Source organism: Bradyrhizobium sp. 187 (assembly GCF_023101005.1).
Taxonomy (GTDB): domain Bacteria; phylum Pseudomonadota; class Alphaproteobacteria; order Rhizobiales; family Xanthobacteraceae; genus Bradyrhizobium; species Bradyrhizobium canariense_D.
In genome coordinates, this window is record NZ_CP064694.1 from 461370 (window position 1) to 519040 (window position 57671).

Below are 57671 nucleotides of genomic sequence, written 5' to 3' on the forward strand. Positions count from 1 at the left end.
CGAACTAAGCGGACCCCACCAGCATGACGAACACGCTTGCTCATGCGATGTCACCGGCGACGGCCTCTCTCTTGCGGTCAGGGTCGGAGCCGGGATTGACAAGGATGTGGCCTCTGCGGGCTTCTGGACGCCCGGGTCAATCTTCAAGAGCGGCAGCGCCTCGCAGGTCGTGCCGTGCGGTTGGCTGGACCGCGGTCGTCCCGCGGCATCGCAGTGCGTGAATGCCAGGAGAATTCGTCGTCTTCGGCGGATAATCAGCCCTATCGGAACGTCATGAAAATGACGGCGAGCACGGAAACCAGAACGTCGGCGATCACCGGCGCCATGACGGGTTCCATCCCGGACCGACCTGGTCCGCTACTGTAATGGTGGGCCGGGTTCTCCGCCCAAAGTGAACCATTTTCATGGTTAATCCATTGAGAGACTATTTTTCACGTGGTATGATGGAATTTCGAAATCCAAGCCCTCAGTGACTAAAATTCGAGGTCGGAAATGTTTTTCAGAGGAATGTAAGTGAGCGCAGAATTTTCAGGATCGGTGAATGTTTTTCACGATAGGCGATTGCCTGAGTCCGCTGTCCCCGCGGGTTATGCCGCGCTCATCGACACTTACAAGCTGGCCGTGCCGGTCCCCCGCACCCTTTCGGCCATCGGAGCCCGGCACCGCATCATTGAACAGGATGGTTGGCGGATCTACACGCCTCGCCATGCTCCCCAGGCCTCGCTTGAGGGACACCTGACTTTTGCCCTTAAGAACGAAGGACTCGATCTTTCCGTCCTGAAGCGGCTTTTCCTAGTCGTTAACGAGGGTGACATCGCGGAGCTTGTCCGGCAGAAGCCGACCGGCATTTACACACGACGCATCTGGTTTCTGTACGAGTGGTTGCTTGGCTGCGAGCTGAATCTGTCGCTTACAGACAAGGTCTCATATGTAGACGCCATCGATACCGACCTCCAGTTCGGAGGGATTGGCACGAATTCCGCCCGGCATCGCGTTCGCAACAACCTTCCCGGCACCCCGGAATTTTGTCCGCTCGTTTTCAAGACGGCCGCGCTGAACCAATTTCTCGCGCAGAACTGGAAGGAGCGCGCGCGCGCTGTCGTCAGCGAAGTCCCGAAGGATTTGCTCGCGCGCACCGCCTCCTTTCTGCTGCTGAAAGATTCAAAGTCTAGTTACATCATCGAGGGAGAAAGGCCGCCTCAGGATCGCATTCAAAGATGGGGACGCGCCATCGGCGAGGCTGGGCGCGCGCCGCTCGATGAGCGGGAGTTTTTGCGCCTGCAAGGCATCGTCATCGGAGACGAGCGTTTCGTGAAGCTCGGGTTCCGGCAGGAAGGAGGCTTCGTCGGAGAGCATGACCGCGATACACAGCGCCCTATCCCGGACCATATCAGCGCGAGGCATGAAGACATCGCCTCTCTTATGGCAGGATTGATCGCATTCGATCTCGCCGCCGAGAACGAGCTCGATCCCATTATCGCGGCGGCGGTGCTCGCGTTCGGCTTTGTTTATATCCATCCATTCGAGGACGGCAACGGACGCATCCATCGATATCTGATGCATCATGTCCTCGCGCGGCGCGGATTTAATCCGGCCGGGGTCCATTTTCCAGTGTCGTCGGCGATTCTTGACCGGATCACCGAGTACAAAGGCGTGCTGGAAAGCTATTCCAGCAGGCTACTTCCGTGCGTTCAATGGGAAGCAACCCCAAAGAATAATGTGAAAGTTTTGAACGATACCGGCGATTTCTACCGCTTCTTCGACGCCACCCCGCATGCGGAATTTCTCTACGAATGTGTACGCCAGACGATTGAGCTGGACCTTCCGAATGAGACGAGCTTCCTTCGCAACTTCGATATGTTCCGATCCGGAGTCGAAAACATCATCGACATGCCCGAGCGAACGCTCAGCAACCTGTTTGGGTTTCTGCGACAGAATCAAGGAAGACTTTCAAAACGGGCACGAGAGAACGAATTTGCCGAGCTCACTCAAGATGAAGCTGCGAAAATTGAGCAATTGTACGCGGACTCATTCGGTCAAAGCGGAGCCTTAAGCGACTGACGGCGCGTCTTGCGCAGAGACAGGAAGCCTATTCTGTTCCAGCGGTGGTACGGGTCGTGTCCACGGTTGTGAGCTGGGTAGAGCAAAGCCACCCGGACGTGCGCCCCCAATAGCGCCGTAGCAGGCGGGCGCCATTGCGCTGGTCACCGGCAATTCTCCGATAGGTTCTGGGTGCGACACGCCAACGCAACCAGAGGAACCACCGATGATCGACGACATGATGCGAGCAGGCGCGACATCGCCGGGGACCGGCGCGCCCGATTTGGACCGCGAGCAGCAGTTATGGCTTCGCTTGGGCTTTGGTGGTGTCGGTTGCACTCGGACGGCGGCTTCGCCACTCAAACGACAAGAAACAACAGCAATTGGCGTCTCCCGCGGACGGCCTATGCGGAAACCTGATTGACCGACCCGCGTACCCGCTTCAAACGGTGACGCGGCGAGAAAGCTCGGGCGAGACTCACGAAATCCTCCGCCGGCATAGGCCGTCCGAACAAATAGCCCTGGTAACTGAGCTGTCCTTGTCGCGCCAGGAACGCATATTGCTCCTCCGTTTCGACGCCTTCGGCGATGACTGAAAGGCCAAGGCTTCTGCTAAGCGCTATGATCATCTGGGCTATCACGGCGTCATTAGAGTCAACCAGAACGTCCTTGACGAAGCTGCGATCGATCTTGAGCTGGTCAAGCGGCAAACGCTTCAGATATGAAAGCGCTGAATAGCCGGTTCCAAAATCATCGAGGCTGAAACCGATGCCAATCGCTTCCAATTTGCACATCTTGGCGATCACATCGTCGACGTTGCTGACTAATGTGCTTTCAGTGAGTTCGATTTTGAGGCGATGGGGATTGGCGCCGGTTTGCTCAATGATCGCGCGGACCTCTTCGACAAAATTCTTCTGACGCATCTGCAGGGCGCTGACATTGATCGCGATGGTCACGCGTTCGGTCGCCGGATCGGCCGACCAGCGAGCCAGCTGACGGCACGCAGTCTTCAACATCAAGGCGCCGAGCGGAAGGATCAGGCCGGTGCTTTCTGCCACCGGGATGAACTCGCTAGGAGAAATCATCCCTTTATGCGCATGCGGCCAGCGCGCCAGCGCTTCTGCCCGCAGCAGCCTTCCTTCGTGATCGACCTGCGGCTGGTAATGCAGCAAAAGCCGTTCCTTCTTAAGGTCATCTCGTAGATCGGTCTCGAGGGCAGCGCGGGCTGTAATCATAGTCTGCATGGCCGGGTCGAAAAACCGGAGGCCATTTCGCCCCGCCGTTTTCGCATCGTACATTGCCAGATCGGCTCTCTTGAGCAACTCGTCAACGTTGCACTCATCAGTCGAAAACAAGGTCACGCCAACACTTGCAGTACAGGGATATTCATACGTATCGAGTTGGAAGACCTCGGTGAAGGCTGCGAGTATCTTTTCGCCTATCGCTTCGGCCTGCAAGGCAGCGGCCTTTGCTTTCTGTGTACCCAGATTGGCGAGAAGAACGACAAATTCGTCCCCGCCAAAGCGGGCAACTGTGTCATCCGCCCTCACACAATGGGAGAGGCGCTGATAGCAACAGACCTTTCCTGCGCCCGCGCCGTCAGTTCTTATCCTGATTTTGCACAGATTTCCGGCTGTTGCGGCTCGGAAATGCATTTTTTGAGCACCACACACGGCGACTCGGCCGTGTTTCGGCACGAATAATTGGTATTGCTTTCGGCTCAGCAAACGGGACCTGAAGAGTGGCGCCATATTGTGCGCGACGCGCGTCGTCTGGCCCGAGTGTGAGGGGTTTCATAATTGCGAAATGAATTCTGAAGTAGTTCTTGGTCATGCCTCGGTCTCTGATTTTCTTCGTGGTCTTTGCGATCATCCTGGCAGCGCGTGGGCAGCAGCGAGAACAATTCGTGTTACGCCCGACTGCGGCCATGCCTCCGGTCAACGTACCCTGAGCGCAAGCGCACGGAACGTCTCGGCGAGATGATGATCATTTGGGGCACTTATCTGGTCAATCAAATCCGGCGGGCCATCCGCCGGCGGAGATCGTGAGAGTCCAGCATCGTTGCGCCGGCCTCGTTAGCCATCAGTGACCCTGGAGGACCGGCGCCGCCCCAGTCGTTCGGGCTCACGCCGGCGTAGTTCGAGAGGAAGAGATCCTGCCGGCACTGGCGATGGCAGCTCAGGAGCTCTCGTGTCCTCTGGTTGGGCTTGGTGAGTAGTACGGCGCGGCTCCATCAGCTCGAGCACCGCTCGTCCCTTTTCCGTGATGCGCCACCCTCCATGCAAGCGCTCGACGAGTTGCTGCGTAAAAAGGTCGAGCTCTGGCACACGGGCGCCCATTCGTTTGGTGCGCGCCGCCCAATCCGGACCGCTCGTGGCCAAAATGGCCATGTCTCGCTTGAGATCCGGCATGGATGCGAACCCCTTGGGGTAGCTCACAAGGATCTTCAACACCGTGACCTGGAAATTCACATGAGCACTATCGGTCTTGTCCGTATCTAGCGCCACATGGTTGGCGCGGAGCGAAGAGCTTGCATTGCGACCTGCCGAAGGCGCTCCGCCGTGATCTCACCTTTGTTGGCGGCCTCCAAGATCTTGGAAGCGACATGGGCCCGAGTGCCGGTTTCGCTGCGAGGCAGACTGTCGCAAACCTCCTCAAGAACAGCACGCAGAAGCGCAGTGGTCGTTGCGTCCAACACTTGGCGACTCCGCAAGGCGCAAAGAATGGTAGCAGAGAAAGCGCGGTGACCCCCTCAAAGAGACTACTAGCTGATTCCAAAGTCGAGTATGAACTTCACCACAGTCGTCGTTGCTTGTTGATTGCCCAAGACGTTGTTGGCATGCCCTCGAAGCAGGAGAGTTGTGCTGGTCTGGCTCCGCACGCCAGCGCTGGAGGAACGCCTCCGTGATGGAATTCAGCGCTGGAGGGGCTCTTTTTGACGATTTTGGCCGCGATGTCCGTGCGATGTCTCGCCACTTGCCAGAGTGTCTATTTTCCGCCACAGGCGAATCCATCTCCGGGGCAGCCGCAGCGGGCGTTCCGGACAGACAGACCATCGATGTTGATGTCCGATCGTTTTTCCTTCTTTGAGATTTCCTTTAAGCGCCGTCGGCGAAGCTGGTCATGGTCCGTCAGCACGAGCGAGGGCACGCCGGTTATAGCAGGCTCACGAAGCAGTCGAGCCGCCGCCAGATACGAAGCGAACAGGGCGTTACTTCTGCTGCTAAGCGCGCCAATGGGCCCGCCTGTAACAGTTTCGTCACGCCGAGCTGGCGAGCGGTGTCGGTCACGGCGTTGGGTCCCGCGCCATTAGGCCCTGGTCTGTGAGTGGCCATGTCCCAGTCCTCGTATTTTGCCGAATGCATCTAGGGAATGTCGATGAAGCAGACCAAGCGTAAGCGTCGCTCTGAGGCCCATTTGATTGGTGCTTGACGTCTATTTTGAACGCGTGGTGCGCCGGCGCGGCTTCCATATTTCCGACAATGCGTTGACGGGGGCCTCGAGCGCCTTCCGGTCGACGACGTTGGGATCAAACTGCTCAGGGCCCCAGAGGCGCATTTGTTCGTGCTCCGGATGGGTGGGATCGCGGATGGCGTCGAGGTATTCGGTATAGCCTGACGCACCGCCGACATCTTCCGGAGGACAACGGCCGGCGGCCTCGAGCAAGAGGGGAAGTCCCTCCGTTGTCGTGTTGTCGAACCACTTTTCGAGCTTGATCACGTGATCCCAGCTGTCGCCGAAGTCGTAGAGATAATGGATCGTCTTCGCGCCGGTCTCGTGAACGATATTGGAGAGCCGCGTCTTGCGAGCATCGATGGGCTGAGGGCCAAAATCTCCATCGGGATCAGGGATACCCCAACGTCCTTCGCCAGCCAAAAACTCGAAGAGATGGCTATTCGTCCAGCCAAACGCCGCCTGAAGCGTCAGATGCAGCCGATCAAGGCGCAGCGTGAGCGGCACGACAAGGCATCGCATCACCTCCGGTTTCACGTCCTCGAGGGTCACCTTGATCCGGACCGCGGTCGTGCTGAGGCTCATGCCGCAAGCCTCGGATCTTGTGCATGCATCGTATAGGTGGATGCCCAGGGAAGCAGTTCGTCCAGCCGTGCCGCCGGCCAGCCATTGACGAGCTTTGCGAGAACGTCGGCAAGCCAATACTCGGCGCTGACGCCGTTGAGCTTACAGGTCTCAATGAGCGACGCCAGCAATGCCCAATTCTCAGCACCCTCGTCACACCCGGCGAACAGGGCGTTCTTGGCATTGAGCTTGATCGGCCGCATCGCACGCTCGACTGCGTTGGTGTCCATTTCGATGCGCCCGTCATCAAGGTAGAGCGTCAAGCCGTCCCAATGACGCAGTGCATAGCGTAAAGCTTTCGCCGTCTCACTCTTCTGCGCGAGGTGACCAAGCTTCGCCTCAAACCACTGCTTCAAGGCTGCAGCCAACGGCCGGGCATGCGCCTGCCGGCCCGCGCGGCGCTCGGCGTCAGATCGGCCACGGAGGACTTTCTCGACCGCGTAGAGCTGGGCGATGCGCTCGAGGGCCTCGCGGGCAACCGGCGCCGGCGCCGGCGAAGCCTCGCGCTCGATCTTCACAAACTGGCGCCGGAGATGCGACCAGCAGAATGCGAGCGTCCCGGACAAGGCGTCCGCACGCGTCTCTCGCATCATGGTCTTGTAAGCCTGATAGCCGTCGCAGTGGATGATGCCGCGATAGCCTTCGAGCAGTCGCAAGCCATGAACGGCGCCGCGGCCTGGTGCATAGGCATAGACCACGCCGGGCGGATCAGGCCCGGCCCAAGGCCTGTCATCGCGCGACAGCGCCCAGAAGTAGCCGGTTTTGGTCCTGCCGCGCCCGGGATCCAGCACCGGCGCCGGGGTCTCATCGACACAGAGCTTCGGAGAGGCGAGCAGAAGCTGGCGCAGACGATGCCACAAGGGCTTCAATTCCTGGGCCGCATAGCCGACCCAGAAGGCGAGCGTGGAACGGTCGATGGCAATACCGTGCGTCGCCAGCATCTGCGTCTGGCGGTAAAGCGGCAAATGCCAATGATACTTGGCATCGATCACATGCGCGACGAGCCGCTCGGTCGGCAGTCCTCCCCTGATCAATCGCTCGGGAGCAGCATGCTGGAGGACGACGCCGTGACAGGCGCGGCAGGCCAGTTTGGGGCGGCGGGTGACGATAACGCGATACTGCGCCGGTACGACGTCCAGCCTCTGGCTCTCATCGTGACCGATCTCAAAAAGGTCGCCTGCGCAGCATGGGCAGCAGGTTGCAGCGGGCATCAGGTCCTCGATGATGCGCGGCAAATGCTCCGGCAGCTTGCCACGATTGGCCCTGCGCTCGGCAGCTCTCTTCTCGCGTGTTTTGGGATTGGCGCGGTCCTCGGCTGCTTCGAGAGCCGCGACAGCCTGATCAATATCCTCCAGAATAAGCTGGAGCTGATCAGCGTCAAGCTTTTCCGACGATCGACCGAACTGCGCGTCTTTTGCAAGCTTGAGCAACCGCTCGAGCCTGGCGCAGCGATCCAGCAGAGCCGCGGCAAAGGCACGCAACTCGGCTGGATCGCTCGGCAGTTCATCAGGCAAATCACTCATTGGCCCGAGTCTGCCATGCTTCGCGCCCCGATGCAGCGAAGATTTTATGTCCTACGCAAGCGCTTTCGGCTGCGGGATTCGAGGCGCATGCATGCGTGTCCAATCCATGCCGGCCAGAAGCGCGGACAACTGCGCGGCGTTCATTCGCATGACGCCGTCAACGACCGGCGGCCACTTGAAGGCGCTGCCCTCAAGCCGCTTCCAATACAGCACGAGGCCACTACCATCCCAGACCACGATCTTCACCCGATCAGCGCGCTTCGCACGGAAGACCACCGCCACGCCCTTCATCGGATCGTGGCCCAGCGTCTCCTTCGCCAACAGCGCCAGACCATCCGCGCCCTTCCTGAAGTCTACAGGTCGGGTCGCAACGTAAATCATGAGGCCAGCGGGAGCCGTCAGCATGAACGTGTCCGGCGCAACGCAACAAACACATCACTCAGCACGGCAAGTCCAGGCGTCCCTCGCACCTCAACTCGTGCCCCCTGGAGCTCAACCGTCACGACGGCTGCTTCCGGCGATCCGGAGGGCGCGGCAGCCGCCGATGGCGGCGATTCCGACACCAACGGCACAAACGACAGTGCACCCGCCGCAGCTGGCAGCACCAGTTGACCTAAACGCGCCCGGCGCCGCCAGTCATGCACCTGCTGTGGCCGGCAGCCATGCCGGCGTGCGATATCTGTTACAACCGCGCCCGGCTCAAGGCTTTCCGCGACAATCCGGGCCTTCAAATCATCCGGCCACTGCTTACGGCCTGCGCCGGCGTACACTTCGATACGCTGTGTCAATGGTCGTCTTATGTCGTCCGAATGGTCGTCCATTGTGAGCACCCTTGCAGAAGATGACTCTTCTAACGGTGCTCCCAAGATCGCGCACAGACAATCTAAAGGGCCGCGGCGCTACGCTTACGACCAAGCAAAACGAGAGATCACAACGTGGGAGTCTCGTCGGCAAAGTACTTGGTGGGAAAACGAAAAAACTGACCGCGACGATGAAGCGCCGTGCCCTCAAGATACAAAAATCTGAGCGACCGGATCCGCCATCTCGATAGAAACGCGCTCCACGCCTGGTCGCACTAAGCTCGTCAGGTGGCGCCCCTCCAATGGTCGCTCGCTTCCTCTCCGACAGCGCCTCTCTGCACCTGCTTGCTGTCACGTTGTGAGAGGCCCACCGACTGGGAGCTTCCTATCTCCTGGCGGCGTCCGGATCGAGCATGACGTTATCAATAAGCCGGGTCGAGCCAACATAGCCTGCTGCACAAATGGCGACCGGACGCGATAACGGGTTTGTGGCCGGCTTTAGCGTTTCAGCGTCCACGATTTCGAGGTATTGCAACTCATCCAGCGCCTCCAGGGGAGGCCTGACAAGCAATAGCAGCCGGGCGGGATCGCGCTCTCCTTCGCGAAACGCGGTTTCCGCCGCGAGCAGGCCCCGGCTGATCGCCAATGCACGCTTGCGCTCCGGGGCGCTGAGATAGCGGTTTCGGCTGCTCATTGCGAGGCCATCCGGCTCGCGGACCGTCGGCACGGTGACGATATCGATCGGCAGGTTGAGATCAAAGGTCATGCGGCGGACGACTGCACATTGCTGCAAGTCTTTCTGCCCGAACAACGCGACGTCCGGCTGAACCATGTTGAACAGCTTGCAGACAACGGTTGCAACGCCGCGGAAATGGCCGGGCCTGAACGGCCCGCACAGGGGCTGTGCGGGTGCACCGGGTTCAACAAAGGTATCAAACTGAGGCGGGTAGACCTCCCGCACCTCCGGAGCAAAGAGGACGTCGGCTCCTGCCTCCTGGCAAAGTTGTTCATCGCGAGTGAAGTCGCGAGGGTAGGTGGTAAGATCTTCCGTTAGGCCAAACTGGGTAGGATTAACGAAGATGCTGACGACCGTGGCGTCGCAACGAGCCTGGCTGTTTTCGACCAGGGCCATGTGGCCCTGGTGCAGGTATCCCATCGTGGGCACAAATCCGATGTGTCTGTCGGGCCCCCGAGCCTCAGCTAAAGCCCGACGCAGTTCAGCAACGGATCGGATGGTTCGCATGATCACGACCCTGAGGTTTGTTCGTCTGGAGTCCAGTTTGCGACGAGCTCCTTGAGCGCGTCCGGAAGGCGATAGGATTCCTGCCCTCCTGGAAATGTACCGTCACGGACGTCAGTCGCCCAGCGGGAGAGCGCCTCCTGCATCAGCTGAAATCCATTCGAATAGGCGCGCACGAATTTGGGCGGCTTACCGTCGGTAAGACCCACGACATCATGAAACACGAGCACCTGCCCCGAACAACCAAGACCGGCTCCGATTCCGATGGTCGGAATCTTGAGGATCTCCGTCGCTCGCGCTGCTAGCTCCGCCGGGATTCCTTCCAGCACCAGAGCAAAACAACCGGCCTCCTCCAGACGATGCGCGTCCTCGAGTAGGCGGAAGGCGTCGGTGGCAGTCCGACCCTGCACCTTGAAACCACCCATGACGTTGACGCTCTGTGGCGTGAGACCGAGATGTCCCATCACGGGAATTTCACAGTCGACCAGGGCGCGTACCATATCGAGGCGGTTTGCACCGCCTTCGAGCTTCACCGCATCGGCGCCACGCTGGAGGAAGCCGCCAGCGTTGCGGATGGTCTCTTCGCGGCTGACATGGAAGCTGAGGAAGGGCATATCGGCAATGAGCAGGGAACGAGGTTTTGTGCGCGCCACGGCTTCGAGGTGATGATTCATCATGGGGACGCTGACTGGTAAGGTATTGTCGAATCCGAGGCAAACATTCCCAACACTGTCGCCGACAAGGATAATATCCACGATCGGATCAGCGATGCGCGCTGCAACCGCCTCGTAAGCGGTGGTCATTGCGATCCGCCGCCCCTGCTCCTTCCATTGCTGAACAAGGGGTATGGTAACTCGCTGGGTTGGCAACTGCGGCGTGTGGCTCATCTCGATCCTGATCTGTTTCTTAACGCCGGCAGTTCCACTCCTGGCACTTCTACTCCCGACGCTTCCTAGGCCAGAGGAGAGATAAGGGTCAATGCACCGGTACACAAAGAAAGCTTTCGCTCCAAAGTGGAAGAAGGGCGCACCGAACCTCCCAATGATCGCGCAATCATCGTGGGAATGATTCTCTGCGGCCGAGAGGAAGGTCGCGGTACGAGTCATGGATCGCAAAGCGGCGGATACGGACCAAAAACGCCGATGATCGGCCCGGCTGAACCGCTGTAGTGCCCCAGCAACTCTGATGCGAGACCGCAAGCTCATGGTCGGCAAGGTCTGTAACGCCGCCGCGGCACTCACTTTCAACGTGGTGGTCGTCGCTGCATTTTGGAGCCTTTCGAACAGCTATTTCATTTGCGGGCTTGCGCTAGTCGCTTCAATATTTGCCCGTCGCTCGGTTGAACGCTCGTTCATCAAGCGCGCCCATCGCGACATGGTGCGCATTCATGGCGCGGACTGGGGCTGTGCCGACCCTACGGGCACGCGCTTAGCCGACAAGCCATCGAGCGGCCACGCTCGTCACGACCTCCCGGCGACGAGCCGTCGCATTCTAGCCGATTGACCCGTCTTGATGACCACCCCTGCTTCACCTTTCCAGGCCGCGCGCATCGAACGCCTGCGCGACTTACTCGGTCAGACGGTCGAGTCTTGCAATCGCGAAGCTTGCGATGTGGGCGTTCGTTGGGCTGCCGCGACAATTTCGGTTGCGCAGCGCCATGAGTCACGGCCCCCTAAAAGCAAGCGTACTCGCATGATGTGATGGAGCATGCGGTCAGCTTGAGCCGCCGGTCTAACTACCTCATAAACTGATTTGGCTCAGCGGCGACCTAAAACCCAATAGACGATCATGTGATCTGAAAAGGGGAGGCCCCTAGACTTACCCACCGGCCGAAACTTTGGCATTTTCTAGCATGCGTCTTGGGGTCTGCCTACCTGACATACGGCTGATGTCCGGAGATTGGCGTATCTATCGATGCAGGTCGCGGTGATTTCGCGCGACTATGCAGTCGGTCATCTCACTCAATTCATCACGAGTGTAGCGCCTAATGCCGCACGGCAAAAGCCGTCCTTATAGACCACATACCGTCTGGCAGAGCTGAAGCTGTTCATCCCGCAACCGAATGGCCGATACGCAGATACTCGTCCATACGGCTTGTCATTCCTGCCGTCCAGAAATAACTCCTCCTTGAAGATTTCCCGATCATGCTCTGCAACAGGCCAAATACAACTTTCCCTTAGGCCTGGCCGAAACCGCCGGGGGGCCCAGCTGCGATGCTCAAGATGCGGGCAAGTTAGTCGTTTTGCCAGGTCGGCACTGATCGTCTGCTCAAAGAGTTCAACGACTATCCAAGAGTCGTCTAGTTCGGGAGGAATGTCTCCCCAGCGACGTCAACGCTGCTCGGTCCAATCTGTTCGAGGCCGGAGTCATGGTCCTGCCAAAATCGAACACCACACCTCCGACTATCGATTCATCATAGAGAGCGGGCTTCGCTGTGAAGCGCTCGAAAAGCACCCAGTCGGTGGCGGGCTCGATATTGTTGCCATGTTGCTCGCACATTACGCGCCCATCCACAGCTTCGCAAGATCGTGTGTGATGCGGCTCTCTTGGGAGCGGCGACCCAGCACAGATTCCCCTGCAAACCGAAAACGGCTACCGCACGCGACCAGGAAGGAGAATATCTCGCCATCGACTGGCGTCTCCATCTGCGTCGCGCCGACAGCTTGGCGAAAGCAAAGGTGCATCTACGGGCGGCGCATTCCCGTCGACTCTCGCGTTGGGCGATCATCGGTTGCGAGCGAATGCAAAATGAGGAAATTGACCACGAACATGGTTCCGGCGTTGCATAGAACAGGAGCTTGGGGCGGCGACCATCTGGCTGATAGAGTTGGGCGGCGATGGCGGGGCGAGCAAGCCGTATTCGCCTGCAGCGGCGGTTCTGCACAGCTGACGTCAGTTACTCTGCGATCGCATACGAGGATCGTCGTGGATCTGCGCCACCCATCAAAAGGACACCCTTCTTTCGGATGGCATTCACTCCGCCCATGAGACGGGACCAGCCGTCCAGTCGCTTGACGACCCAGCCGGCTTTCGTCAGGGCGGTGTCCCAGGTCAACGGACATCTGCTCTCGAGCATCACTTCCCGGCCGACGTCGTGGCGTAGCCGAGGCCACTCTACTGCTGACTGTATATTGAGCTCCTGCTCGAAATGCCGTCTCATGACCTGGAATAACGACTGCGGCTGGCCGTGGTCGCCTGGCGTAGCTATAGCAAGTTCGATGCCTTCCTCGCCCGTCACCAGCGCCGGGCAGAGTGTATGGAACGGACGAAACCCACCACGCACGCCGCGGACCGGATCATCATCGAGGCGCTCGAGCATAGCTCGATTGTGCAGCACCAACCCGTGATTCGGACAGACAACGCCCGAGCCGAAAGATTCGAACAACGACTGAACCCAGGACACCGCATTCCCGGTTGCATCGACCACGACTAATGTCGACGTATCCCCGCCGCCTGCCATGCTCATGGCTGGTCCGGCATCGAGCGTCAATGTCCTCAGCCGATCGAGGGAAAGGAGGTCCGGCGGAAGGCTGATCCTGCGTTGATCGGCACAGTAACGGTCGCGCATCGCAAACGCTACGGCCTTCGGGGATAAATAGGCCACCGGATCGATCAAAGGATCGGACTGATCGGATGGCGGCGCAGCCGGTTGAGCTTCGGTCAGAGCCAGCATGGCGAGCAGCGCGAGCCCTTGCGAGTTAGGTGGCGCCACATGAACGCGTCTCTCTCGCCAGGTCGTCGACAATGCCCGCTCGAACGAGGTGCTGTGAGCTGCGAGATCCTCGAGATCTATCAGAACGCCCTGATCGCGTGCTTCCGCAAGCCATTGGCGGGCAAGATTTCCTGAATAAAACGATTGCCAGCCGTTTTTCGCGAGAATGCGCATGGTCTCAGCGGCTTCGGGCTGCTTCAAACGCTCTCCAAGCCGGCGCCCGCCGGCCGGGCCGAATTTTGCGGCCAGTGCAGGGAAATCTTTGCAAAGCGTGGAGTATTCGGGTCCGTTGAAGAACTCCACGGCGGAGACGTCCAGCGGAACTCCCTGCTCGGCGAGCGCGATTGCCGGCTCTAGCACTTCTGCAAGAGAGCAGCGGCCGAACCGATCAAGTGCCTCCCCCCAGGCTGCGACCACCCCCGGGACGGTAACCGGGACGGGACCCCGCTGCGGCATCGCCGTCAGGCCGCGGTTACGTAGCGCGCCGACGGACAGTGCGCGTGGGGTCGCGCCGGAGCCGTTGATCGCGGTAACCTCTCCGTCCGGCCGTCCGTGAAGAGCGATTGCGTCTCCCCCAAGACCGTTCATAAATGGGATCGCGATTGCCAAGGTCGCAGCGGCGGAAATCGCTGCGTCCATCGCGCTCCCGCCGCGGCGGAGCATGGCTGCTCCCGCTTCCGACGCCTTGGGATGACCGGCCACGACCATTCCGCGGTCGCCCATGACGACGGGGCGGTGCGATCTGAGTGCTTCGCTTTGGAGGGTCACATCCACGGTCAATCACTCCACGAATCCGGATGCGTTCATCAACATCCGTATGCGCTCACAAGCGCTATAGAATTCTGGCTCGCGTAGAGAAGAAAAATGTCGCGGCCGCGGCAGTCCGACTTTTATGATTTCCTGGATGCGCCCTGGGCGCGGCGTCATCACAACGACCCGGTCAGCCAGCATGACAGACTCCGTGATGCTGTGCGTGATCAGAAGGACGGTTTTTCTGGTTTCCATCCATACCCGCTGGAGTTCGAGATTCATCTGCTCGCGCGTCAGCGCGTCGAGAGCCCCGAACGGCTCGTCCATGAGGAGCAACGACGGATTGGTTACTAGTGCGCGGCAGAGCGCCACCCGCTGTTGCATACCACCGGACAGCTCGTATGGCCTGCTGTGTTCGAAGCCACGAAGGCCGACCAGCGCTAGCAACTCCGCTATCCGTTTTGGCTCTTTGCCGGAGCGTTGAATGTCCAGAGGTAGCTGCACGTTCTGCTGTACCGTGCGCCAAGGGAGAAGCACCGGCGTCTGAAATACGATGCCGATACCTGGGCTTGGCTCGGTTACCACCTTGCCGCCGATCTTGACCTGCCCGTTGCTCGGCGCCATCAGGCCACCGACGAGACGCAGCAACGTGGATTTTCCGCAACCCGAGGCCCCAACGATGGCGACGAACTCGCCGGCGTTCACCTCTAGTTCGATGTCTCGCAAGGCCTCAACACTACCCTTGCCCACGCCAAAGGCTTTCGAGACACCGCTTATTGTAATTGGCTGAACCATCAGGCGCGCTCAGAGCTCGAGCATTTCGTTCGTGTAGAGATTGCTCAGTTCGACCTCTTTGGAAAGCCCTCCATATTTCAACAGCAAGTCCTGCGTCGCCCGCCAATCTCGTTCGGCCATGAAGCCTGGCAGTTTATCCTTCGTGTTGCGCGTTTCGAGCGTCGCAAACGTCAGCTCGAGTTGCCGGCGCAGAACGCTTCTGTTGCGCGACTGTTGTGGCACTCGTTTGATGAGGAGATCGATGGCCTTGTCAGGGTCCTCTTTCGACAGCCTGAACGCATCTAACGAGGTGCGCACGAAAGCCTTGGCCGCATCGCGGTTCTGCCGAACCCAGTCGGCATTCGCCACGATTCCATTGTTCATCATCTCGACACCGAATTCACTGAAGAGGAAATAGTGGAGCTTTGCGCCCTGCTGCTCCAGTTGCGCGATTTGCACATTCACGTTCGCCGGGATCGCATCGGCCCGCTTCTGCAGAAAGATCGCATTCTTTGCGCCCGTTGCCGGGTTGAGCACGTTGATCTTGCCTGCGTCCACGCCCGACTGCTGCAACAGCGCGGGAAGCATCTGTCCAGTACTCTCGGAAGGCGCATACGCGACGAACTTGCCCTCCAATTCCTTGGGCGCACGAATGGGTGCGTCTGCATGACTGATGATGCACATCGCGTTGGAAATTACCCGCCCGATCGCAATGAGCGGAATGCCCTGTTCGACCGCCCTGATCGTACTGGTAAAATCGAGGAAGCCGATAGGATCGGTGCCCTGCCCTACGATCTTGGCGACGGTCGCCGATCCTTGACCCTCGCCGATGCTCACATCCAGTCCAGCCTTCTCGTACATCTTTTCGCCCAACGCCAGGTAGAAGGGCGCATGCGAGCCGTAGATCGCCCAATCCAGCCTGAAACTGATTGGGGCAGATGCCTTCGCCCGTTTGATGAATGGGCCGGGCAGGATCAGTGCGCCCGTTCCGAGTACGACACTCCGCCTCGAGATCTTCTTCATAGCTAATGCTCCTAAACTCTATGCCATCACGAAGATCACGCTGCCGGGTTCTGCAGACGTATTGTGCAGTGCCAGGGTATGACCAACTGCTCGATGAATTCGGTTGCGTAATATAGTACCACCCCGATGATGAGCAGCACGATCAGAACAGCGAACAGCAGCGTCGTGTCGAGATTCGCATTCGCCTGCAGCAATAGGTATCCAAGACCTGCATTGGCTCCCACCCATTCCGCGATCACAGCGCCGACCACCGAGAACGCGATCGCGACCTTCGTGCCGGCGAAAATATTGGGCAGGGCCATGGGAAGGCGAAAGTGAAAGAACATCTGCAGGGTATTGGCGCGAACAGACCTCGCGAGCTCGATCATCTCGCGCTCTATGCTCCGCAGACCAACGATGGTGGAAATCAGGATCGGGAAGAAAGCGACCAGAAACGTAATCACGAATTTCGGGCCAAGCCCTAGGCCGAACCAGACCACGATGAGTGGCGCAAGAGCAACCTTGGGAAACGTCTGGCTCAGGATCAGCCATGGCATCACCGCACGTTCGAGCATGGGGGATGCGACGAGGGCGATCGCCAGCGGCACCCCGATGGCGATCGAAAGCAAAAAGCCGCCCATCGTAATGCAGATGGTAATCCAGCTGTGATGAAGCAGGAACCAAGAGTCCTCTCTCATGCGCTGGATCACGTCACCCGGCAATGGCAGCAGATACGATGGAACGCGGAAGACTTTCACCGCGGTGTACCAAATTAAGAGCAAGGCGACGAACGTGCTGGCGGGATAGAGGCACGATATGATCCGGTTCATCATCAGAGCAGACCCGAAAAAGGCGTTCGCGCGCATGCCGAGTGGACGAGTGTGACCAAGTGCGTGAAATCGAAAACGGGGAGGCGAATTGCCGCTTGGATTGCAGCCGCATAGGGCGGCAGCAACGAGCATTCGAGTAGGAGAGCTCCCGTATCGGGGGCTTCCTGGACGAGTCGTTTAGCGACGGCGACGACCTCGTTGGTGATCCGCGCGATGTCCAGCGTCGTCCTGTCATTCCATGCCGTTGCTGCGAACTCCGTACAGCCATCCATCCCGGCAAGGTGGATTGTCGCCCTGTCAATACCTGCCGCTCGAAGATGCCGGGCGGATAGGCTTGTTGCGTCAGCGGTGATCACGCCGACGCGACGCCCGTTTCCCAACGTCGCGGCGATGAAGGGGACCAACATGAGCGATGACGCGAATACCGGGACGCCGACTGCCTCGAGCAAATGGTGCTGAAACAATGCCGCGAACCCGCAAGACGTCGTTATGGCCCAGCAGCCCTGATCCTCTAGGTGGCGAGCACCGTCGACCCAGGGCTGTATCGCCTGTCGAAATTCCGTGCCTTGCGGGTCGAGGGCGGCGAGATCGCGTACCGTGTGGCTTCCAGAACATCCCTTTACGACGTGGTGCATGACCGGGAACGAAAATGACGACGCGTTCCCGATTGCGCCGGGTGGCCGCGGGAAGCGACCTTCGATCATCAGGATCCCAATCCGATGACCGTAGACGTTGTGGCCTCCTCTGAGCAAAGTACTTTCCATTGCGGATCCCTCAGCTCTTGGACAGCAGTTCGCGCGGGAAGTCGGCGAAGACATCGGCACCGCGCTCTGTCACTGCGAACGTCTCCGAGATCACGACTCCGTAGTCCTCGGTCCAGATCGCCGGAATGCAGTGGAATGTCATGTTCGGCTCCAGCTCTGTCCGATCTCCAGCGCGGATACTGGCAGTGAGTTCGCCCCAGGTCGGCGGGTATCCGATGCCAACTGGGTAGCCAATTCGGCTTTCCTTCTCGACTCCGTGTCGTGCGATGACCGCCTTCCACACCGCAGCCAGCTCTTCACACAAAACGCCAGGCCGCACCTTCTCCAGCACGGCATTCAAGCCCTCGGCGATCACCTTGGCCATGAAAGCCATCCGCTCTGTTGGCTTACCAAGATAGATGCACCGGGAAAGCGGTGAGTGATAACGATGCCTGACGCCGCCGAGTTCGATGTAGAACAGATCGTTGTCGACGAGCGGCGCATCGGTCCACGACAAGTGCGGCGCCGAGCAATATTCACCCACCATGGCATTTGGCGGTTTGCACGGGAACGTTCCGCCGAACTCTGGCAATCCTGCCGTCGTTACACGATAGACTTCGGCCATGACATCGCACTGCCGGACTCCGGGTCGCGCGGCATCGAATGCGGCTTGCTGTGCAGCAGCAGCAATGCGGCCGGCCTGTCGCATGTACTCGATCTCGCGTTCGGATTTGACCATCCGGCAGCGGTTGACAAGCAGGAAGGCGTCCACGAACTCGCCATTCGGAAGGGTCGTTCTGAGGATCGCGTCCCACTTGGCTGTGTAATAGTAATCATCGGTCTCGACGCCAATCCGGCCTCGATCCCATCTGCGGCGCTTCAACTCCTCGCTGACGAACTGCATGGGGTGAAGCTCCGATGAGCCGACATACTTGTCAGGATAAGGCACCACGTTCTTCGGAGCGAGAAACGCGGTAAACTTTGCCCCGACGGCATCCATGCCGCGGCCTATCCAGATCGGCTCTTCCTGGTGATGGCTGACCACCACCATTTGAGGCGTGTAGAAGGACCACCCGTCGTAGCCGGTGAGCCAGAATTGGTTTGCCGGGGAAGCAACCAGCAGAAGATCGATGCCGCGCTGCGTCATCGCTTTCTTCACTCGAGCGACACGCGACAAGTATTCCGATCTTTCGAACAGCAGCATCTTCGGTCCTTCCGCCTCTTTGAAGTTCGCCTCGAGTGTTGCGCGCCCCAGACATTCCGTCTAATGAATAGTTCTGTGGAGTAGATAACCGGACGGTTATGAGGCGGCTCAACCTAAGACTGCTCGATGTGTTCAGGGTGGTGTTCGAGACCGGCAATGTGACGGTTGCCGCAGACAAGCTCGGAGTGACGCAGCCCGCAGTCAGCAAAGCACTGATCGAGTTGGAGCAGGATGTCGGCTTGGTACTGTTCGGACGGGGACGGCGCCGGATCATTCCGACGGAAGATGCGGCGCGCCTCTACGAGGAAACTGCACGGCTTTTCACGCACGTGGAGGTATTCGAGGATCGCATTGATGACTTCCGATCTGGATCCGCAGGGCAGTTGTCGGTCGCTGCGATTCCGACGTTGGCGGGTTCTGTCGTTGTTCAAGCGGCCCTGGCTCTGCAGAACAAGGCCCCGCTTGTGAAGGTGAGGATTGTCACCGTCTCTCGTGCCGAGGTCATCAGCTCAACTACGCATCACCAAGTGGATCTCGGGCTGCTGCATGCGCCCGTGGCAGATCGTGATCTCGACGTCGAGATCATCGGCGAAAGCGAGATCGTTGCAGCGGTCCATCGCGGTCACGTCTTCCAGACCTACGACCATGTCACCCCGCGCGATCTGGATGGTTATCTGCTCATAGGCACATACGTCGGCTCGCCAGCCAGCTATCTCGTTCGCGAATGCTTCGAGGCAGCTGGCATTAAGATGCAAGTGGCCCTGGAGGTGAATAGCTCGGCTGTGGCGTTCGCGGCCGCCGCTTCTGGGCGCTGCATAGCGCTGATCGATCCCTGGCCCAGCTGGGTTGTTAGCGACGATCGATGCGTGCTCGTTAAATTCCGGCCCGTCGTACCACAACGCATCGCGTTGCTGACCTCTACGTTTCGACCGCCATCACGTCTTGCCCAGCTGTTTGCCGAGGAGCTGAGGCACGAAATTATCAAGGCCGCAGCTTCTTCACATTTCGTGAGAGGGATGATCAAGAGCACCTGAATAGTTGCCACGCCCAAGCATCCGATGCCATTCGCCCTATCTCAGCACTGGAATGGACCGCTCACCCCAATGAGTAACAGCAGCGCGGTGAAATGGCTAACATGGAGGCGTATCCAGTCAAGTCCCCCGCAGGGAAAAGGGCCCTGCCAGCGCACCGATTGATGTTGCGGCAAAACTCGCCAGTCTTGTGCTGTCGGCCCAGCTCCAGCCCGCTCGGGCCACCAGTTGAGTTGCAGGACAGCGGCCAACGCAAGAACTCCGCAGAAATTCTGCGCCGAACCTGCCGTTTTTACAGCTTAACTTCAGCCCCCTATGGCTAACCTTTGACTGAAGATTACAGCTTGTGAAGGATGAAGCGGGGCTTGATCATTTTCGGAGCAAACGGCATGAGTCGGCCCCTAGCTGCGTCGAACGGCAAAGCAATACTCGCTGCCTCTGGAAAATGTCGCAACATCGCTACGGCCCTAGCAGTGAGCCGATGTGTTCCCTCAATGTCCGCCTGCCGAAAGACCTCAACGCGACCTGGGCGAGAAACCAATGAAAAACATCACGAACAAATTGCTTACCGTTGCGGAGCGAGACGCAATCGTCGAATTGCGTCACGCCATGCACCGCGAGCCGGAGCTGTCCAATGCTGAATGGAAGACCCAGCAACGAATCCGTGACACTCTGGAGAGATTTGGATTGTCTGGCGCGAAGACGTTCCATAAGACCGGCCTCTACGTCGATATCGAGGGGGCTGGCTCAGGACCGCAGCGCTCCGTTGCCGTGCGGGGCGACATTGATGCATTGCCAATCCAGGAGACGCGGGACGATCTCTCCTACGGATCGCTAGTTCCCGGCATAATGCACGCCTGCGGCCATGATATGCATGCATCGATTGCCATGGGCGCCGCGCTCGCATTCCATCGGATGCGCGAAACGTTCTCTGGCAAGCTGCGCGTGTTTTTCCAACCTGCTGAGGAGGCTGAGCCGCTCGGTGGCCGTTCGGTGGCCGAAGAGGGCTTACTCAGCGGCTTCGATGCCGCGATTGGCTTTCACGTTAAACCGGATTTGCCCGCCGGGATGTATGGCGCGCGCGCAGGCGCAGTAACCAAGTCAGCCGATCAATTCGCGCTCAAACTCATCGGAACAATGGCCCATGGCGCCAAGCCGCATGCCGGTGTGGATGCAATCGCGATGGCGGGGGCGTTCATTAACGAGGTCCAAAAAATAGTATCGCGAGAGATGCCTGTCGATGATGGTGCGATTATCACGATTGGCACTATCGCTGGTGGCGAGGCCACAAACATCATCTGTCCGTCTGTCACCATGACTGGGACGATTCGAACGAGCGGCGCAGAGAGAAGAATGCTCTTGGTTCAGCGTGTTCGAGACATAGCTGAAGGTATCGCCGCCATGCATCGTGGGAAGGCAGAATTTTCCCACAGGCTTGGCGAGCCGCCCGTCGTGAATGATGCTGCCATGGTCGATCGCTTTCGACGTCTGGTTATCGAGACGGTGGGCGAAGACAAGTTCTCCGACAAGAAATCGCCGACGGCCGGCGGGGGCGCCGATGATTTTGGCTTCTATTCCGGCTGCGTGCCTTCGATCTATTTTTGGTTTGGTAGTGAGGAACAAGGAAATCAGTCCGGGGTGCACACGCCAACCTTCGGAGCATCGGACGACCTGCTTGTTCCGACAACCGAATTGGCGGTTCGGTACTGCTTGGAGATGCTTAGTTGATTGCAGCCTCGATGTTCGCTCTCCGCCAAGCGCTCACAACAGAGTGCATTCCGCTCAGGTCATTCGCGTCCTCGGACCGTCGTCTTACCTTGCATTGAGTGCTTACCGGTCGCCCGCCTCCAGCGCGAGAACCAACCTACGAAGTATGGTCCGTAACACAACAGAAGAACGCAATCGTTCATCCAAGGAGCTGAAATCATGACAATACCGAAAGCCGCGCAGGCGTTCCCCCGGTCTGAATATCTGCGACGCTTGTCCGCCGTTAAGTCGGAGATGGAGCGGCGGGAGATTGAAGTTCTGGTGGTCACGGTCCCAGCGAACATTACATACCTTTCTGGATACACCTCAAAGTCTGGATATGTGCCCCAAGCCTTGATCGTCTCGTTGAAGGACGAAGAGCCAACTTTCATTACGCGCCGTATGGATGCGCCAGCGGCACTCCATCAGATGTTTATCGATCGAAACAATGTGATCGGCTACCCGGAAGCGCTGATCGCCAATCCGGAGCGCGATGGGTACGACGCGATCATCGATTTCATCTCGGACAAAGGGCTCGGCCGGAAGGGGATAGGCCTTGAAGCGAAGCTCCTGCCGTCGTTGACCGTCGAGAAATTCAGGTCCCGCGTGGCCGGAGCGAGAATCCTCGATTGTACAAACGCCATCACCTGGATCCGCGGGGAGAAATCGGACCTGGAAATTGCCATGATGCGCGAAGCCGCCGCGATTTCTGATGCCGGAATGCTTAAAGCGAAGGACGTAATTCGCCCGGGTGTGCGCGAAGCGGATGCTTCCGCCGAGATCATCGGAGCGCTCGTGCGCGGTGCTAACGGCAAGCCGGGCACCGATGCCGGGAGCTTCTTTCTGTGCGCTACACCACGCACTTCAACGTGCCACATTCGGTGGACAGAGGACGTGTTCCAGCAGGGATCGCAGATCAACCTCGAGTTCACCGGCGTGCGTCACGGGTATACCTCTCCATTGATGCGCACCTTGTCGATTGGCAAGCCGTCAGATCACATACGCCGGCTGCATGAAGGAGAAGTTGCTGGCCTGGAAGCGGCGCTTGCGGCGGCTAAGACCGGAACGACCTGTAGCGACGTCGCAGCGGCTTTCAACACCACGCTCAAAAAGCACGGCTTTGAGAAGGAGTCGCGGTGTGGCTACGCCGTCGGAATCGATTGGACGGAACCAACCGCTAGCTTGAAGGAAGGTGACACGACCATTCTGAAGCCGAACATGACCTTTCACCTCATGCTCGGTAACTGGATTGGTGAAGATGTGGGCTACGTGATCAGCGAAACGTTTCGCGTTACCGACGCTGGTGGCGAGCCATTCACTAGGTTGCCACGCGAACTGTTCGAAATTTGATCAAAACGCGACTCGACGTCAAAAGATAGCTGTCGGGCTGCAGGCAAGGTGATCGGGAGCCCGCAGGCGTTAGTCTCGACGGCTGGGGTTTTGCCCTAGGTGTGTTTGGCCGAGTTCGCGGGCCAACACGCGCGTATCCGCGCCTGGCCATATCCACAAGTGGCTGAACCTGCGCAGGGCACGGGCTTTCGACATAGTTAAAAGAAATTCATTGCCGCATCTTCATCAGGAACTAAAATATGGATTTGAGCGGTGTTCCGACGATTGTGACAGGGGGCGGCTCGGGCCTGGGCGCGGCAACAGCGCGCGCCATTATCGACATCAGTCGCGATAATGTCGAACGGGTCGCGGCGGAGATTCAGGGTGTGAGCGCTGTGGCAGACGTCTCGGTCGAGGAGCAAGTGAAACTGGCTTTGAATAAGAGCGAGGCAGCACATGGCGTGGCTCGCGTCCTGGTCAATTGCGCCGGAATTGGGGGAGGCGGCAAGCGTACGGTTGGAAAGGACGGTCCGTATCCTCTCGATCAGTTCGAGCGAGTAATAGACGTCAACCTGATTGGAACGTTCAATATGATCCGGCTTGTCGCGCAGAGGCTCGCAGCCGAGCCGACGCAAGGCGAGGAACGCGGAGTCTTCATCAATACTACCAGTATTGCCGCCTACGATGGACAAATCGGACAAGCCGGCTACGCTGCCTCCAAGGCCGGCATCGTCGGAATGACGCTTCCCGTCGCGCGGGATCTTTCCAGGATCAAGATTCGGGTGAATTCCATTGCCCCGGGCTTGTTTCTTACTCCGATGCTGATGGGGTTAAGCGAAGAAGTGCGGGCTAGTCTCGCCGAGCAGGTGCCACACCCGGCTCGGCTTGGCACCCCGGATGAGTTCGCTGCGCTCGCGATTCACATCGCGGAAAATGCGATGATCAACGGCGAGACCATCCGGCTCGACGGTGCGATCCGGATGGCGCCAAGTTGAAGCCCACGACAACTGGTTCGTGAAGAACTCTGGCTACAAGCTGGAACAGCCTAAAGCGCGGCGGTGAGAGGAGTGAGGAGTTGGCGCAGCAGCAGGGTGGGACGCGGAAGGTGTGTGCGGCGGCGGCGGGGACGGCCTTTGCAGCGCCCCCTTGGCGGAGCGAGAGATAATTGTGGCCTGTGCGATCTGGGCCTTGAGATTACCGGTGGGCGGTTCAACGGTAGCCCTCCGGCGCAGTTCGCGCGATCTTAAGCGTCACCCCTCGTTTTTGGTCGGAGATGAAGGGTCTGAAATTTGTGATCCGGCGGCGCATTGTGGCCGCGGTATCCCTTGTCGGCGAGGATACGTGCGATGATGTTGCCGACCAGCGCCTCGGTGTCGCCGGATAACCAGGGTGTGACCGTCACTTGGGCATGCCGGGCAGCGGCTTCACATTGGCCACGAACTGGCCGCCCTTCGCGCGGCTGATCGTGGTTTGAATCGAGACGTTGGCCCCGAGCTCGTTTGGCCGATGGGCAGTGCCCTTGCTGATGGATTCGACCTCCGGCGCGTGCAGGGAATAGACCTTCGGCCCGCCTTGACGCTGTTGCTGCTCGCGCACGCGCCGCGCCAGCAGTGCAGCGTTTCGAACGCTGCTTCGAGCCCGCTGTTGCCTCAATCTTTGCGGCGCCGCTGTCGCGGATCACGCGGCCGAGATAAGTCCGCAGCGTCTTGAGCGCTCGGTTGGCGCGCTTGAACTGCTTGGCGTGGGCATTGCGCTGATGCTCGATCAGTGCGAACTTGCCCACCCGCGCAGAGGATTGACGCAGGCTCACCCCATGGCGCCGCGCCGGCCGCACCAGCGTTTCGCGTACCCGGTTTAGATCGTTCGGATCGCTGGGGAACGTCACTTCTTAGGCTGAACTGTGGTGTCGACCATCACCCGAGACAAGTCAGACGGCTTGATCGCCTTGGTCCTGAGCTACCGACAAGCTCTCCTCGATCAGCGCAGCCAGTCGTTCCTCGCCTATGCAGTTGCGCCAAGGCGTCAGCGAGGAGCGATCGAACACCAGCCGGTGTGGAAGAACTCCTCGCCGCAGAGTATTGGTAGCAGGCTTCCCGACCGAAACTCGCACAGCACCTCTCGGACAGGTCGTTAGGTGTGTTTGAGGATCGCGAGCCCGCCAGAACCGTGTCGGCAGCGACGGTCGCCCGTGACGATCGGTGTACATTTCGCTGAGCCGCTCCTCCAGGAAGCTCCGATCCACCGTGCGGCCCAGCGCCGTCAACGGATGCATCAAGTCGGTGATCTGATCGAGCCGGGACCGGAAACGATCCTGCTCTCCCGTCTGGATCCGCTCCCCTAGCCGCATCTCGTCCGCTCGTCAAAGCATTCAAAGGCGAGTGAATCATGAACGTTGCAAGGAATCCCAATCTAGAAGCGCGGTTTCCGGCAAATGCGGCGCGGCAAAAGCCGTTTTCTGATTCCAAGTCAACAGCCTGGGATTTGCTCACTGGCGACTAGGACGACGAGGTGAGACAGAACTCGCCCGCCGTGGTCGCTGGCGGGGATAGCTCCTAATCGCGAGCGCGGCTGCGTGCCGCGCCGCTACTCCGTTTCTAAGCAGGATCGAAGTAATGAATTTCTAGCAATAGGCAGCCGCCCTCAGATTTAAATGGGCCGTGAAATGCGCCCGGCGGCCGGCAAGCATAGGTTAGCGGAGCAAACCCCCGCCCCCCCCTTCCTTGCTTGTCGTTCCCGACGGTCAGATCGCCGGCAACCAAGAAGACTTCCTCCCAGTACTCGTGAATGAATGGATCGGTAGTGAACGTTCCCGGATCGAACTTAAGCAGCCTCGTGCGGCTGCCACGACGGTTCAGCTCATCGAGCGCGCCCGACAATATCTTCTGCTTGATACCTGAGGGATAGTTAGTCGGGGTCTCCCATCCGGACTGCATGTCCAGCGTGTAAAACTCGTCATGCGACTTTTGTATGGGCACCTTGAGGGCTCCTCTACTTGGTTGTAGCGTTAAATACACGTCGCGTCAGCCGAGCACTGGCAACTGCTCGATTTGGTAGGCCTTCCGGATTGATCGGTGTAGGCGTGTATCGCTGAGCTCAAGCTCAAATCCCTGAGTGGAACGTACTGGCCCATGCACCGCGAGCGTACCGCAGAACATCAACGTGCCCTCGGAAAGTGTCCCGCCGCCGGCATAGAGGGCGATCAGCTCCTCGGGTGGCCGCATCTCGGAAGTCGCTCCTTCCTGGTACAGTACGCGTGTTCCGTCGTTCACAGCATAGGAACGGAGTATCAGATCGTCCCAGTGCTTCCTGACATCGTCGTAAGCCCAAAACTCGACCGCTACCGGCTTGTCGCACATCTGCTTTGATAGGGTGACCCCGATCCTTTCCGCTTCGCGGTCGGTGTGGTCGGACCCGACGCCGATCCAAAGCCTTCCGCCGCTCTGGAGCAAGACGAATTCCACCTCACCACTGGATGAGTTGCCGACTACCTCGATCGCCTCGGCTGTCGAGAGGCGCGAGGCCGATACCCGGTAAAAGATTGGCACATATGTCGGTCGCCTGACTCCGATCTTCTCGAGCTCGGCGATGTGCGCTTCGAGCGCGCCTCGATTGCGTCCGGTCCACCCAGCAATCACACACTCCTTGATCGTAACGGTTCGCTCTTCCCAGCGAGCACCCTCAAGAAACCGAAGCCAGAGATCATGGGTTGCCATTTTTTCACCATCAGGCTCATCCGAGCTCGGCCGCGCGCTTCAGGCTTGCGAGCATCGAAATTTTCATTAGATAGTTTCGAGCTAGTTCGGGGTTTGCCGCCGTCCGCGCCATTTCCGTACGGAACGATTGTTGCTCGCGGGGATCCCGCGACTCGAGGTTCCTCTTGTTTTCGATCGTGTGCTTCTGAACATATTCCAAGGTCACAAGACGGCGCTGGCGATCGTAGCGGTCGAGCTCGGAAGGATCTGCTTCGCGGCGCCAGACTTTCGTCAGCCGGCCGCAAAGGTTGACGACATCATGGATGCCCCCGTTCATGCCCATGCCGCCGAGAGGATTATTGATGTGAGCGGCGTCTCCGGCAAGAAATACGCGGCCTGACCTGAATGTCGCGGCGACGCGCTGATGTACGCGGTACAGCGTGACATGGTCTATCGGCGCGGTCGCGGCCATCGCGAAGTGCCGGGCGAGCGTGTTGGCTCCGTATTTTCGGGTCGCCGCTTCCTCATCCGGCACGTCCGGGGCAATCGGAAACATCGCTCGCCACATACCGGGCACCCTAAGCAAGAAGTACCATTGCACAGGATCCGCCACGTAGCTCACCGAAGCTAGGTCAGGAAAGATCTTGAGAAAGTCGAATCTCGTGGAGACAACCAGGAAACGCTCCGGCCAGGTGAATCCATCGAAGGTGATGCCGATCGATTTGCGAACGGCGCTGCGAGCGCCGTCGGCGCCGATCAACCAGAGGCCTTCGCGTCGCTCTATCGAACCATCCGGCTTACGGACGGTCACCGAGACGCCGTGCTCGCCCTGCCCTGCTTCCAGAATTTCGGCGTCGAATTCGATCCTGAAGTGCGGATCTGACCCGTACGTCCGCGCTATGATGCGGGTTAGCTTGTACTGCTCGCATTGAAGCCGGTACGGATGACCTGTAAGATCGGAGATCTGACCGAAGTCGAAGTTTGCGATGGGCCCTTCGGTGCTGCGATACTGAACTGTTGGGGCGATCAACCCTTGCGCAATCAGGTCTTTCGCAACTCCAATATCCTCCAGCATGTCTAGGGTCGGCGGATGAAAAGTCGAGGCGCGCGATTCCGTGCTGAGGTCAGATGCCGCTTCCAACAAAGTAACGGGAATTCCCTTCTTCGCGAGTGTGGCAGCGGCCACCATTCCGACCGGTCCCGCCCCGGCAATCAGAACTCGCCTCGCATCAGCCACGACTATACCCTCACTTTGCGAATGATCTTTTGAGACGCACCAGAGGCCTCTGGGAGAACATCTTCTCGCACGGCCCGCCAGAATAGAAAACCCTCCGAAGCTATCCTTGCCAATCTCCAAATCTGCACCGCTTGTTTTCAGATTTGCTTGCTGTTGTAGAGGAGGCCTCTGGCTTACACTTTTGAGCAATCCATGACGTGTAAGGCTTCCGCAATGAGAGACGCTGCCCTGCGTCGACGCGATTTCACGAGAGTTTTCGCACTTCCCCACTCGACGCTGACCGACAATCTTTTCGTCACCTCGGCGCGTTTCCCCAATGTTGCGGCTATCCATTTCTTGGGTAGTTCCATCTCATATCTCGAATTTCATGGAAAGGTGGAGCGCCTTGCCGGCTGGCTGCAGAAGCGCGCCGGCCTAAAGCGCGGCGACCGGGTCGTACTATTCATGCAAAATTCGCCACAATGGCTGATTGCTTGCTACGCGATTTTCCGCGCCGACCTCGTCCTGGTACCGATCAGCCCGATGAACCGGCAGGGCGAAGTCGCGCACTACCTCCGTGATTGCGGCGCACGCGCAATGATCGTCGCTCAGGATCTGGCGGAAATCGCAGTTGCAGCCGCAAAGGACTCAGAAGTCGGCACGCTCATCGTGGCGACATATTCGGATTATCTTGTGAAGGAGACTAGGTACAAGCTTCCCGACTGGCTATCGGCCGGACGCATGAAGGTGAGTGGCTGCAGCATGTGGACGGATCTGATCGAGGCGGGCGTGTTGCCGGATGCGCCGCGCGCGGGTCCGCTTAGCGTATGCGCTTTGCCATACACCTCTGGTTCTACAGGCAAGCCGAAAGCCTGCATGCACACCCATCGCAGCCTTGGGCACAATGCTGCCGGGCTGACCTTCTGGCATGGACTGCGGCCTGGGGACGTCTCTCTCGGCGCGGCGCCGATGTATCACGTATCCGGCTTCAACCATGCAGTGACTAGTCCTATCATCGCGGGCGCCTCTATCGCTATCGTACCGCGCTGGGACCGCGACCTGGCGACAGATGTGATGGTCAATTACGGCGTTACCCATGCATCGTTGGCGCCTACGGCTGTCATTGACTTGCTGACCAACCCTCAGCTCGGCGAGCTCAATTTGGCACGGTTGCGCCGCATCACCTCAGGCGGTGCGGCAATGCCCGACGAAGTATGGAAGCGGCTGAACGAACGGCTTGGCTTGCCCTTCATCGAGGCGTACGGCATGACTGAGACCGCGGCTACGACGCATCTCAATCCGATCGAAGATCCCCGACCAAAATGCCTCGGCATCCCATTCTTCAACACTAGCTCGTGCATCATCGATGTGGAGAAAGGCCAGGAAGTGGCTATTGGCGAAGTCGGCGAAATCGCCGTGCACGGGCCTCAGCTCTTCAGCGGCTATTGGAACCAACCAGACGCGACGCGCGAAGCCTTTGTCGAGGTTCAGGGCCAGTCCTTCTATCGAACTGGTGACATCGGATATCGCGATGAGGACGGCTTCTTCTACATGACTGATCGTGCCAAGCGGATGATCAATGCGTCGGGTCTAAAGGTCTGGCCCGCGGAAGTTGAAAACACACTCTATGAGCACGAACATGTGCTCGAGGTCTGCGTGATCGCCGCCAAAGAGGCCTATCGCGGCGAGACAGTGAAAGCGCTAATCAGGTTGCGGGACAAAATGCGCGGCAGGATAACCGAAAATGAAATCATCGAGTGGTCGCGCCAGCGCATGGCGGCTTACAAGTATCCCCGAATAGTGGAATTCGTCGACGCGCTTCCGAAATCGCCAGCAGGCAAGATTCTCTGGCGCGAGTTGCAGGATCGAGAGAATGCCAAGGAGATCAGTCTGCCATGAATGAAGCGCAACAGTTATCCGGCCCGGAGGAGGCGTACCAGCGCGCCCTGAATGTAGGCAGGTTCGTTATCCAGCGCTGCGGCGATTGCGAGCGCCCGGTGTTCTACCCCCGCACAGTCTGCCCTCATTGCGGTGCCAACAAGCTGTCGTGGTTCTCGCCCATCGGCGAAGGGCACGTCTACTCTACGACAACCGTGCGTCGCGACCAGGAAGATGGCGGTGACTACAATGTGTGCATTGTCGAGCTGGCGGAGGGCGTCCGCTTGATGAGTAGCATCCGAGGGATTCTACCGGACCGCGTTATCATCGGGACTAAGGTCCGGATCAAGGTAGTCAAGTCCGAGGGCAAAGGACTTGTAATTTGCGAGGTGAAATAGATCGATGACCCTAGACAATCTACGCGGTGCGACCGCAATCGTTGGCGTTGGCATGGCGGGCTGCGGTGAAGCTCCCGGTTTCAGCGAGATCGAAATCCTTGCGCAGGCAGCTCATGCGGCGATAAGGGACGCAGCCTTACGTTTGCAGGATATTGATGGGCTTTGCACCGCTAATCTCAACGCCGCGATGTGGCCGCTCAACGTCGCCGAATATCTCGGACTTCGGCCTTCATTTATCGAAGGCACTAACATCGGCGGATCCGCCTTCATTGCGCATCTGCAACCGGCTATGCTCGCGCTTTCGGTCGGCCTCTGCAATGCGGTGCTGGTGTGCTACGGCAGCACACAAAGAACCGCTACATTCGGCCGGAAGGCACGAGGCGCAGCGCGCAACATGCTCGATCCGACCCCGTTTGATGCGCCGTATCGACCATTCAATCCGCCCTCGAGCTATGCCCTCATGGCAGCCCGCCACATGCACGAATTCGGCACGACTCGCCAGCACCTCGCGGAAGTAGCCGTCTCAGCCAGATGCTGGGCGCAGCTCAATCCTGCCGCGTTCAGCCGCAAGCCGCTGACCATTGAAGACGTCCTCGGCGCGAGAATGGTCTCTGATCCGTTTACCGTGTACGATTGCTGTCTCGTGACGGATGGCGCCGGCGCTTTCATCCTGATGCGCGCCGATGCCGCGAGAGACCGGCCGCAACGGCCAGCCTATTTGCTTGGCATTGGCAATGCCGCCTGGCATCGTACCGTCTCCAGCATGGCCGATCTTACTGTAACCCCGGCGCGGGACTCGGGCCGGCGCGCTTATGCCATGGCGGGGATGCAACCAAATGACATCGACATGCTGCAGCTCTATGATGCCTTCACGATCAACCCAATACTGTTCGTCGAAGATCTCGGCTTCTGCCGCAAAGGGGAGGGCGGGCCCTTCATTGCTAGCGGTCTGTCGCGGCCGGGCGGAAAACTGCCCGTCAACACCAATGGGGGCGGTCTGTCATGCGTGCAGCCGAACATGTACGGTGTCTTTGCCATCATTGAGGCCGTACAGCAGCTGCGGGGGGTATGCGGCGATCGCCAGGTCGTGAACCCGAATACGGTCCTTGTCAACGGCAACGGCGGCAACGCCGCTTCCAGCCAGTCAACCGCCATTCTCGGAAGCTCGGCCACGATTTGACAACAGATGCCTTCCACGGGACTCTCGCGGAGACGCCAATGCCGGCGCCAAAATCGCAGGTGTCTTTGGTGTTTGTACGATCAGTTGGGTGGCCCAATCGCGTTTTTGGGCCGAGAGTCATCACCGACCAAAGCTTGATATCGCGCTCGTGGAGTCCACCCGCAGCATTGATCTCTTAGAATACAAACCTGTCGCAGAAGATTGTTCGATGTCGAAGATGCGCTTGTACTATCGGCCAAGGGCCGCGCCGCGAGCGCGATAAACTAGGCGAGTCCGACAATTGCCGACAAAGGTAAAAGAACGGCGGTCTCGACCATTGGGCGACTATGTCAGGCTTGCCCCATCGACTTCGTTTTCTTCTCCAGAAACTCCCGCAAACGCTCGGCGGTCTCCGGCGGCCTCACGATCGCTGTGTTGAGGTATTCCATGAACAAGCCGTCATCATGCGAGAGGTCGTTCATCCGCGGCAGTACGTTGGTGATTTGCCAGTTCGTCTGTGGCGTATTCCGCGCGATCTGAGATGCCAAACTCTTCGCTTTGTCCAGCGCCCCGCCGCGATCCACCACGTATTGGACAAGTCGGACCTCTCGCGCTTCTTCGGCTGTGAGCATTCGCCCGGTCAGCATCAGGTCAGCCATTGTTGAGTAGCCGATAATTCGTTGGATACGTACGGAGCCGCCGCCGCCAACAAATATGCCGCGCTGCCCTTCAGGCAACCCGAAGAGGGTCGTCTCGTCGGCAACGCGAATATGCGCGGCTGCCGCCAACTCGAGCCCGCCACCTATCGTGGCACCGTGCAGCGCGGCGACGAACGGTATCGTTCCTCTTGCAATTAGGTCAAAAGTCGTGTGCCAGATGTAGCGCTTGCGTTTTCTGACCACAGGTGCGTCCGGCCGCAATCGTTCCGCAAGCTGCCTAAGATCGAGGCCAGCAGAAAAGTGCGACCCATGACCGAAGATCACGCCCGCATCCGCCTCGTCGCCGGCACGTATCACAGCCTCGCCTAGCGCTGTTAAGACGGCGTCGCTCAGTGCGTTCCGCTTGTCGGCTCGATTCAAGCCAATGATTGCAATGTTGCCTTCACGCTCGTACGTCACGAGTTCAGACGATGACATGGCAAACCCCAATAACGTGCCTACTAACAACCGGAGAATCGCTTCCATTGTCAGCATGATGCAAGGCTAGCTGAGAGCTCCAAGTCCAGCTATACTCAAAAATGAAAAGAAGCGGTTCAGAAATTGACAAGGAAAATGGCTGCCGGATTCGAAGTTGATGCACTTCTGTTGTTTTCGGAAGTCGTTCGGTCCGGAAACCTGACGCGCGCCAGCGATGCAACTGGTCTCTCCAAGGCGACGATCAGCCGCAGGCTAGCTTCTCTCGAAGAGCAGGTCGGCTCGTTGCTTCTGAAGCGCAACTCCCGCGGCCTCGCCCCGACATCAATCGGTATGCGCCTTCTCGAGTATGCGGAGCGGATTGAAGCCGAGGTCAAGGAAGCGCGGATCGAAGTAGACGAGCTGCAATCCGGTACCCGCGGCACGTTGCGTCTAAGCATTCCGATTGAATTCGGCAACGCCTGGCTCGGCAAAGCGGTCGCAGAATTCGCACTTGAATACCCCGACGTTTCTTTGATCGTGGCGACTAACAACGGTGTCGTGGACTTGGTTCGCGAGCAATTCGACGTCGCCATCATGTTGGGACGGCTACCTGATTCGAGGCTCATTCACCGAAAGCTGACGTCTCTCAGACGCGCCGCCTATGCGTCCCCAAAATATATCGAGAGGCACGGCATGCCGAAGACACTTGAAGATCTGTCCCAACATCGCTGCATCGTCACTGAGCTCCAAAAGCGAGATGGCGTCTGGACATTCCTGAAGCGCGCACAACGTCGGCACGTCGACGTGGCTGCCCACGCCACGGTCGCCAACATCAGCCTTGTGCGCGAACTTCTGCTTGCCGGAGTGGGCATCGGTATACTGAACGATGTTATGTGCGCTAACGACCTCAAGCATGCGCGACTAGTGCGCGTGTTGCCCGATTGGGACAGTCCTCCGCTTCACACGTCGGCCGTTACGCTGAAGCGCACCCTGCTCCCTAAGCGGAACCGTCTTTTCCTCGACTTTATGGTGCGGCGATTGCGCTAACAGTTCTCTGGGCTCAGCGTGAGTCTAGGGACATTGCCCTGAAATGGCAGAGGGGATGCATCCAGTAGCGGGATCATGCTGTTCGCTTTGGTGGCCGTGTGTCGGCGGAGGTGACAAAAGGATGCGCGCTCTGGCGTGCTGTCGGAGCGCGGCTCGACCACTCTGATTGTCACTCGCAACACGCAGTCTCGTGTCAGCTCCAAAATGAATCGGCCGCTGGCTCTTTGTGCTAAAGTAGAGTTCTTATGCCGTTTGGGTTTCCGAAATGATTGGGCTTCCACGTCGCTGGGCCTTTTGATAGCGGTGGCGTGCGCTCCTCAGCAGACCGTCGACCGCACCCTGCACGCCAGACACGGACGGCATTGCTCGGCCGAAAAATCGTCGCCGGTGTAGCCGAGCCATCGCCGCAGAGAGCGGCAGAAGGTAAGTGTGAGGGGTGCACCGTCGCATACCTCCTTTCATTCTCTCCTTCATAGGAGCCGCGCGGACAGCCAGCTGAGCTAGGGTGGCGCGCAATCTACATGCTACGAGCTTTAAAATGTTCACTCCTCCCGCAGGTGCGCCATACGATCCAACATCAACTCAACAATTCCAAAGAGCTCGCGGCCAAGCCGCTCTCGGCGGCCGAGCGCAACCTCTGTTACTCCAGCGGGTGTAGAGCGTTCTTTTTCGGCTATTTGCGAAGAGTCGCTGCTCCCAAGCGATCGCCTCGCTAATTCGGTAAAGACGAGCTGTTCGAGCTCGCCTTGGAAGTGCCTCGGATAATGGCGAGCCTCAAGGCTGATCTCAATCGTACGCGAGATGGCCGATTTCAGAAGCGTTAGCAGGGGGCCAGCAAGAAGCGTAGTAAGATCATACAGGGCTTCTTCGTCGATCCATGTCACTGGTCCGAGCAACTCCAAAGCTGCCCTTGCTGAATTTAGGCGACAGTTCCCCAAAGCAGGTGCATCCAAAAGGCCGACACTGACGATTTCTCCGCCCCCTTGTGGGATGGCCGGACTCAGTCGGACGACCAATGCTTGTGCAAATACTTCTCGAACGCGTTGAACCTGAGCGTCAATTCCCATGGCAAATATGACACCATTGAAACTGCGCCATCGATGGTCTGAAGAGAGGTGAAGGAGAGCTTGATTCGGTATAGCAGAGAACAGAACGTCGAACGTAGCGACTGAATCAAAGGCCACCAACCTGTAGTCTCGCCCAATTGAGGACGGCGGCGCACCATTGGCGTACCTTCGGCTCCAAAGCGGCACATCTACCCCAATTGAGTTCAATCGGCTTGCCAAGGCCAAGCCAAGCCTTCCTGCGCCTAAAATGGCTACGCTGTGAGCAAATCCGTCATTTCGGGGAGGTGCCATGGTCATGATTAGATCTCAATAACTTAAAAGCCAGGGTCGAGAGCCAGGGCAAGTCGACGATGCTCCGTCACCGTATTGTTCAGCTTCGTGCTGGCCATTCTGCTAAAGTTGCCCTACTTCTTCTAACACCAGAGCTGAGCGGAGGGAGATCGGCGTTGTGCGACATTGAAGCGCTGACTCTTCGCTCGATCGCGCTAGCACGTTCACTGCCAACAGCATAACCTCGCCCGCGCCACCGGTGGCAAATAACGCAGATAAACTTCAAGAACTCCGCTGACTTCGCGGAAGTTCGCCGAGGTCCTTTGGTATAGTATGATCAATCCGGACTCCGCTTCTAGAGGTGTAAATGTCTACCTTCAAAGGTCGCTCGTTAGGCATTCTTGAGCTCGAGCGTGGTATCCCGCCAGAGGCGGTTGAGCCGAACCACAACCCCAATTCAATCCGAAATCCCTCGACTTTTAGCTTCCCGACGATGTTTGAGACCGTTTCAGGCGCTTGGGTCGATAACGTTGTTCCCGGCGACCCAAGAATGGAGACGCCGTACATTGAAGCTGCCCAACGCCTGGTAGAGCGAGGCGCCTCGGTGATCAGTTCGAATTGTGGGTTCTCCGTAAGGCATCAAGCTGCGGTCGCGGCTGCCGTGAACGTCCCGGTCATCATGTCCAGTCTTCTGCTTGCCCCATCCATTTTGTTGCAATTACCGGCGGCCGCAAAGATTGCTATTTTGACGTATGACTCGAAACATTGTGGCGACGATATCTTCGAGGTCCTGGGCATCAGCCGTGCGACGCGAGAGGCTAGGTTTGTAGTTGGCGGAATTGAAGGCGGCGAGTTCTGGCGCAACTCGCTCGAAAAACCGGTGGTACGCACGAGCCTTAAAAGTATCCAAGAAGACGTGGCCGCATGTGCGGAACGTCTTCGAACGACAAATCCGGAGATTAAATGCGTTCTGCTGGAATGCGCCGAGTTCCCGATTGCGGCCAGCGTGGTTCGCGAGCGTACGGCCTTGCCGGTCTATGATCTGGTGAGCCTTTGTAAGACGACCGTGGCCGCATTGGCCCGTGACGGCTCCGACGTCGGCCCACGTTGACGCGTATTTCGGAAAGCTCGGCTACGCGCACGTACCCGCAAAAGAAAAGCGCAGCCCAAATGTCCCGGCTCCGCAAATAGCTCCGCATCACAAGATAGCTGCGATGATCCATCTTTTGCCTAGGCATCCAGCGGCTCGGGATCGGTTGATCAGCGTCTTCACCCACCCAAGCCAGTCCGACCGCGGAAGAGCAGGCTGCGGATGTCCATTCCGCCTCGCTCGATGGCGTCGCGGGGCACAAAGACGCGGTCTGTCGACGGGAGAGTGCGGCAGCGACGGTGCCGGGGTCGTCTCCGCCGCCTTCCTTATTGCGTCCTCTTGCCGAATACCAGGCAGTGATTGGAGGGAGCTTCTCAGGGGCGCGTGCAAAGAGAACAACCGAAGCCTCCATCCATCTGGTGCAGGTGATGTCGGGCGTGGTGTCCCCGCCGCTGGTGTAGCTCGGTAGAGCAAAAAGCCGCCCGGAGGTGCGCCTCCAATAGCGCCGCAGCGGGCGGGCGGCTTTGCGGTGGTCACCGGCAGGTCTCCGGTAGGATCGGGTTGCGACACGCCAACGCAGCCACGGAACCACCGTGGCGACGATATGATGAACCGGTGCACGCTGGGCGCCCATGCTGAGGGCATCAAGGCTCGCGTCGCCAAGGTGCTCAACGCCAGTTAGCAGCGTTGCCGCGTCCAGTTCATGCGTAACGACCTGGCTCATGCGGGTAAGAGCCGACCAGCACGTCGTCTCCGGCTTCATCGCCACCGCGTTTGCCCAGGACGATGCCGAGGCCGCGTGAACGCAGTGGCGCAAGGTCTCCGATCAGCTCCGCGGCAAAAGCTGCCCAAAACTTGCCGGCTCCCTCATCGAGGCCGATGTGCTCGCCTACGTCACCTTCGCGCCAGCGGCGAACTAAGCTGCATTCGACTGCCCCGATCGAGCGCCTCAACGGCGAGATCAAGCGGCGGATCGAGGTGGTCGGCATCTCCCAATGATGACATCATCGTTCGCCTCATCCGGGCGCTCCTGCTTGAGCAAACGATGAAATGGACCCTGCAACTAGCTCGATATATGACGCCGGAGACCATCGCGACGTTGAGCGATGATCCGACTCTCACTTTTCAGGGCGAGTGCGAGCTGACCTGCCCGGTCCTGGCCGGCGAACGCAGTTCATGCCGCGAGCTACACCAACCTCGGGGCACGAGCTCGCGATGATTGTTTCGCACGCAAAAAATAGGCTAGTGATCTGTCTAGATTGGTTCTGCCTGCCACTACTTCCAAGTTCTCGTCAGGCGCGATGCTCAGCTTGCTGCGTTTGGACTCACGTTCTCCGCGGCGTCGGCCGCCAGCCCGTCACGTGAAGCGCAACTAACCAGAGCAAGGGCAAAAGTATCAGCATTGATGCTACAGCAGCAATCGTCGGGTCGATCTGGTTGCGGATGTTCTCCCACATCTTCAGCGGCAAGGTACGGATCGAGAATCCGCTGACGAGCGATGTTTTCACGACCTCATCGAAGGAGTGGATGAATGCGAACAGAGCGCCGCCCATGACACCCGGTCTGATGAGCGGCAACGTCACCCTCCTGAAGGTCTGGAGTGGCCCAGCCCGCATACTTTTCGCCGCTTGCTCGAGCCGCCGGTCAAAATTCGCCAGAGTCGCCGAAACGATCACCACCACATAAGCAATGGCGCCGATGCTGTGTGTCAGGACAATGCCGCTCTTAGTGCCGATCAGTCCCAGGTTGAGCAGCCCCAAATAGGCAGCAATGCCGACAACGATGCTCGGAAAAGTGATGGGCGCGAGTATGATCAGGGTCAGAAAGCTGCGCAGCCGCGGAAAGGTGCGGTTAAGTCCGTATGCAGCGAGCGTCCCAACTACGGTCGACAGGACGGCGACCGCCACTCCGATCTGGATGCTCGTCCAGGCTGCGCTGGTCCACGAAGGATCTCCGAAGAAGGACCTATACCATTTCAGCGAAAGGGTAGAAGGCGGGAACTCCAGAAACTCCCCGCCGCTGAACGACATGATGACAACCACAACACTAGGAAACAACAAGTAAAACATAACGAGCAGCACGAACAACGTACCGACGATTATCCACCAGTCGCTATTGCCGCCAGGCTGGTAGAGCTCAGCCGTCCAGCGCGTCGCCCGATAAGGGCTCGCAAGCTCATTGAGATGCCGTGTCAAAGTACGGAATGAAGGCAGACCGCCGCTCCAAGATTTTCGCGCTAGCTGCGCCCCACGGCTCTGCGTACCAGAAAGGTCGAGCCCAAGAATAGAGAGCACCAGCGCGGCGATGCCGAGAAGAATAAACGCCGAAGCCGCGGTTTGCGCCACATTGAAGGAGGCTGCGACTTGTGCAGCGATGAAGGTCGAGAGCATGGCGTCGCGTAACCCGCCGAGCGCTGCGGGCGTGATGTAGAAGCCGAGGCAGAAGACGAAAACTAGCAACAAACCGCTGCGCATTCCCGGCAAGCTGAGCGGGAGGAAAACGCGCCAGAAGGCGGCAAAAGGGCGCGCACCCATGCTACGAGCGGCAGCCATCAACGACTTGTCGATACCCATCATAACGCTGACCAACGGCAAAATCATCACCGGGAGCATGATATGGATCATGCCGATATAGACGGCCATTCGGCTGTAGATGAGTGGCAGCGGGCTCGAGATCAATCCGAGTCCGAGCAGGAGGTTATTAACCAATCCCTTGTCGCCGAGTATCACGATCCATGCATAGGTGCGAACCAAAAGGCTGGTCAGATAGGGAATGATAACGAGTACGAGCAGCACCATACGCAGGCGCTTCGAAGCGGCCGTGATGAGATAGGCCATGGGATAGCCTATGATTACGCAAATAGCCGTGGCTACTACGCTGACCTGAATGGTCTGCAATAATACGCGGACGTTTGCTGGCTGACGCAAAAACGCCTGATAGTTGATGAGTGAGAAGGCAGGCGCATTAAAGCTGGTCAGGAAGAGTAGAACGATAGGCAAGCCGAAAACGACTAGCAAGATTGTAAAAGCTGGCGCGGTGAGCCCGATGGGCATGCGGACGAGTTTCTGAAGCGTTTGCATCTTCCTTACCTCTCAACGCCTCATGCCGCAACGAATCGGATATCGGAGCGCAACCATTCGAGCCGCACTTCGTCGCCGGGTCGGAAAATCTCCTGTCCCGAAGCAACATGCTCACGTGCCAGGAGCAAACTGTTCCCAACGCGCACGCGGTATTTGCGCAAAGGACCAGCATAGATCATGTCGTCCACAGTGCCGGTGACGGACTGGCGCTGGTCTGCATCGGCGCGGTTCGCTGTTTCAGCAGGAAGCACACGGATACGTTCCGGTCGGATCATGGCCAGCGTACCAAGCGGTTGGATGGCAGCGGATCCGACGTCAAAACCTGCATTGTCGAGGATGTTGGCTTCGCCAAGAAAATTGGCCACAAAACGGCTCGTTGGTCGGTCATAAAGCGATTCCGGTGTGTCCGTCTGCTCGATGCGGCCTTCTCGCATGACGACGATGCGATCCGACAGCGTCAGTGCTTCCTCCTGATCGTGCGTAACGCAAACAGTGGTGATGCCAAACTCCTTGTGCAGGCTCTTGATCTCCCCCTGCATCTGTTCGCGAAGGTTGCGATCGAGAGCCCCGAGCGGCTCGTCAAGCAGCAGGACCGGCGGATCGGCGATCAGCGCGCGGGCAAGCGCAACTCGTTGCTGCTGGCCACCACTTAGCTGCGATGGCATGCGGTCATAGAGCTCGCTGAGGTGCACACGCTCGAGGATGCGATCCACCCGCGTTTTCCTCTCAGCCGCCTTGACGCCGCGCATTTCCAGGGGAAATTCAAGATTTCGTCGCACCGTGAGGTGAGGAAAAAGCGCATAGCTTTGGAACACGATGCCTTGGTCGCGCCGGTACGAAGGTACTGCGGCGACGGATTTTCCGGCAATCAGAATGTCACCCAGGGTGGGCGCCTCGAAGCCGGCGAGCAGCATGAGTGTCGTCGTCTTGCCCGAGCCGCTTGGACCAAGAATGGTTAGGAATTCGCCGCGATGAACGGTCAGCGAAAGGTCCGTGACGGCGGCTACGGGGCCATACATCTTCGTGACGCTTCGAAATTCTATTTGTACCGGAACCAAGCGTTTGTCCAAGGCTGTATCCTCGGTAACTGGGCGGGGAGTTCTGACATGCACAGCCAGCAAAATTGTGCTCCAAATTGATCCGATGATAAATCTAGGCGGGCCGGCCGCCCGATGTGCGGACAAGAAGTGCCGGCCGACTTACTCCACGTATTTACTAGAGCAGAACCCACTCGTTCCAGCGCTGACGGAGGCGCTCGGCGTTGCTCAGGCCGCCCGTTTCGACTTCAGCGTACCACTTCGGATTCGAGGGAAGGCTGATGGCCAAGTAATCGGGATGGCTGGCGAGACTACGGGCAACCTTCTCAGGGATCAGCTTGAAGGCGTTGCGGTTCGTTGGGCCGTAGTTGAGCAACTGAGCGAAGACGGCCTGGCGATCGGCACGCGTGGCAAATTCAATGAACTTTTGAGCGTTGGCCGCATTCGGGCTGCCTTTCGGTATCGCCCAGTAGTCCCATCTCAGCTTCGCCTGGTTTCGATTGATCTCGAGTGGCGCGCCCTGGTTGATCAACTGGGTCGCCCGGCCATCAAAGGCATTAACAAGATCGGCCGTCCTGTCGTGCATTATTTGTTGAATCTCGGAGCCGACGGTCCACCATTTGCGGATATGTGGCTTTATCTTATCCAAGCTCTTGAAAATGCGGTCAACGTCCATTGGGTAGACCGCGTTCATAGGAACGCCATCCGCCAGTAAAGCTTCTTCCCAAGGGCCCTCAACTCCTCGCTGACCAGTCGGTAGCACGCGGACGCCGGGAAACTTGCTAATGTCCCAGAAATCGGCCCAAGTGGTCGGCCGCGGCTTACCAGCCGGAAACTTCTCCGTGTTGTAGACCATAACGTTCGCGTACATGAGCGCACCGACCGCGAACGGCTCTTTGGCGAAGTCAACGATGCCATCGAGCTCCTCTTTTTTGTAAATGGAGTAGTCGATCTCTTCGAGCTGGCCTCTCGGGCCTGCGATGGACACCGAAGGCGCGCCTAGGTTAATAACGTCGAGGCTTACGTTTTTTGTGGTTACCATGAGCTCAAGCTGCGCCAAGGTCGAATCATCGGTGATTGAATTCACCTTGATGCCAGTTTCGGTTTGAAACGGCTTCACATACGCTTCGATGTTCGCCTTTCCCCATTCACCCCCGCCGACGGATACCCGAAGCTCATTGGAAGCTGCCCAAGCGCGACTGGTGACAGAATTTATCGTCCCCAGCATGAGGACGGACGAACTCGCCTGCACGAGGCGCCTGCGATTGATAGAAAAGCTCATTGTTTCCCTCCCATCGTTTCATTCAGCTGCTTGCACGTCTTCAGGTGACCGTATTCTTGTTTGTTTGGAATAGAGTATCGACTCATCATAGGGGATTCGTCAAAATATGAGCTAAATCTGCAGGATTGCTGCGCATAATTAGCAGAATGTAAGGTTTGCTGCGGCAAAGTGCGATTTCTCTTTGCTAGTCGCATCCCTGCCCGCTGCACCGCGCAATTACGCCCTCGACGAATCTCGAAGATGAAGGCCTCAAGATGTCGAAGTCCTGACTGGCGAAAGCCTGCCCACCTCAACACTGGACCGGCGCCAAGACCGGCCTTATCTCTTGCGCCCTTGCTGACCGAAAAAGAGGCTAACGAAGGTTGGGCCGTCGTCCTCCAACCAAGACGGGAAAGGATCATCACTCTTTCGGCGATGGAGCGCTCTCCGGTTCCGGCTACATGCCGCAGATCGACGACAGAATCACCATGCAGAGGACCGCAGCTCTCGCCGCGCAAGCCACACCCAGCAGAGCATCGTCCATTATGCCCTCCCTACGAATCTGCCTGGCATTCGCTCCATTTGGATAGTGCTATCCTTCCGTTCCTCAGATTCCGATCGCTTCATATGCTTCGGCGATCTGTCTGATGGACGAGACATAAGCGGCAGTCCTATAATCGCCGAGCTCCGGTCGTTCTTCGATGAGATCTGCAATGCGTGCCCAGGTGCTTCGCATAACATCCTCAAGGCCAGATCGAACGAGATCGATCTCTGCGCCTCCTTCAAGAAACTCGTCGCGCATGTCGGCCGGAAACTGCTTGCCGGTCATCCGTTCCAGCGCTGTGGCGATCGTCTGGTTTCGCCGTTCTCGTCGTCGTCGTTCCATCAAGCCGAACGGGATGTGTGTCAGGTTTTTCACCCACTCGAAATAGCTGACGACCACACCGCCGGCATTCACATAGAGATCCGGTAGTATGGTTACTCCTCGAGAACGGAGTATCTTGTCAGCCTCGAAGGTGACAGGACCGTTCGCGGCCTCTATCAAAAGATGCGCCTTTATGCGGTCCGCGTTTTCCGAGTGAATGGCGTTCTCCATTGCTGCGGGGATGAGAACATCACAGGCCAATTCAATGCCCGACATGTCGCCAACAGCAGACGTGGCTCCGGCAAAGCCTAGAATGCTGCCCGTTTGCAGCTGATGTCGCTTTAGCAGCTCAATGGAGAGCCCCTTTGGATTCGCGATATAGCCATCGCTTTCCGCGACCGCGATCACGCGGGCGCCGTCTTCCTCAGACAGAAATTTGGCGGCGTGATAACCGACATTGCCAAAGCCTTGGACGACAATAGAAGAGTTCTTGAGATCGCGCTTGCCATCTAAACCTCGGGTGCGCGGATCGCGAAGATAGCTCTGGATCGCAAACTGCACACCCCTGCCCGTTGCCTCGGTGCGACCGGCAATACCGCCCTTCGACAAAGGCTTTCCCGTTACACAGGCGCGCGCGTTAACGACATCGGTCGGGTTGGCGCGACGGAATTCGTCCATCATCCAGGCCATTTCCCGTTCGCTCGTGCCGACGTCCGGGGCCGGCACGTTGACACCAGGACCGATCAGGTCCCGCTTGTTGAGCTCCTGGGTGAAGCGTCGCGTGATGCGCTCAAGCTCCTGCGGGTTCCATTCACGCGGGTCAATCTTGAGCGCTCCCTTCGAGCCGCCAAACGGGACATCGACAAGCGAGCATTTGAGCGTCATCAGTGCAGCAAGCGCTTCTACCTCTTCCGCATCGGCGTTCGGCGCGTAGCGGATACCGCCTTTCACGGGTTCACAGTGCTCGCTGTGGACTGATCGCCAGCCAATAAAGCTGTACATACGGCCGCGTAGTCTCACGCCAAACCGGACCGTATACGTTGAGTTGCACTGAATGATACGCTCGGCCAATCCTTCGGGAAGATCGAGAAACGTCATGGAATGACGGAAGTTCTGGCCGACACTCTCAAGAAAGCCTGCAGAGTTAGCCTGCATTACGTACCTCTCGTTGTAGATTGTTGTTGTAAAAAGGCCCAGCGCAGCGACTTCTTGGGGGCGATCGAATCTGCTTATGAATATTGGCACGCCCCAGGAGCAGCCATGGCCAATCGAGCTGATCAGGTCTAAAAAGAGAACCTAGACTCCTGGACTGCTCAGGCCGTAGCCCTGCCGTCTGCGCCGAATGGATGCATCTCACCGGCGCACTCACAGGATAGTCAACGGGGCAGCCAAACCGCGACATCGACCAGCCACTGCCCTTCGAAGACTGCACTCAAGCCTTCAAAGCCGACCTGAGAACGACGCTTGCTTCCATTCGAAAGTCGAGCCAGCAAGGTTTTGCGCTCCCGCCCTAAAATGTGGCCGTCGGCCGATCCAAGGCCTGGCTTCCTCCAGGTCACGTGCAAGACGAACTAGGGTGCCTTCCTCGCCAAACCGGCCGACGATCTGGATGCCGATCGGCAGTCCGCCGGCACTTTGTGCCAAAGGTAAAGACACGGATGGATGGCCGGTAACGTTGAATACGCCCAAGTATTGATAGAGCGATGTATCAGCTTCGATAAATTCAACAGGGGTAAGAGTGGAATTGGTTGTCGAGTGAATACCACCATGAGGAGGGGCTGTAACGGGCATAGTAGGCGTTACGATTATATCGAAATCATCTATAGCTTCACCTACCTGCCGTCGAAACCTATTAATGTTCTCACGACGTTGTTCTATCGAGATAGGTGGTAAACTGAGCCCGTATTGGTACAATTTGAGGTTCATCGGCTCCAAGAGGTCCGAGGTGATTTTCCTGCCCAGTACCCGAGAAGTCTCATCGAGCCACTCGGCATTGAAACGAGCGCCGCCGATAGAGATCTTTGTTTTCTCTACAGGGTCATAGGGGGGATCAATCGGTATGATCACATGACGCAGTTCTTCCAAAAGTCCGGCAGTCGCATCCAGCGCTTGAAGGACGTCAGGTTCGAGGTCGACGCCGCCCCATTTGGTCCTTGCAATGCCGACCCGTAGAGAGCCGGTGGGCTGGCGGAGTTCGTCGATAAAAGGCCGGACCGGCTCTCTTACGATGAAAGGATCGCCAAGGTGAGCCCCCGAGAACACGTCCAAGGCGGTCGCCATGTCGCGCACAGTGCGACAAAGTACGAACTGCCGAGAAAAGCCAAACGATCCAGTTCTGCTAATTGGTCCGTCCGAGACCCGTCCCCGGGTTGGATTAAGACCAACCAGGCCACACCAACTGGCAGGAATACGGATTGACCCGCCGCCATCGCTACCATGTGCGATAGGCGTGATTCCAGCAGCTACTGCCGCTGCGGATCCCGAAGATGAGCCACCTGCGGACCGCTCCAGGTCCCATGGATTGCCTGTCACGCCGTGAGCGAGGGATTCGCTCATTCCCGAGGTGCCGAGTTCAGGAAGCGCTGTTCTGCCCACAGTGCGGAGACCTGCCTTTCGCGCTCTGTCAAAAAAGTAGCTCTCAACCTCAGAACGGGAGCCCTTGAATAGCCGACTTCCACGTTCCTGAAGACGGCCAGCTTCAGTGGCTCCTATGTCCTTACGAAGGAAGGGTACGCCCTGAAAGGGCCCTCCGTCAGATCCACGCAAGACTTCCGCATCGTCGTAGAACTCAACAACAGCGTTGATCTTCGGATTTACTTCATCGTAGGCCGCACGAGCTAAGCGCGTCAGTTCAACGGGCGTAATCCCGCCGTCTTTCACGAGTGAGGCTAATCCGACCGCATCGTGCTCAACATATTCGCTCAATCTCATCTGACTTGGTGTTCCTCATAGGATTCATTCGCGGCGCGCACGCCAGTCGAACTGGAGTCGTCAAAAAACAACGAGTTCTCGCGTCACGTTAGTCAAAATGTCCAGCGTACGGTCAAGCCGTTACTTTGGCGCCCAGCATGCAACATTGTGCAGTGGACTAACATCGATGAGTGGCGGTTCCTCTTCGCGACACCGGTTCATGGCTATATTGCAACGCGGGTGAAATCGACACCCTTTAGGTATCTGAGCGGCATCAGGGACTTCGCCTTGCAATCCGAGCGGGTCGATCTTGCGTGCGTCGGTCCGCACTTTCGGCGTCGCCTCGTGCAGAGCGATGGTGTAGGGATGCCGAGGATTGAACGTAATATCGTGCGCGCTGCCAATTTCGACCACACGTCCGAGATACAAGACAGCAATCCGGTCGGCGATCAACCAAGCAAGGGGAAGATCATGCGTTATGAACAGAAGCGCTGTTTTACGCACTTGGCGCATTTCAACGAGGACTTGAAGAATCTGCGCACGGATTGATACGTCGAGCATTGACACGGGCTCGTCGGCGACGATGAGCTCAGGTCTCACCGTCAGAGCTCCGGCAATCACGACACGCTGGCGCTGTCCGCCAGAAAGTTCACTTGGGAAGCGAGCGAAATAGTGAGCTGGTGGCTTGAGCCCAGCTGCCGCAAGAGCCTCGCTGACGCGCTGCGTGAGCTGCACGTCACTATCGACCAATTTAAGCGAACGCAACGGTTCTGACACAATATCGAAGACCGTATGTCGCGGATTTAACGCCTGATAGGCATCCTGGAAGATCATCTGAACTCGACGCCGGTAGGGGCGCAACGCAGAGGAACGCCTTTCCGAGGTCATATCCCGGCCGTCGAACAGCAATCGACCGCCCGTTGGCTGCACAAGCTTTGTGATTACGCGAGCAACCGTCGACTTGCCACTTCCCGACTCTCCGACCAAGGCAACAACTTCACCGCGCTCAACGGTGAGATCAATCCCGTCTATGGCTCGAACCGCGCCAGCGGGGCGGCTCAGGATTCGATCGAACAGTCCCCTACGGATCGGGAAATGAACTGCCAATTTATCCAAGCGCAGGATCTCGGCCATGTCAGTCATGAGAAGCTACATCTTCCTAGTGCTTTGAGGAATCGTGAAGATGACAGGCCACGCGACCCTGCCCGCACTTGTCCAGCTCGGGAACTTCCACCGCGCATATCTCGATTGCTGACGGGCACCTGGGATGAAATGCGCAGCCAGAGGGTCGGTTCAACAAATTGGGCGGATCGCCTGGAATCGGCCGGATCATCCTTTTGCCGTTCGCGGGGTTAGGAATCGATTCGACCAATAGCTGTGTATAGGGGTGCTTGGGCTTGGCGAAAACCTCGGGGACATTGCCCTCCTCAACGATCCGGCCGGCGTACATGATCATAACGCGATCACAAGATTCAGCTACGACCGACAAATCATGCGTGATCAAAATGAGGGCAAGGTTGAGCTTCTTTCGCAGTTCGCCTAGCAGCCGAAGAATCTGAGCCTGGGTGATGACATCGAGAGCTGTTGTTGGCTCGTCGCCGATGATAACTGAAGGGTGACACGCAAGTGCCATCGCGATCATCACCCGTTGACGCATCCCGCCCGACAGCTCGTGGGGGTAGGCGGCACCGCGGTTCGGCGGAATGCCAACGAGCTCAAGCAACTCTTTGGCCCGTGAAATCGCGTCCTTGCGGGGGAGACCGAGCCGCAGCATGCACGGCTCTGCTATCTGTTTGACGATGCGCTGCACAGGATTTAGGGCATTCATAGCTCCTTGAAAAACGACCGACGTTTCGCGCCATCGGTGTGGACGCATTGCCGCATCGCTTTCCACCGGCAGCCGAACGCCACGGTATCTTATCTCGCCAGCACAGATACTGGCGTTTGGCGATAGAAGGCCCGTAATTGCCATAGCAGTCGTGGTCTTCCCGCTGCCCGATTCACCAACAAGAGCAACGGCCTCTCCCCTGCGAAGCGCAAAGCTTATGTTCTCGATAGCTCTCGATGGGACGCATTTGAGTTCATAGACCACAGAGAGCCGATCAATTTCCAAAAGGAACGCATTTTCAAGGGGAGATGCTCTCATGGAATGACACTCAGCCGTGGATTGAAGGTGTCCTCGAGGGCATTCCCGATGAGGACAAAACTTAGCGAGACCGCGAGGACGCATACTCCGGGGGCGCCAAGATACCACCAAGCTCCAGAACTGGCGGCGCCGGCACGCTGAGCGAGGGAAAGCAAGGTGCCCCACGATGGCTGTAAAGGGTCACCGAGCCCGAGAAATGAGAGAGCAGTCTCGGTATAGATTGCACCGGCAACAACTAGCGCTCCATTGGCTGCGATCTGCGGGACGAGGTTAGGCAGCAGATGGCGAAACATGATGCTAAGATCACTAGTGCCTACAACCCTAGCGCGATCGATGAATTGCCGTTCTCGCAGAGACAACGTCTGGCTTCGAACGATGCGCGCAACGAAAGCCCAGCCTGTTAGGCCGATGACCAAAATGATCACCAAAAGAGAGGGGCGGAAGCCAAGGATATCTCCGCGATTCCCAATTGTCGCCAGAACCACGGGCGTAATGACAAGAGCTAGGACAAACGACGGAAGAACAAAAAAGAAATCCGTCAGCCGCATCAGCCAAACATCGACAGTCCCGCCAAAGTAGCCAGACGTTATCCCAACTATGGTTCCTAGGATGAGGCTGAGCACGGTCGCCAGCAGCGCAATCGAAAGCGAGACACGGGCACCGTGGACCACGAGATTGAGTACGTCCCGCCCAGCTTCGTCAGTCCCCAGCAGATGCTGACTTTGCGGCGCCACAAGGAAATCGCCCGTTGCGGTGGCTGCGTTTTCGAGCTGTCCTACCAGAGCGCCCGGTACGGCGGCCATGATCAAGAAGCACGCCAGGACGAACAGGCCAAGTTGCGCGCCGGTATGGCCAAAAAATTGGCGGAGGAATCCTTTGATTGCCTGCGCCCTGACACGCGCGCGAGAGACAACAGCGTGTTTGGTCATTGCCGCACTCGCGGGTCAAGTACGCTGTAGGTCAAGTCGGCGACAAGGTTTGCTGCAACGACCGATGCGCCAATCAGCAGGAATATGCCTTGGAGGACTGGGTAGTCGCGCGCGTTAAGAGCTTCGACAGTCAGGCTGCCAACGCCCGGCCAGCCGAACACAGATTCAACGGTGACCGCGCCCGCCACCACGTAGCCGAGGTTTAGCGTGACCAGGGTTACTACCGGCAGCATCGCGTTCCGGAACGCATGACGCATGAGCATCTGACGACTGGTCAATCCTTTTGCCCGGGCGGTGATCATATAATCCTCGGTTATGACTTCACTCATCGCGGCACGGGCCACGAGCACGTACTGCCCAACAAGGACGAGTGCAAGCGTTGAAGTTGGAAGTACGAGGTGTCGGATTCGGTCGGCGAGCCAGTCGAAGTAATCGACGGACCCGAGCGTCGGTGAATACGCGCCATACCCAGGAAGCCAACCTAATCCCGTACTGAATACCACCACCAGAACCATGCCGAGCCAAAATGGAGGGGTCGAGTAAAGAGCCAGAGAAGTGATTGTGGCCACATGCGCGACCGCGCTCCTTCGCCGCCAGCCCGCATAAATGCCCAGCGTGACCCCGGAAATGATCGCGATGAACTGACCCAGGCCAACCAATACTATCGTGGCTGGCAACCGCCCGAAGATAACGTCAGCGACAGGCCTGCCCTGGAACTTGAAGCTATAACCCAGGTCGCCCTGAAACGTCGTCGACAAGTAGCTGAGGAGTTGGTCTGGGATCAGCGGCCGGTTAAGGCCCCAGCGCTCGCGCTGCGCTTGGATCTGCTCCGTGGTCACGCCGTCGCGTGCCCCCGCCAGCAGCAAGCTGGTGGGGTCCCCCGGGATGATTCTGAACAAGATGAAGTTCAGAATCGCCACCATTAGAATTGTTACTGCCGCCCTCATCATAACGCGCTGGATGTGTCGGCTTGCCTGGCCTCTCTGTACATTGAGACCCATCTTAGATCGGCCTCAGGCGGTCGAGCGGAAAATAACTGGTCATTGACAGCATGCCCTCAGTGCCCCAACCCTCGAAGCATGCCTTGCGATGAGCCTCTAATATCAAAGGATAAGACAGGATGATGTAGGGTGCTTCCGTGTAAAGAAGACGCACCGCCCGATCAACCAACTCCCGCCTCTTCTTCATCTCGACTGTCACGTTTAGATCGGACAGGAGAGCGTCAAATTCCTTGTTCGACCAATATGATCTATTACCGGCGCCGATCTGCTTGCCGCTTGCAAGCGAGAGCTGGGCTCCAGGTCTCACGGACGGCCAGCTGTTAGTAACCACTAGATCCCAGCCTCCGCCGCCCTTCTCCGGAGCTGCCGTACGTGTCTCGAGCAAGCCGGGCTCGAGCTGCGTTACCGATACGGGAATGCCAATTTGGGCCAGCCAAGCTGCGATAAGTTGCACAGCCGCAATCGGTACATCGATGTTACCCGAGATGTTTCCGGTGATCAGCTCAAGCTGAAAACTTTTACCCTCCTTATCTTCTCGAACGCCGTCGCCGTTAGTGTCCCGATAACCGGCGACATCAAGTCGCCTGCCCGCTTCCGCGAGATCGAAGCGCCGCTTGATGTCGCTCAAATCCGAGTAATATTCAGCTGCTTTCGGGACAAGCGCCCCTACGCCAGCCTCGGCGTGCCCGCGGTAGGCTCGAGTGATGATAGCCTTTAGATCAATCGAGTAGCCGATCGCATCGCGAAATGCCGGATCCTGTAGAGCCTTGGTGCTGCCTGCGCCCTTCCCGGAGAGAGTATTGAAAGCCAAGAAATCGCGCTGCTCTGTGCGCGATTCACCGACATTTATGTTGGGATCCTTTGACAGGTCTGTCCATTGGGCGGCCGTCAAGTTCATGCCATAGTCGAGGTTACCGCTCTTCAATCCTTGCGCGATAGAATCGGCCGTATTGAAGAAGCTGAAAATCACGCCGGCAGTCGCTGGCTTTCCCGTGCGGAAGTACGGGTTCGGCGCTAGGCGCGCAAACTGACCCTGCTGGAACTCGGCAACAAACATAGGGCCAGTCCCCACCAGCGGCGGATCGTTGCGAAAAGTGCCCCGCGCTTCAGCGTAGCTGATGCCTTTCCAAATGTGCTCGGGAACGATCATCGTATATCGCTCGAGTGGCCAGCGGGTGGGAACCTTGGTCGCGATCTGCAACGTCTCGTCATCGAGGGCAGTGATGGAGTTCACGACTTCAAAGCCCGTAGTATTGTTGTAACCGGCGTTTAGCTCGTCGGGAGTGCCAATGGAGTCACGCAGATAGTTGTAGGTGAATGCAGCGTCTCTGGCTGTCGCAGGCCGGCCGTCTGACCACTTCATCCCGGGCCAGATTTTAAAGGTCCATGTCACGCCATCGTCGGCGACCGACCAGTCCTTGGCGAAACCCCTTCGATCGGGGTGGACAATACCTTCCACGCTGACGAGCCAATCATAGGTGAAGACGAGGGGCCAGAACGCGGTCCAGCTAGCGAATGGGTTGAGTGAACGAGGGGCGGCAATTCCCCCGAGGCGTACAACGTGATCGTCGCAAGATGCAGCAAAAGCCCGTGAAGTTAGAACGAAGGGCACGGTAGAGGCTGTCAGTAAGCCCTTCGCAATCACGCGACGGCTGTAGCGCGACTCTTTCGACGACATACTACCCCCCTAGTTTGTTATAAATCATGTCTCATCGCGTCCGGTCCGGACGATGTCGTTATGCTAGCCGGCCCGCCAGACGGATTGCTGCAAATGAGCGTGCTATGACGCACGATAGCTGCGGATAACGAGCTCAGCGGTCTTCTTTCCTCGCTTGACTTGTCCTGGGATGAACGACCTTACGGCCCTCATCAGTCGGAGAGCGGGTTGGAAAAGTAGTTCCTGTCGCCAGCGAGTTGGCCAGATCGTCCACCGCGCGGGTGCTCCGGAGTCTCTAAGTGATAGCGGTTGCGCCGCTTTTCCGTTCTTCTCGCGATAACCGGCACCCGTCAGCGTGCCAATCCGCCGGAAGCCGCGGATCAGTTGTCAGTTGCAAGGAGCAGATCCGGAAGCTCACGCATCGATTGGTCGCTCGATGAACCATGGTGTAACCCGGGGCGGTTCAGTGCACCTATCCGGTCAGGCGCAGAGCCCTCAGGAAGGTCATCGGTTTGTAGCCGCCGTGAGGATCCTTGGCGGTGAGTTCTGTGTCCGGTCCAGGTCTCGTCGATGAAGAGCAGCCGCTCAGCTTCCACTGACCTTGGTACTTCGTCCACTGAGCTCGCCGCCGTGCCACGTCGGACGATCGCGTTCGCGAGCACCACGCTTTTTGAGGTGAGCTCTGGGCATGCACGACGTCCCAGAGCAAGTGAGAGTCCACCTTCAGGGCGCGACCGGCGAGTTCGGCAACGAGCCCCCTTAGTGAAGTCACCGTCGCCGATCCGTTGCGTCGGCCAGACTGCGCGTGTTCTCCCGAAACCGCTTTAGGCTTGTGACCGCCCATCCCGCCAGAAGCGTCAATCTGCTCATCCTGGTGCGGCCGAGCGCGCGCAGCATGGCGCAACCAGGAGTCCAGCTCGACGATTAGGGAGCGACTACCCTCCTGGCGCACACGCAATCGCCCCCGCGCATTGAGGCCGTTAATCTCGCGTCCGATGACGAACAGAACATTGACGCGCTTGATAGTTTCGGGCGCGATCGGCGCCTTGCTGTCGTGATCCTTTTCTGAGTACCTGACCCCGGAGGGGGCGCGGTGGGTTGACGTTGAGGCTTCCATGAGGGACGCGCGGGTTGGTGACAGACTCCGGAAACTGCACACGCAGATTGGAAGTGCGACGGTACGGAGCATTCCGCTCGTCTACTGCGATGGGTGAATGTCAAGTTCTAGCGGGTCAGCGAAGCGGACATGCTGTTCGGCCATTTCCAACCCGAGATCGTGTTGGGGCCACTGAAGCTCTTCTTCTTGGTGCTGCACGATAGAACCGAGATTAGCTATTAACGCGAGAAGTCGGAAGCCATCGGTATTACCACGAGCATTAACAGGGACGCGACAAGGCGGGTCGCCTGAGATCGCACACGGTTTGCGGCATCCTGATCGGAAAGCAGTCACCGACCTGCCTGTTGCTTCCTGCGCCCACGGCGTTAGCAGCTCGAATCCTATGCTTTAGAAATGAAAGATCGAGGTGTTTCACAACTTCCTAAAAAATCGGGCTGCAAAGCTGAGGAGTCGACGACAAACAAAATGTCAGATGGAAAACGCTCTCACTATCTGATCAAGATGGCCGGTTATCTCGCCCGAGCTCAGCGATCCGCCGCCCGGCAGTACCGTGATCTGGCGCGGGCGGTCACCTCGCCGACATCGCGCTAGGCGCCATGGTCGGAGAGGACCTTGGGGGCGAACGGAAAACTTCACCGGCCGGTGCGTACGACACGTACGGCAGGCGCTAGCACCCATTCAGAGAAAAGGCCCCCGGCGGGCATGCCGGAGGCCTTCTTGGAGGTTAAGCCTACATGTAAGAGCCGCTACGTTCTCTCCTTCTGCTAGTTAGACTGCAAACTTACCAGTTGCGCTGAGCCCGGAGCAGCAGCGCCAAGCTGTTTTGATCCTTCAGCTCATACGCGGCGCCCGGCTTTGCGACTCCTGCCTGGACTGGCAGCGCGACAGTGCTTCCGCTGGCATATTTCTGATCAAGCATGACATAGGCAAGCTCGGCCGAGAACGTCAGGCTCTTGACTGGGGTCCAGCGTGTGGCGGTACCTACGACCGAGTAGTTGAAGTCAGGGTTGCAACCTGCGAGACCGCTGGAGAGCGCAAGCGTGGTGACGACAGCGCCGCAAATATACCCTTTAGCCGTGTCGTTATACCGGATTGCGCCCCAGCCACCGAAGACTGACGTATTCCAGTTCGGGTTCCAATTGTGGGTATATGCGCCGTTGAAGCCGTAGCTCGTCGTGAGCTGCTGACCAGCTCCCGCAACGAAGACCGAGTCGGAGACCCCAGCAAGGCCGACGCTCTGATAGGCTCCGGGTACGCCCGCGCCCCTGTAGAGAGCAAACGTGTACGGTCCATAAGGTTGGAAGTTGTAGCCCGAAGCTCCGTTGGTATACACGCCCTGTACGTTGATCGTGTCACCGACACCAGTAGGGATGTTCTTGATCGACAATGCTAGTTGACCAGCCCATCCCCACTTGTCACCCGGATGACCGGTTGTTTCGTCAACCCCATAGTACCCAGCGTGATTATCATGTGCAGCCACGGACGCTTGGAAAAGGCCCCATGCCTGGTCCACGCGGAGCATAGCCACGAGATCCGGAGCTCTGGATCCTCCGATGTCGCCCGCACCGTACGTACCCGCAGCCAGCCCGGCCGCCGTCGCGCCGCTCACGTTCCAAATGTTGGTCGTATTGCGAATCACCTGATCCTCAGCCGAGAAACTGGCCGTAATGCCCTGGCCGAAATCCGCGGTGTAGGCGAATTGGTTGACAGCCTCCCACCCGCCGCCGCCCGGCAGACCATCGTAGCCGTTCCCGGGATAGTTCGTCCACGGAGATGAGAATTGCGACTGCGCTCTACCGATGGTGAAACCGGCGAACTGGATGAACGCGTAGTACACAGCCAGCGAACCACCCGCGATCGCACCACTGCCTGACGCACCAGTCGCGTTTCCTGAATAGGAAGTGGCGCCATTGATCGCGGTTGAGCCAGCGCCGTTGTAGCCGCCCGCTGTCCATGTGAACGCCAGTTCAGCGTATGTGCGAACAACTCCGTACTCAGTGGCAGTGCGAGTGTCGACGTTTAGATCAAAACGCGATTGAGAGGTATAGTAGTTGCTGAGGCGATTGTGCGCACCACCTAGGCCACCGGTCGGGGCGACCCACACCCCTTGTGCGCCAAGCGTTGTGTTCGCGCGCAGGTAACCACCCAGCTTGATGCAGGTGTCGCTCCCGGGGATGTAGTAGAAGCCGGCCCCATAGAGGGAGCAGATCTTCACGTACTCGATCGCCTTGGCCTTCACTGGCAGATCGGCTGCCTGTGCGCTCCCGCCTACGAACATTGCGGCAGAACCGAGAATAAGACTTCGTGTCAGTTTCATCGTTGAACCTCCAAGTTGGAAACGTCGTTTCCGTCCTTCAAAGAACCGCCGGCGCTAGCCTCCCCGCGTGGTCGGGGTTTTGACGGAACGACTTCGAGGCGCCCCCTCGCTGTCAACCATACGTCTAGCTCGCGAAATCAATTGTTACAATTAATTCCTTCCAACAATTACCAGTTCGGCTGGAAGTGCAGCTTTTATGCAACATAATCATGCTGGGACAGCCCAGAGTGAATGAAATTAACTAACTTGCACCATCCGCGCCACTCCAAAAGCCTGCTTCAGACGCGTAATAGCAACTGCGAGGGTGGAGGCCTGAACGATTTCGGAGCAGGAAGTATCCTAAAGCAATTATATAATACAATTGTTGTTTCGCATGGGGACCATGCTTTCTGGCTGTTTCGCGAGCGCCGTAAGATGGATAAGTAGGACGCGATCCGCCCTAGTTTGGCACCCGAGCTGAAGGACCAGATGGCCACGAAAGATCAGACCGACAAAGCCGCGAGGGACTTCATCTGGAACATCGTCGAGATCCACTCACAGCTCGAAGACATACATAAAAACTGGGCTCACCTCTTAGGGATCACCGAACCGCAGTGGTTGATCCTGATGGCGATCGATGAGCTCGATGAAGGACGCGGCGTTTCGGGGATCGCCGTTGCGAACAAATTGCGCATCCATCCTGGCTTCGTTACAAATCAAACGAAAAGACTGGAAAGCTTGGAGTTTCTGACGCGCGTCCCATCGCCTGACGATGCAAGATACGTGCAGATGTCCCTTACTCAAAAGGCGCGGACGGAAATCGCAAAGTTGTCGATCAAGCGACAAGGCCTCAACGCCACGTTGTTCGATGGACTAGATGGGGCCTCCATTGACTATCTTAACAAGCGGCTGTCGTTGCTCGCGAAGAACAGCCGATTGGCGTCTCAAAAACTAAGTATTGGCGTGTTGTAGATTCCGATTGACCGCCGCCGCGAGGCGAGAGCGATCAGCACGGATAGATCTCCGTTTTCAAATTGGCCGCGTCGGTAGCGTTCATCCCGGGGATCAATCTCCTGCCCGCGACATCGCAGCGTTGGTACACGCGCTACTCTGTCCATCGGCTCTAATTGGAGCTAGCCTTTTTACGAGCTTATGCTCCAGCCATCGAAATATGCGGTCGTCGAACGCTAGGAAATTTTCGATTTCGCCCATGTGAGAGTTGCTCGTCTGTGGCATCGTCAGAACATCGACCTGCGCGTCGGCGCAATCATTTTGAAGGCGCATAGCCTCCGACACGCTTACAATGCCGCGCCCGCCAGCTACCACAAGAACCGGGCATTTCATCTGCCTCACTTGTTGTGAACGACGCGCCGAAGCCACTTGCTCGTTTGGCGCTTCTGCAGCTCTCGTCAACCAGCCAACAGAAGCTCGCATTCGAGCCCAATTCCAAAGACCGCCATCGCAAACGGCCGCGGCTACACGGGTATCGGCCGCAGCAAAATCAGTGGCTAAAACGGCTGACAACCCTTCGCCATAGACGCCAATCCGAGTGGGATCGACGTTGGGCTGAACCGACAAAAAATCCAAACAGCTAGATAGCAAGAATTTGGATGCAGCCGCCGGCTGATTAGAGACATCCTCATGAGAGACAACGAGAATTGAGATGTCTCGACCAACAGCGACAGGCAAGACTCTTCCAAGCAATATCGCTGCCGCCTCTTGCTCCCTGCTGACGCAAATAACTGCGGGGCTGCATAAGCTGAGATAGGACGGACGGCCTCCGCTGCTTTCGAGGAAGCCGGGCAAGTAGTAGGCAGGAGCTTCGGATTGATTCCAGCAGGACGTGATCTGCACCCGTTCTATTCTCTGCTGCAGAGCAGATCCAAGCCTTTGAACACCAAGCTCGATTTTCGACGAGACCTGCCCACCCTGTGGATCCTCTTCCTCAAGCAGCCGCCGAGCAACTTCGAGAGCCGTTAGCGCACAAAGCCAAGCCTCTCGCGCCTCATCGATCGCTCCCTTTTCGCTCTTCAGGTCGCCGCGCAGGAAGTGAGCATCTCCGATTGCTCTCCACCTTGCGGCCCAGTTTCGCGAAACCGCAGCTTCATCGAGAGCGCTGATCGGGATATTCTCCAGAAACGCCGCGGCGCCCGTCCGCGTTGACGCCAGATCGGCCAACATACCAGGCCATGCAGCGCGCTTCATTCCGGTCGCCCCTTTGGTTAACCCCTCGACCTTCGCTCACGACTCGTCCGGCGGGCCAGCCGCTCGCCGAGCGATCAACAGCACGGCTCTAATCCTTTTGACGCGGCACTTCGTCTCGGGCTAGCGCCTTCATTCTTGTTGGGACCATACAGGGCGCCAAACGTCGAAGTTCCCCATAAGAGCGGCAAAACGAGTGTATTTCTGCAAATTACGGGCACAAAACGACGGTTTCTTGTCTGGGTGTCGCGAGCTTGGGCGCGAGAACGTGCCAATAGTGCAACCGACTCTGGGCCGCTTCGAGTAGCGTCCCGGCATGCTACGCACGAAAACGTCGCCGCCGGTTATGCAGGCGCACAATTTCTGAGTCAGACGGCTTAGTCTGCCGAAATCCGACTTCTTGATTGGATATGCTCTGGCCATGACATCGCAAGCTGTACGGTCCCTCGGAATTCTCAATCTCGAACGAGGAGTTCCGCCCGGTGGCTCGCCACCGCGGCCCCTTCCCGGCTCAATGTTGGATCCAGCGACCTTTAACTTCCCAGTGATCGCAGAAACGGTCGCGGGTGCTTGGGTCGAGAATGTCGTCCGCGGCGATCCGGCTCTCGAGCCGGCCTATGTCGCAGCCTCTCGACGCCTCGTAGATCGGGGCGCTGTAGTGATAAGTTCAACCTGCGGGTTCTCCATAAGGCATCAGCGAGCTGTCGCGGCGTCGGTCGGTGTGCCGGTGGCAATGTCAAGTCTGCTGCTGTTGCCGACGTTGCTCCGCTACGTGCCGCCGGTTGGGAAGATCGGTGTGCTGACCTACGATTCGAGCCATTGCGGGGAAGATCTGCTCGGAATCGATGATCCAGGCGAGCGAGCGAGGATCGTTATTGGTGGCATAGAAGGCGGAAAGTTCTGGCACGACGAGTTAAAGCGTCCGCCGCCACCGATCGACGTCGCATCAATCGAGTCCGGCGTTGGTGCGCGGATCAGGAGCCTTCGCGATGCCCATCCTGAAATAGTGGCCATCTTGTTTGAGTGCGCTGCGTTTCCGATGGTCGCGCCGGCGATCCGTCGCCACGCTAAATTGCCGGTTTACGATATCACGGACCTCTGCCGGCTCATGATCGCATCCGTAGCTAGGCTTGATTAGATTGTGGGGCCTAGCTCAGTATCCTCCTTGGGCAATCGTCGATGACGTCCCGAACACAATCAGATTCACCCAATAGGCATCTTTGATCGGGCGGAAGTACCGCCATTTAAAACACACTTTAAAGATCCCGTTTCGGCGACTAACCCCGTGACGGACTTTCAAACACGCAGCTATGTGAATTCAGGGGCATGGCTCTCGAGGGCAGCTTCCAGTTCCTAAGGGATGGCTGCAGACGTTTTATGTCTAAAGGACCCGAGGGTGCCTCGCCCACCGCAGACGGGCTAGTCGTCAACGATTTC

47 protein-coding genes and 1 pseudogene are annotated in these 57671 nt (G+C 58.2%); 15 read left to right on the forward strand and 33 right to left on the reverse strand.

Features of this window, described 5'->3' with window-relative positions:
- Positions 1-513 precede the first annotated feature (513 nt).
- Positions 514-2061: a Fic family protein gene (locus IVB19_RS39350; protein ID WP_247821933.1), complete on the forward strand. Its 1548-nt coding sequence runs from the start codon at positions 514-516 to the stop codon at positions 2059-2061.
- Between the two features lie 383 nt (positions 2062-2444).
- Here the strand turns inward: IVB19_RS39350 and IVB19_RS39355 are convergent, their stop codons facing one another.
- The 3 genes from IVB19_RS39355 to IVB19_RS39365 form a co-directional block, all read right to left on the reverse strand.
- Entirely contained in the window at positions 2445-3695 is a 1251-nt protein-coding gene (locus IVB19_RS39355) for a putative bifunctional diguanylate cyclase/phosphodiesterase (RefSeq protein WP_247821934.1), read from the reverse strand.
- Between the two features lie 420 nt (positions 3696-4115).
- The gene (locus IVB19_RS39360) at positions 4116-4511 is read right to left on the reverse strand and encodes a hypothetical protein (RefSeq protein WP_247821936.1); all 396 of its coding nucleotides are present in this window, start codon (positions 4509-4511) and stop codon (positions 4116-4118) included.
- 26 nt (positions 4512-4537) lie between these two features.
- Complete coding sequence (locus IVB19_RS39365) at positions 4538-4738, reverse strand: hypothetical protein (protein ID WP_018459031.1); 201 nt, start codon at positions 4736-4738, stop codon at positions 4538-4540.
- A 206-nt stretch (positions 4739-4944) separates the two neighbouring features.
- On the opposite strand from IVB19_RS39365, the gene IVB19_RS39370 reads away from it, so the two are divergent.
- A complete protein-coding gene (locus IVB19_RS39370) occupies positions 4945-5130 on the forward strand; it encodes a hypothetical protein (protein WP_247821938.1) in 186 nt (61 codons plus the stop codon).
- Positions 5131-5475: 345 nt separating this feature from the next.
- On the opposite strand, the gene IVB19_RS39375 is transcribed toward IVB19_RS39370, so the two are convergent.
- The 6 genes from IVB19_RS39375 to panB all read right to left on the reverse strand — a co-directional run bounded on the left by IVB19_RS39375 (position 5476) and on the right by panB (position 10567).
- On the reverse strand, positions 5476-6078 hold the full coding sequence (locus tag IVB19_RS39375) for an IS1096 element passenger TnpR family protein (protein WP_524536779.1): 603 nt from the start codon (positions 6076-6078) through the stop codon (positions 5476-5478).
- Complete coding sequence (gene tnpC / locus IVB19_RS39380; protein ID WP_247476114.1) at positions 6075-7640, reverse strand: IS66 family transposase; 1566 nt, start codon at positions 7638-7640, stop codon at positions 6075-6077. The genes IVB19_RS39375 and tnpC overlap by 4 nt, the downstream gene beginning before the upstream one ends.
- 51 nt (positions 7641-7691) lie before the next feature.
- Positions 7692-8045 carry an IS66 family insertion sequence element accessory protein TnpB gene (gene tnpB, locus IVB19_RS39385; protein ID WP_091898177.1) on the reverse strand — a complete coding sequence of 118 codons (354 nt, stop codon included), beginning with the start codon at positions 8043-8045 and terminating at the stop codon, positions 7692-7694.
- Positions 8039-8461 carry an IS66-like element accessory protein TnpA gene (gene tnpA / locus IVB19_RS39390; protein WP_247821940.1) on the reverse strand — a complete coding sequence of 141 codons (423 nt, stop codon included), beginning with the start codon at positions 8459-8461 and terminating at the stop codon, positions 8039-8041. The genes tnpB and tnpA overlap by 7 nt, the downstream gene beginning before the upstream one ends.
- 364 nt (positions 8462-8825) lie before the next feature.
- Positions 8826-9683 (reverse strand): pantoate--beta-alanine ligase, encoded by an 858-nt coding sequence (gene panC / locus IVB19_RS39395; RefSeq protein WP_247821942.1) that lies wholly within the window; start codon positions 9681-9683, stop codon positions 8826-8828.
- A 2-nt stretch (positions 9684-9685) separates the two neighbouring features.
- Complete coding sequence (panB, locus tag IVB19_RS39400) at positions 9686-10567, reverse strand: 3-methyl-2-oxobutanoate hydroxymethyltransferase (protein ID WP_247821944.1); 882 nt, start codon at positions 10565-10567, stop codon at positions 9686-9688.
- Positions 10568-10883: 316 nt separating this feature from the next.
- Here panB and IVB19_RS39405 point away from each other — a divergent pair, with 316 nt between their 5' ends.
- Positions 10884-11183, forward strand: coding sequence for a hypothetical protein (locus IVB19_RS39405; RefSeq protein WP_247821945.1), 300 nt, complete (start codon positions 10884-10886; stop codon positions 11181-11183).
- Positions 11184-12576: 1393 nt separating this feature from the next.
- Here the strand turns inward: IVB19_RS39405 and IVB19_RS39410 are convergent.
- The 6 genes from IVB19_RS39410 to IVB19_RS39435 are packed head-to-tail and all read right to left on the reverse strand — an operon-like array spanning position 12577 to position 18695.
- Complete coding sequence (locus IVB19_RS39410; RefSeq protein WP_247821947.1) at positions 12577-14166, reverse strand: gamma-glutamyltransferase; 1590 nt, start codon at positions 14164-14166, stop codon at positions 12577-12579.
- Between the two features lie 6 nt (positions 14167-14172).
- Positions 14173-14937, reverse strand: a complete 765-nt coding sequence (locus IVB19_RS39415; RefSeq protein WP_247821949.1) for an ABC transporter ATP-binding protein — start codon at positions 14935-14937, stop codon at positions 14173-14175.
- A 9-nt stretch (positions 14938-14946) separates the two neighbouring features.
- Entirely contained in the window at positions 14947-15939 is a 993-nt protein-coding gene (locus tag IVB19_RS39420; RefSeq protein WP_247821950.1) for an ABC transporter substrate-binding protein, read from the reverse strand.
- Between the two features lie 35 nt (positions 15940-15974).
- Positions 15975-16751, reverse strand: a complete 777-nt coding sequence (locus tag IVB19_RS39425) for an ABC transporter permease (RefSeq protein ID WP_247821952.1) — start codon at positions 16749-16751, stop codon at positions 15975-15977.
- On the reverse strand, positions 16751-17512 hold the full coding sequence (locus IVB19_RS39430) for an aspartate/glutamate racemase family protein (protein ID WP_247821954.1): 762 nt from the start codon (positions 17510-17512) through the stop codon (positions 16751-16753). Before IVB19_RS39430 ends, IVB19_RS39425 begins: the two co-directional genes overlap by 1 nt.
- Before the next feature lie 10 nt (positions 17513-17522).
- On the reverse strand, positions 17523-18695 hold the full coding sequence (locus tag IVB19_RS39435; RefSeq protein ID WP_247821956.1) for a M24 family metallopeptidase: 1173 nt from the start codon (positions 18693-18695) through the stop codon (positions 17523-17525).
- Positions 18696-18793: 98 nt separating this feature from the next.
- Between IVB19_RS39435 and IVB19_RS39440 the strand changes: the two genes are divergently transcribed.
- The 4 genes from IVB19_RS39440 to IVB19_RS39455 all read left to right on the forward strand — a co-directional run bounded on the left by IVB19_RS39440 (position 18794) and on the right by IVB19_RS39455 (position 23796).
- Positions 18794-19729, forward strand: coding sequence for a LysR family transcriptional regulator (locus IVB19_RS39440; RefSeq protein WP_247821957.1), 936 nt, complete (start codon positions 18794-18796; stop codon positions 19727-19729).
- A gap of 537 nt (positions 19730-20266) precedes the next feature.
- Positions 20267-21454 carry a M20 family metallopeptidase gene (locus tag IVB19_RS39445; RefSeq protein ID WP_247821959.1) on the forward strand — a complete coding sequence of 396 codons (1188 nt, stop codon included), beginning with the start codon at positions 20267-20269 and terminating at the stop codon, positions 21452-21454.
- Between the two features lie 198 nt (positions 21455-21652).
- Positions 21653-22822, forward strand: coding sequence for a M24 family metallopeptidase (locus tag IVB19_RS39450; protein WP_247821960.1), 1170 nt, complete (start codon positions 21653-21655; stop codon positions 22820-22822).
- A gap of 239 nt (positions 22823-23061) precedes the next feature.
- A complete protein-coding gene (locus IVB19_RS39455; protein ID WP_247821962.1) occupies positions 23062-23796 on the forward strand; it encodes an SDR family NAD(P)-dependent oxidoreductase in 735 nt (244 codons plus the stop codon).
- A gap of 403 nt (positions 23797-24199) precedes the next feature.
- Here the strand turns inward: IVB19_RS39455 and IVB19_RS39460 are convergent, their stop codons facing one another.
- The 4 genes from IVB19_RS39460 to IVB19_RS39475 form a co-directional block, all read right to left on the reverse strand.
- Positions 24200-24397 (reverse strand): hypothetical protein, encoded by a 198-nt coding sequence (locus IVB19_RS39460; protein ID WP_247821964.1) that lies wholly within the window; start codon positions 24395-24397, stop codon positions 24200-24202.
- Between the two features lie 998 nt (positions 24398-25395).
- Positions 25396-25776, reverse strand: coding sequence for a cupin domain-containing protein (locus tag IVB19_RS39465; protein ID WP_247821966.1), 381 nt, complete (start codon positions 25774-25776; stop codon positions 25396-25398).
- Between the two features lie 45 nt (positions 25777-25821).
- Positions 25822-26514 carry a DUF2848 domain-containing protein gene (locus tag IVB19_RS39470; RefSeq protein ID WP_247821967.1) on the reverse strand — a complete coding sequence of 231 codons (693 nt, stop codon included), beginning with the start codon at positions 26512-26514 and terminating at the stop codon, positions 25822-25824.
- Between the two features lie 16 nt (positions 26515-26530).
- Entirely contained in the window at positions 26531-28063 is a 1533-nt protein-coding gene (locus tag IVB19_RS39475) for an FAD-dependent monooxygenase (RefSeq protein WP_256474632.1), read from the reverse strand.
- Here IVB19_RS39475 and IVB19_RS39480 point away from each other — a divergent pair.
- Genes IVB19_RS39480 through IVB19_RS39490 form a run of 3 tightly spaced genes read left to right on the forward strand, consistent with a single transcriptional unit; the run spans position 27944 to position 31165 of the window.
- Positions 27944-29608, forward strand: coding sequence for a long-chain-fatty-acid--CoA ligase (locus IVB19_RS39480; RefSeq protein ID WP_247821971.1), 1665 nt, complete (start codon positions 27944-27946; stop codon positions 29606-29608). The genes IVB19_RS39475 and IVB19_RS39480 overlap by 120 nt on opposite strands.
- Positions 29605-29985: a Zn-ribbon domain-containing OB-fold protein gene (locus IVB19_RS39485; RefSeq protein ID WP_247821972.1), complete on the forward strand. Its 381-nt coding sequence runs from the start codon at positions 29605-29607 to the stop codon at positions 29983-29985. The genes IVB19_RS39480 and IVB19_RS39485 overlap by 4 nt, the downstream gene beginning before the upstream one ends.
- A 4-nt stretch (positions 29986-29989) precedes the next feature.
- Complete coding sequence (locus tag IVB19_RS39490; RefSeq protein WP_247821973.1) at positions 29990-31165, forward strand: acetyl-CoA acetyltransferase; 1176 nt, start codon at positions 29990-29992, stop codon at positions 31163-31165.
- A 329-nt stretch (positions 31166-31494) separates the two neighbouring features.
- On the opposite strand, the gene IVB19_RS39495 is transcribed toward IVB19_RS39490, so the two are convergent.
- Positions 31495-32328, reverse strand: a complete 834-nt coding sequence (locus IVB19_RS39495; RefSeq protein ID WP_247821975.1) for a crotonase/enoyl-CoA hydratase family protein — start codon at positions 32326-32328, stop codon at positions 31495-31497.
- A gap of 87 nt (positions 32329-32415) precedes the next feature.
- Here IVB19_RS39495 and IVB19_RS39500 point away from each other — a divergent pair, with 87 nt between their 5' ends.
- Complete coding sequence (locus tag IVB19_RS39500) at positions 32416-33306, forward strand: LysR family transcriptional regulator (RefSeq protein ID WP_247821976.1); 891 nt, start codon at positions 32416-32418, stop codon at positions 33304-33306.
- A gap of 542 nt (positions 33307-33848) precedes the next feature.
- Here IVB19_RS39500 and IVB19_RS39505 read toward each other — a convergent pair.
- Positions 33849-34670, reverse strand: coding sequence for a hypothetical protein (locus tag IVB19_RS39505; protein WP_247821978.1), 822 nt, complete (start codon positions 34668-34670; stop codon positions 33849-33851).
- A 340-nt stretch (positions 34671-35010) separates the two neighbouring features.
- Here IVB19_RS39505 and IVB19_RS39510 point away from each other — a divergent pair, with 340 nt between their 5' ends.
- Both IVB19_RS39510 and IVB19_RS39515 read left to right on the forward strand, forming a co-directional pair.
- The gene (locus IVB19_RS39510) at positions 35011-35754 is read left to right on the forward strand and encodes an aspartate/glutamate racemase family protein (RefSeq protein WP_247821980.1); all 744 of its coding nucleotides are present in this window, start codon (positions 35011-35013) and stop codon (positions 35752-35754) included.
- Positions 35755-36370: 616 nt separating this feature from the next.
- Positions 36371-36856: pseudogene (locus tag IVB19_RS39515) on the forward strand (transposase); the annotation flags it as partial.
- Positions 36857-37058: 202 nt separating this feature from the next.
- Here IVB19_RS39515 and IVB19_RS39520 read toward each other — a convergent pair.
- The 11 genes from IVB19_RS39520 to IVB19_RS39570 all read right to left on the reverse strand — a co-directional run bounded on the left by IVB19_RS39520 (position 37059) and on the right by IVB19_RS39570 (position 54053).
- Positions 37059-38813 carry an ABC transporter permease subunit gene (locus IVB19_RS39520; RefSeq protein ID WP_247821981.1) on the reverse strand — a complete coding sequence of 585 codons (1755 nt, stop codon included), beginning with the start codon at positions 38811-38813 and terminating at the stop codon, positions 37059-37061.
- A gap of 20 nt (positions 38814-38833) precedes the next feature.
- Positions 38834-39832: an ABC transporter ATP-binding protein gene (locus tag IVB19_RS39525; RefSeq protein WP_524536804.1), complete on the reverse strand. Its 999-nt coding sequence runs from the start codon at positions 39830-39832 to the stop codon at positions 38834-38836.
- Positions 39833-40028: 196 nt separating this feature from the next.
- Positions 40029-41132: an ABC transporter substrate-binding protein gene (locus IVB19_RS39530; RefSeq protein WP_247821984.1), complete on the reverse strand. Its 1104-nt coding sequence runs from the start codon at positions 41130-41132 to the stop codon at positions 40029-40031.
- 586 nt (positions 41133-41718) lie between these two features.
- On the reverse strand, positions 41719-43074 hold the full coding sequence (locus IVB19_RS39535; RefSeq protein WP_524536805.1) for a Glu/Leu/Phe/Val family dehydrogenase: 1356 nt from the start codon (positions 43072-43074) through the stop codon (positions 41719-41721).
- Between the two features lie 342 nt (positions 43075-43416).
- Positions 43417-44907: an amidase gene (locus tag IVB19_RS39540; protein WP_247821996.1), complete on the reverse strand. Its 1491-nt coding sequence runs from the start codon at positions 44905-44907 to the stop codon at positions 43417-43419.
- A gap of 120 nt (positions 44908-45027) precedes the next feature.
- Positions 45028-46029 carry an oligopeptide/dipeptide ABC transporter ATP-binding protein gene (locus tag IVB19_RS39545; protein WP_247822000.1) on the reverse strand — a complete coding sequence of 334 codons (1002 nt, stop codon included), beginning with the start codon at positions 46027-46029 and terminating at the stop codon, positions 45028-45030.
- Positions 46030-46045: 16 nt separating this feature from the next.
- Complete coding sequence (locus tag IVB19_RS39550; RefSeq protein WP_247822003.1) at positions 46046-47032, reverse strand: ABC transporter ATP-binding protein; 987 nt, start codon at positions 47030-47032, stop codon at positions 46046-46048.
- The gene (locus tag IVB19_RS39555; RefSeq protein WP_247822004.1) at positions 47029-47961 is read right to left on the reverse strand and encodes an ABC transporter permease; all 933 of its coding nucleotides are present in this window, start codon (positions 47959-47961) and stop codon (positions 47029-47031) included. The genes IVB19_RS39550 and IVB19_RS39555 overlap by 4 nt, the downstream gene beginning before the upstream one ends.
- On the reverse strand, positions 47958-48884 hold the full coding sequence (locus IVB19_RS39560) for an ABC transporter permease (RefSeq protein ID WP_524536780.1): 927 nt from the start codon (positions 48882-48884) through the stop codon (positions 47958-47960). The genes IVB19_RS39555 and IVB19_RS39560 overlap by 4 nt, the downstream gene beginning before the upstream one ends.
- A 79-nt stretch (positions 48885-48963) precedes the next feature.
- Positions 48964-50640, reverse strand: coding sequence for an ABC transporter substrate-binding protein (locus IVB19_RS39565; RefSeq protein ID WP_247822008.1), 1677 nt, complete (start codon positions 50638-50640; stop codon positions 48964-48966).
- 1877 nt (positions 50641-52517) lie between these two features.
- The gene (locus tag IVB19_RS39570; protein ID WP_247822009.1) at positions 52518-54053 is read right to left on the reverse strand and encodes a porin; all 1536 of its coding nucleotides are present in this window, start codon (positions 54051-54053) and stop codon (positions 52518-52520) included.
- Positions 54054-54521: 468 nt separating this feature from the next.
- On the opposite strand from IVB19_RS39570, the gene IVB19_RS39575 reads away from it, so the two are divergent.
- On the forward strand, positions 54522-55004 hold the full coding sequence (locus IVB19_RS39575; RefSeq protein WP_247822019.1) for a MarR family winged helix-turn-helix transcriptional regulator: 483 nt from the start codon (positions 54522-54524) through the stop codon (positions 55002-55004).
- 93 nt (positions 55005-55097) lie between these two features.
- Here the strand turns inward: IVB19_RS39575 and IVB19_RS39580 are convergent, their stop codons facing one another.
- Positions 55098-56237, reverse strand: coding sequence for an alpha/beta hydrolase family protein (locus tag IVB19_RS39580; protein WP_247822020.1), 1140 nt, complete (start codon positions 56235-56237; stop codon positions 55098-55100).
- A gap of 730 nt (positions 56238-56967) precedes the next feature.
- Here IVB19_RS39580 and IVB19_RS40590 point away from each other — a divergent pair.
- Positions 56968-57372: an aspartate/glutamate racemase family protein gene (locus IVB19_RS40590; RefSeq protein WP_346283671.1), complete on the forward strand. Its 405-nt coding sequence runs from the start codon at positions 56968-56970 to the stop codon at positions 57370-57372.
- Positions 57373-57671: the final 299 nt, after the last annotated feature.

Bases quoted from the DNA above. Each gene is read 5' to 3' on its own strand.
- IVB19_RS39355 (WP_247821934.1), bottom strand. From the start codon at position 3,695: ATGCATTTCCGAGCCGCAACAGCCGGAAATCTGTGCAAAATCAGGATA.
- IVB19_RS39375 (WP_524536779.1), bottom strand. From the start codon at position 6,078: ATGAGCCTCAGCACGACCGCGGTCCGGATCAAGGTGACCCTCGAGGAC.
- tnpC (WP_247476114.1), bottom strand. From the start codon at position 7,640: ATGAGTGATTTGCCTGATGAACTGCCGAGCGATCCAGCCGAGTTGCGT.
- tnpB (WP_091898177.1), bottom strand. From the start codon at position 8,045: ATGCTGACGGCTCCCGCTGGCCTCATGATTTACGTTGCGACCCGACCT.
- tnpA (WP_247821940.1), bottom strand. From the start codon at position 8,461: ATGGACGACCATTCGGACGACATAAGACGACCATTGACACAGCGTATC.
- panC (WP_247821942.1), bottom strand. From the start codon at position 9,683: ATGCGAACCATCCGATCCGTTGCTGAACTGCGTCGGGCTTTAGCTGAG.
- panB (WP_247821944.1), bottom strand. From the start codon at position 10,567: ATGAGCCACACGCCGCAGTTGCCAACCCAGCGAGTTACCATACCCCTT.
- IVB19_RS39405 (WP_247821945.1), top strand. From the start codon at position 10,884: ATGGTCGGCAAGGTCTGTAACGCCGCCGCGGCACTCACTTTCAACGTG.
- IVB19_RS39415 (WP_247821949.1), bottom strand. From the start codon at position 14,937: ATGGTTCAGCCAATTACAATAAGCGGTGTCTCGAAAGCCTTTGGCGTG.
- IVB19_RS39420 (WP_247821950.1), bottom strand. From the start codon at position 15,939: ATGAAGAAGATCTCGAGGCGGAGTGTCGTACTCGGAACGGGCGCACTG.
- IVB19_RS39425 (WP_247821952.1), bottom strand. From the start codon at position 16,751: ATGATGAACCGGATCATATCGTGCCTCTATCCCGCCAGCACGTTCGTC.
- IVB19_RS39430 (WP_247821954.1), bottom strand. From the start codon at position 17,512: ATGGAAAGTACTTTGCTCAGAGGAGGCCACAACGTCTACGGTCATCGG.
- IVB19_RS39435 (WP_247821956.1), bottom strand. From the start codon at position 18,695: ATGCTGCTGTTCGAAAGATCGGAATACTTGTCGCGTGTCGCTCGAGTG.
- IVB19_RS39440 (WP_247821957.1), top strand. From the start codon at position 18,794: ATGAGGCGGCTCAACCTAAGACTGCTCGATGTGTTCAGGGTGGTGTTC.
- IVB19_RS39445 (WP_247821959.1), top strand. From the start codon at position 20,267: ATGAAAAACATCACGAACAAATTGCTTACCGTTGCGGAGCGAGACGCA.
- IVB19_RS39450 (WP_247821960.1), top strand. From the start codon at position 21,653: ATGACAATACCGAAAGCCGCGCAGGCGTTCCCCCGGTCTGAATATCTG.
- IVB19_RS39455 (WP_247821962.1), top strand. From the start codon at position 23,062: ATGGATTTGAGCGGTGTTCCGACGATTGTGACAGGGGGCGGCTCGGGC.
- IVB19_RS39470 (WP_247821967.1), bottom strand. From the start codon at position 26,514: ATGGCAACCCATGATCTCTGGCTTCGGTTTCTTGAGGGTGCTCGCTGG.
- IVB19_RS39480 (WP_247821971.1), top strand. From the start codon at position 27,944: ATGAGAGACGCTGCCCTGCGTCGACGCGATTTCACGAGAGTTTTCGCA.
- IVB19_RS39475 (WP_256474632.1), bottom strand. From the start codon at position 28,063: ATGGATAGCCGCAACATTGGGGAAACGCGCCGAGGTGACGAAAAGATT.
- IVB19_RS39485 (WP_247821972.1), top strand. From the start codon at position 29,605: ATGAATGAAGCGCAACAGTTATCCGGCCCGGAGGAGGCGTACCAGCGC.
- IVB19_RS39490 (WP_247821973.1), top strand. From the start codon at position 29,990: ATGACCCTAGACAATCTACGCGGTGCGACCGCAATCGTTGGCGTTGGC.
- IVB19_RS39495 (WP_247821975.1), bottom strand. From the start codon at position 32,328: ATGGAAGCGATTCTCCGGTTGTTAGTAGGCACGTTATTGGGGTTTGCC.
- IVB19_RS39500 (WP_247821976.1), top strand. From the start codon at position 32,416: ATGGCTGCCGGATTCGAAGTTGATGCACTTCTGTTGTTTTCGGAAGTC.
- IVB19_RS39505 (WP_247821978.1), bottom strand. From the start codon at position 34,670: ATGACCATGGCACCTCCCCGAAATGACGGATTTGCTCACAGCGTAGCC.
- IVB19_RS39510 (WP_247821980.1), top strand. From the start codon at position 35,011: ATGTCTACCTTCAAAGGTCGCTCGTTAGGCATTCTTGAGCTCGAGCGT.
- IVB19_RS39520 (WP_247821981.1), bottom strand. From the start codon at position 38,813: ATGCAAACGCTTCAGAAACTCGTCCGCATGCCCATCGGGCTCACCGCG.
- IVB19_RS39525 (WP_524536804.1), bottom strand. From the start codon at position 39,832: ATGTATGGCCCCGTAGCCGCCGTCACGGACCTTTCGCTGACCGTTCAT.
- IVB19_RS39530 (WP_247821984.1), bottom strand. From the start codon at position 41,132: ATGAGCTTTTCTATCAATCGCAGGCGCCTCGTGCAGGCGAGTTCGTCC.
- IVB19_RS39535 (WP_524536805.1), bottom strand. From the start codon at position 43,074: ATGACGTTTCTCGATCTTCCCGAAGGATTGGCCGAGCGTATCATTCAG.
- IVB19_RS39540 (WP_247821996.1), bottom strand. From the start codon at position 44,907: ATGAGATTGAGCGAATATGTTGAGCACGATGCGGTCGGATTAGCCTCA.
- IVB19_RS39545 (WP_247822000.1), bottom strand. From the start codon at position 46,029: ATGACTGACATGGCCGAGATCCTGCGCTTGGATAAATTGGCAGTTCAT.
- IVB19_RS39550 (WP_247822003.1), bottom strand. From the start codon at position 47,032: ATGAGAGCATCTCCCCTTGAAAATGCGTTCCTTTTGGAAATTGATCGG.
- IVB19_RS39555 (WP_247822004.1), bottom strand. From the start codon at position 47,961: ATGACCAAACACGCTGTTGTCTCTCGCGCGCGTGTCAGGGCGCAGGCA.
- IVB19_RS39560 (WP_524536780.1), bottom strand. From the start codon at position 48,884: ATGGTGGCGATTCTGAACTTCATCTTGTTCAGAATCATCCCGGGGGAC.
- IVB19_RS39565 (WP_247822008.1), bottom strand. From the start codon at position 50,640: ATGTCGTCGAAAGAGTCGCGCTACAGCCGTCGCGTGATTGCGAAGGGC.
- IVB19_RS39570 (WP_247822009.1), bottom strand. From the start codon at position 54,053: ATGAAACTGACACGAAGTCTTATTCTCGGTTCTGCCGCAATGTTCGTA.
- IVB19_RS39575 (WP_247822019.1), top strand. From the start codon at position 54,522: ATGGCCACGAAAGATCAGACCGACAAAGCCGCGAGGGACTTCATCTGG.
- IVB19_RS39580 (WP_247822020.1), bottom strand. From the start codon at position 56,237: ATGAAGCGCGCTGCATGGCCTGGTATGTTGGCCGATCTGGCGTCAACG.
- IVB19_RS40590 (WP_346283671.1), top strand. From the start codon at position 56,968: ATGTCAAGTCTGCTGCTGTTGCCGACGTTGCTCCGCTACGTGCCGCCG.